At 71.4% G+C, this 54,312-nt stretch carries 48 protein-coding genes; 24 read left to right on the forward strand and 24 right to left on the reverse strand.

The genetic code is table 11. From position 1 onward, the window contains the following. Positions 1 to 789 precede the first annotated feature (789 nt). Both VK923_15680 and VK923_15685 read right to left on the reverse strand, forming a co-directional pair. Positions 790 to 1,158, reverse strand: a complete 369-nt coding sequence (locus tag VK923_15680) for a glyoxalase superfamily protein (protein HSJ46114.1) — start codon at positions 1,156 to 1,158, stop codon at positions 790 to 792. A gap of 86 nt (positions 1,159 to 1,244) precedes the next feature. Then, positions 1,245 to 2,210: an alpha/beta fold hydrolase gene (locus VK923_15685; GenBank protein HSJ46115.1), complete on the reverse strand. Its 966-nt coding sequence runs from the start codon at positions 2,208 to 2,210 to the stop codon at positions 1,245 to 1,247. 126 nt (positions 2,211 to 2,336) lie between these two features. Here VK923_15685 and VK923_15690 point away from each other — a divergent pair, with 126 nt between their 5' ends. Beyond that, positions 2,337 to 2,831, forward strand: a complete 495-nt coding sequence (locus VK923_15690; protein HSJ46116.1) for a helix-turn-helix domain-containing protein — start codon at positions 2,337 to 2,339, stop codon at positions 2,829 to 2,831. A 307-nt stretch (positions 2,832 to 3,138) separates the two neighbouring features. Here the strand turns inward: VK923_15690 and ligD are convergent, their stop codons facing one another. The 5 genes from ligD to VK923_15715 all read right to left on the reverse strand — a co-directional run bounded on the left by ligD (position 3,139) and on the right by VK923_15715 (position 6,256). Next, on the reverse strand, positions 3,139 to 4,149 hold the full coding sequence (gene ligD / locus VK923_15695; protein HSJ46117.1) for a non-homologous end-joining DNA ligase: 1,011 nt from the start codon (positions 4,147 to 4,149) through the stop codon (positions 3,139 to 3,141). A 69-nt stretch (positions 4,150 to 4,218) separates the two neighbouring features. Next, on the reverse strand, positions 4,219 to 4,656 hold the full coding sequence (locus VK923_15700) for an SRPBCC family protein (protein HSJ46118.1): 438 nt from the start codon (positions 4,654 to 4,656) through the stop codon (positions 4,219 to 4,221). 1 nt (position 4,657) lies between these two features. Next, positions 4,658 to 5,131: an SRPBCC domain-containing protein gene (locus VK923_15705; protein HSJ46119.1), complete on the reverse strand. Its 474-nt coding sequence runs from the start codon at positions 5,129 to 5,131 to the stop codon at positions 4,658 to 4,660. Continuing rightward, positions 5,124 to 5,462, reverse strand: a complete 339-nt coding sequence (locus VK923_15710; protein HSJ46120.1) for a metalloregulator ArsR/SmtB family transcription factor — start codon at positions 5,460 to 5,462, stop codon at positions 5,124 to 5,126. Before VK923_15710 ends, VK923_15705 begins: the two co-directional genes overlap by 8 nt. Before the next feature lie 380 nt (positions 5,463 to 5,842). After that, positions 5,843 to 6,256 (reverse strand): SRPBCC domain-containing protein, encoded by a 414-nt coding sequence (locus tag VK923_15715; GenBank protein ID HSJ46121.1) that lies wholly within the window; start codon positions 6,254 to 6,256, stop codon positions 5,843 to 5,845. Positions 6,257 to 6,342: 86 nt separating this feature from the next. Between VK923_15715 and VK923_15720 the strand changes: the two genes are divergently transcribed. Continuing rightward, on the forward strand, positions 6,343 to 6,657 hold the full coding sequence (locus VK923_15720) for a metalloregulator ArsR/SmtB family transcription factor (protein HSJ46122.1): 315 nt from the start codon (positions 6,343 to 6,345) through the stop codon (positions 6,655 to 6,657). Continuing rightward, on the forward strand, positions 6,647 to 7,090 hold the full coding sequence (locus VK923_15725) for an SRPBCC domain-containing protein (protein HSJ46123.1): 444 nt from the start codon (positions 6,647 to 6,649) through the stop codon (positions 7,088 to 7,090). The genes VK923_15720 and VK923_15725 overlap by 11 nt, the downstream gene beginning before the upstream one ends. Before the next feature lie 146 nt (positions 7,091 to 7,236). Here the strand turns inward: VK923_15725 and VK923_15730 are convergent, their stop codons facing one another. Further along, positions 7,237 to 7,686: a BTAD domain-containing putative transcriptional regulator gene (locus VK923_15730; GenBank protein ID HSJ46124.1), complete on the reverse strand. Its 450-nt coding sequence runs from the start codon at positions 7,684 to 7,686 to the stop codon at positions 7,237 to 7,239. Between the two features lie 578 nt (positions 7,687 to 8,264). After that, the gene (locus tag VK923_15735) at positions 8,265 to 8,582 is read right to left on the reverse strand and encodes a TfoX/Sxy family protein (GenBank protein ID HSJ46125.1); all 318 of its coding nucleotides are present in this window, start codon (positions 8,580 to 8,582) and stop codon (positions 8,265 to 8,267) included. A gap of 153 nt (positions 8,583 to 8,735) precedes the next feature. Here VK923_15735 and VK923_15740 point away from each other — a divergent pair, with 153 nt between their 5' ends. Continuing rightward, positions 8,736 to 10,355 carry a DUF2252 family protein gene (locus VK923_15740; protein ID HSJ46126.1) on the forward strand — a complete coding sequence of 540 codons (1,620 nt, stop codon included), beginning with the start codon at positions 8,736 to 8,738 and terminating at the stop codon, positions 10,353 to 10,355. 148 nt (positions 10,356 to 10,503) lie between these two features. Here VK923_15740 and VK923_15745 read toward each other — a convergent pair whose 3' ends face one another. Continuing rightward, the gene (locus VK923_15745; protein HSJ46127.1) at positions 10,504 to 11,637 is read right to left on the reverse strand and encodes a Coenzyme F420 hydrogenase/dehydrogenase, beta subunit C-terminal domain; all 1,134 of its coding nucleotides are present in this window, start codon (positions 11,635 to 11,637) and stop codon (positions 10,504 to 10,506) included. Positions 11,638 to 11,997: 360 nt separating this feature from the next. Between VK923_15745 and VK923_15750 the strand changes: the two genes are divergently transcribed. Next, on the forward strand, positions 11,998 to 12,312 hold the full coding sequence (locus VK923_15750) for a hypothetical protein (GenBank protein HSJ46128.1): 315 nt from the start codon (positions 11,998 to 12,000) through the stop codon (positions 12,310 to 12,312). Then, on the forward strand, positions 12,313 to 12,924 hold the full coding sequence (locus VK923_15755; GenBank protein ID HSJ46129.1) for a bacterial transcriptional activator domain-containing protein: 612 nt from the start codon (positions 12,313 to 12,315) through the stop codon (positions 12,922 to 12,924). A 117-nt stretch (positions 12,925 to 13,041) separates the two neighbouring features. Here the strand turns inward: VK923_15755 and VK923_15760 are convergent, their stop codons facing one another. Then, positions 13,042 to 13,596, reverse strand: coding sequence for a hypothetical protein (locus tag VK923_15760; GenBank protein ID HSJ46130.1), 555 nt, complete (start codon positions 13,594 to 13,596; stop codon positions 13,042 to 13,044). A 207-nt stretch (positions 13,597 to 13,803) separates the two neighbouring features. Here VK923_15760 and VK923_15765 point away from each other — a divergent pair, with 207 nt between their 5' ends. Beyond that, complete coding sequence (locus VK923_15765; GenBank protein ID HSJ46131.1) at positions 13,804 to 16,350, forward strand: DUF3516 domain-containing protein; 2,547 nt, start codon at positions 13,804 to 13,806, stop codon at positions 16,348 to 16,350. Between the two features lie 304 nt (positions 16,351 to 16,654). Beyond that, the gene (locus tag VK923_15770; protein HSJ46132.1) at positions 16,655 to 17,230 is read left to right on the forward strand and encodes a polysaccharide deacetylase family protein; all 576 of its coding nucleotides are present in this window, start codon (positions 16,655 to 16,657) and stop codon (positions 17,228 to 17,230) included. Positions 17,231 to 17,247: 17 nt separating this feature from the next. Here VK923_15770 and VK923_15775 read toward each other — a convergent pair whose 3' ends face one another. Then, on the reverse strand, positions 17,248 to 17,712 hold the full coding sequence (locus VK923_15775; GenBank protein HSJ46133.1) for a PPOX class F420-dependent oxidoreductase: 465 nt from the start codon (positions 17,710 to 17,712) through the stop codon (positions 17,248 to 17,250). 374 nt (positions 17,713 to 18,086) lie between these two features. Between VK923_15775 and VK923_15780 the strand changes: the two genes are divergently transcribed. After that, positions 18,087 to 18,338, forward strand: a complete 252-nt coding sequence (locus tag VK923_15780) for a hypothetical protein (protein HSJ46134.1) — start codon at positions 18,087 to 18,089, stop codon at positions 18,336 to 18,338. A 473-nt stretch (positions 18,339 to 18,811) separates the two neighbouring features. Here VK923_15780 and VK923_15785 read toward each other — a convergent pair whose 3' ends face one another. Beyond that, a complete protein-coding gene (locus VK923_15785) occupies positions 18,812 to 19,648 on the reverse strand; it encodes a hypothetical protein (protein HSJ46135.1) in 837 nt (278 codons plus the stop codon). A gap of 1,447 nt (positions 19,649 to 21,095) precedes the next feature. Between VK923_15785 and VK923_15790 the strand changes: the two genes are divergently transcribed. From VK923_15790 to VK923_15810, 5 genes are all read left to right on the forward strand, one after another. Then, on the forward strand, positions 21,096 to 22,049 hold the full coding sequence (locus VK923_15790; protein ID HSJ46136.1) for a MoxR family ATPase: 954 nt from the start codon (positions 21,096 to 21,098) through the stop codon (positions 22,047 to 22,049). A 10-nt stretch (positions 22,050 to 22,059) separates the two neighbouring features. Next, entirely contained in the window at positions 22,060 to 23,235 is a 1,176-nt protein-coding gene (locus tag VK923_15795) for a DUF58 domain-containing protein (protein HSJ46137.1), read from the forward strand. A gap of 68 nt (positions 23,236 to 23,303) precedes the next feature. Beyond that, positions 23,304 to 24,584, forward strand: coding sequence for a hypothetical protein (locus VK923_15800; GenBank protein ID HSJ46138.1), 1,281 nt, complete (start codon positions 23,304 to 23,306; stop codon positions 24,582 to 24,584). Between the two features lie 77 nt (positions 24,585 to 24,661). Next, complete coding sequence (locus VK923_15805; protein HSJ46139.1) at positions 24,662 to 24,919, forward strand: Rho termination factor; 258 nt, start codon at positions 24,662 to 24,664, stop codon at positions 24,917 to 24,919. Between the two features lie 134 nt (positions 24,920 to 25,053). After that, positions 25,054 to 25,527 (forward strand): VOC family protein, encoded by a 474-nt coding sequence (locus tag VK923_15810; GenBank protein HSJ46140.1) that lies wholly within the window; start codon positions 25,054 to 25,056, stop codon positions 25,525 to 25,527. A 227-nt stretch (positions 25,528 to 25,754) separates the two neighbouring features. On the opposite strand, the gene VK923_15815 is transcribed toward VK923_15810, so the two are convergent. The 5 genes from VK923_15815 to VK923_15835 all read right to left on the reverse strand — a co-directional run bounded on the left by VK923_15815 (position 25,755) and on the right by VK923_15835 (position 30,234). Further along, the gene (locus VK923_15815; GenBank protein ID HSJ46141.1) at positions 25,755 to 26,186 is read right to left on the reverse strand and encodes a chitobiase/beta-hexosaminidase C-terminal domain-containing protein; all 432 of its coding nucleotides are present in this window, start codon (positions 26,184 to 26,186) and stop codon (positions 25,755 to 25,757) included. 9 nt (positions 26,187 to 26,195) lie between these two features. Next, positions 26,196 to 27,908, reverse strand: a complete 1,713-nt coding sequence (locus tag VK923_15820; GenBank protein ID HSJ46142.1) for a M14 family zinc carboxypeptidase — start codon at positions 27,906 to 27,908, stop codon at positions 26,196 to 26,198. 329 nt (positions 27,909 to 28,237) lie between these two features. Then, the gene (locus VK923_15825; protein HSJ46143.1) at positions 28,238 to 28,471 is read right to left on the reverse strand and encodes a hypothetical protein; all 234 of its coding nucleotides are present in this window, start codon (positions 28,469 to 28,471) and stop codon (positions 28,238 to 28,240) included. Between the two features lie 379 nt (positions 28,472 to 28,850). After that, on the reverse strand, positions 28,851 to 29,060 hold the full coding sequence (locus tag VK923_15830; protein HSJ46144.1) for an NAD(P)H-binding protein: 210 nt from the start codon (positions 29,058 to 29,060) through the stop codon (positions 28,851 to 28,853). Between the two features lie 424 nt (positions 29,061 to 29,484). Beyond that, entirely contained in the window at positions 29,485 to 30,234 is a 750-nt protein-coding gene (locus VK923_15835; GenBank protein HSJ46145.1) for a class I SAM-dependent methyltransferase, read from the reverse strand. Between the two features lie 163 nt (positions 30,235 to 30,397). Between VK923_15835 and hrpA the strand changes: the two genes are divergently transcribed. The 8 genes from hrpA (at position 30,398) to VK923_15875 (ending at position 44,874) form a co-directional block, all read left to right on the forward strand. Further along, the gene (gene hrpA / locus VK923_15840; GenBank protein ID HSJ46146.1) at positions 30,398 to 34,339 is read left to right on the forward strand and encodes an ATP-dependent RNA helicase HrpA; all 3,942 of its coding nucleotides are present in this window, start codon (positions 30,398 to 30,400) and stop codon (positions 34,337 to 34,339) included. Between the two features lie 450 nt (positions 34,340 to 34,789). Further along, on the forward strand, positions 34,790 to 35,383 hold the full coding sequence (locus VK923_15845; GenBank protein ID HSJ46147.1) for a DUF402 domain-containing protein: 594 nt from the start codon (positions 34,790 to 34,792) through the stop codon (positions 35,381 to 35,383). 106 nt (positions 35,384 to 35,489) lie between these two features. Further along, positions 35,490 to 36,071, forward strand: coding sequence for a hypothetical protein (locus tag VK923_15850; GenBank protein ID HSJ46148.1), 582 nt, complete (start codon positions 35,490 to 35,492; stop codon positions 36,069 to 36,071). 5 nt (positions 36,072 to 36,076) lie between these two features. After that, positions 36,077 to 36,580 carry a sigma-70 family RNA polymerase sigma factor gene (locus tag VK923_15855; GenBank protein HSJ46149.1) on the forward strand — a complete coding sequence of 168 codons (504 nt, stop codon included), beginning with the start codon at positions 36,077 to 36,079 and terminating at the stop codon, positions 36,578 to 36,580. Next, on the forward strand, positions 36,577 to 37,251 hold the full coding sequence (locus VK923_15860; GenBank protein ID HSJ46150.1) for a zf-HC2 domain-containing protein: 675 nt from the start codon (positions 36,577 to 36,579) through the stop codon (positions 37,249 to 37,251). The genes VK923_15855 and VK923_15860 overlap by 4 nt, the downstream gene beginning before the upstream one ends. 128 nt (positions 37,252 to 37,379) lie before the next feature. Continuing rightward, the gene (locus VK923_15865; GenBank protein ID HSJ46151.1) at positions 37,380 to 40,577 is read left to right on the forward strand and encodes a PD-(D/E)XK nuclease family protein; all 3,198 of its coding nucleotides are present in this window, start codon (positions 37,380 to 37,382) and stop codon (positions 40,575 to 40,577) included. Continuing rightward, on the forward strand, positions 40,574 to 43,900 hold the full coding sequence (locus tag VK923_15870) for a UvrD-helicase domain-containing protein (protein HSJ46152.1): 3,327 nt from the start codon (positions 40,574 to 40,576) through the stop codon (positions 43,898 to 43,900). The genes VK923_15865 and VK923_15870 overlap by 4 nt, the downstream gene beginning before the upstream one ends. An 80-nt stretch (positions 43,901 to 43,980) precedes the next feature. Continuing rightward, positions 43,981 to 44,874, forward strand: coding sequence for an endonuclease/exonuclease/phosphatase family protein (locus VK923_15875; protein ID HSJ46153.1), 894 nt, complete (start codon positions 43,981 to 43,983; stop codon positions 44,872 to 44,874). 75 nt (positions 44,875 to 44,949) lie between these two features. On the opposite strand, the gene VK923_15880 is transcribed toward VK923_15875, so the two are convergent. Then, positions 44,950 to 45,660 carry a DsbA family oxidoreductase gene (locus VK923_15880; GenBank protein ID HSJ46154.1) on the reverse strand — a complete coding sequence of 237 codons (711 nt, stop codon included), beginning with the start codon at positions 45,658 to 45,660 and terminating at the stop codon, positions 44,950 to 44,952. Between the two features lie 307 nt (positions 45,661 to 45,967). Between VK923_15880 and VK923_15885 the strand changes: the two genes are divergently transcribed. Next, positions 45,968 to 47,212: a hypothetical protein gene (locus tag VK923_15885; GenBank protein HSJ46155.1), complete on the forward strand. Its 1,245-nt coding sequence runs from the start codon at positions 45,968 to 45,970 to the stop codon at positions 47,210 to 47,212. Beyond that, positions 47,199 to 47,867, forward strand: a complete 669-nt coding sequence (locus tag VK923_15890; protein HSJ46156.1) for a hypothetical protein — start codon at positions 47,199 to 47,201, stop codon at positions 47,865 to 47,867. The genes VK923_15885 and VK923_15890 overlap by 14 nt, the downstream gene beginning before the upstream one ends. 74 nt (positions 47,868 to 47,941) lie before the next feature. Here the strand turns inward: VK923_15890 and VK923_15895 are convergent, their stop codons facing one another. The 5 genes from VK923_15895 to VK923_15915 all read right to left on the reverse strand — a co-directional run bounded on the left by VK923_15895 (position 47,942) and on the right by VK923_15915 (position 54,018). Beyond that, positions 47,942 to 48,580, reverse strand: a complete 639-nt coding sequence (locus VK923_15895; protein ID HSJ46157.1) for a class F sortase — start codon at positions 48,578 to 48,580, stop codon at positions 47,942 to 47,944. A gap of 23 nt (positions 48,581 to 48,603) precedes the next feature. Next, positions 48,604 to 49,941 carry a hypothetical protein gene (locus VK923_15900; protein ID HSJ46158.1) on the reverse strand — a complete coding sequence of 446 codons (1,338 nt, stop codon included), beginning with the start codon at positions 49,939 to 49,941 and terminating at the stop codon, positions 48,604 to 48,606. A 237-nt stretch (positions 49,942 to 50,178) separates the two neighbouring features. Continuing rightward, positions 50,179 to 51,405: a glycoside hydrolase family 3 N-terminal domain-containing protein gene (locus tag VK923_15905; GenBank protein ID HSJ46159.1), complete on the reverse strand. Its 1,227-nt coding sequence runs from the start codon at positions 51,403 to 51,405 to the stop codon at positions 50,179 to 50,181. A 313-nt stretch (positions 51,406 to 51,718) separates the two neighbouring features. Further along, the gene (locus tag VK923_15910; GenBank protein HSJ46160.1) at positions 51,719 to 53,341 is read right to left on the reverse strand and encodes an alkaline phosphatase D family protein; all 1,623 of its coding nucleotides are present in this window, start codon (positions 53,339 to 53,341) and stop codon (positions 51,719 to 51,721) included. 77 nt (positions 53,342 to 53,418) lie between these two features. Then, on the reverse strand, positions 53,419 to 54,018 hold the full coding sequence (locus VK923_15915) for an aldo/keto reductase (protein HSJ46161.1): 600 nt from the start codon (positions 54,016 to 54,018) through the stop codon (positions 53,419 to 53,421). Positions 54,019 to 54,312: the final 294 nt, after the last annotated feature.

The following is a 54,312-nucleotide window of genomic DNA, read 5'->3' on the forward strand; positions in this document are numbered from 1 at the left end:
CCGACTACTTCACCACCCGGATCGACCCCGAACGTCGCGCCCGTCACCTGACCCGCCAACTCGCCGACCTCGGCTACCAGGTCACACTCGCCAAGGCCGCCTGACCCCAGCCGCTCCACCGTCACCCGGCGTCACCCGCCGAGCAACCCCGCCACGCCCACATCCAAGACCACTTACGGTCATTCACGGATCAGTCAGACCCTATGGAGCGGCGGGCCGGTTGACGTGTCGACCGGTCATCACCCCCGCGCATGAAGTGTGCGGGGACTGGCCGATCCGAGGATGGGCCTCGGGCCGGACACCCCAGTCACGGGGGTGCCGACCATGGCGCATGGTGTGATCGTTGCCGGCCTCGACGTCCATGCTGCCCAGACCCACGCGGCGCAGCTGGAGGCTGCGACCGGCCAACTGTCGACGAGCAGGCTTGCCGGAGGCGCCGGCCGGCGATGGCGCCGCCTGGGCCCGGGCGTGCGCGCCGTGTATGAGGCGGCCCCACCGGGTTCGGCTGGCCCGCGCGGCCCGCGAGGCGGGGATCGATCTGCGGGTGGTGACACCGGGGTTGATCCCGAAGCGGCCGACGGATCGGGTCAAGACCGACCGGCGCGACGCGGTCCGCGGCGCGGCTGCTGGCCGCCGGCGAGTTGTCCTCGCGCGGGTGCCCACCGAGGCCGAAGAGCAGTTCCGTGATGTGGTCCGCACGCGGGAGGACGTCCGCGGCGATCTGATGCGCGGAGGCCCAGGACCGTCGCATCCAACCAGGGCGCGACCTCTCTCAGGGTCATTCACGGATCAGCGAGGCGGCAACTGCTGGAGGGACCAGCCGTTGCCGTCCGGATCGCTGAACAACACGAACCTGCCCCACGGGTAGTCGCGGACATCGCTGGCCTCGACGCCGTTGGACAGCAGATGCTCGCGGGCCGCCTCGACGTCGGCCACCACCATCTGGATGCCCTCGACCGAGCCGGGTGCCATGCCGGTCATGCCGTGGTCGAGGACGATCGAACAGGCAGAACCGGGTGGGGTCAGCTGGACGAACCGGAGGTTCTCGTCGACCCGGTGGTCGTGGTCGGCGGCGAAGCCGACCCGGTCGACGTAGAAGGCCTTGGCCCGGTCGATGTCCGCGACCGGTACGGGGAGCAGCTCGATCTTCCAGTCCATCGTTCACGTCCTTGGTCGAAGGTGATCTGAACCGTATCGAGCGATGAGGACAGCATCTGTCCTAGGTCGTCACGTTCGGTGGAGGATCAACTGAGCGCGTCGACCACCAGCTCGCGGACGTGCGGGTCGCGTAGGATCCGCCGGTGGCCCAGGCCGTGGGTGGCGACGAACGCCGCGCCTGGCCACCGGTCGGCGATGTCGCGCCCGTCAGCGATCGGCACGTCCGCGTCATCGGCGTCGTGCACGATGAGTCCTGTGGGTGCCAGGTCCGGCAGCGACCGGTCGACGTCGAGGACCTCCCACACGTCTTGGCCGAAGCGTCGCTGGTTCGCCCTGCGCAGCTCGTCGACGAGCGCGGGACGCAGCCTGGCCTGGTCGCCGAAGCGATCGAGCGCGCGGATCATGCGCCTGCCCGGCGCCAGCGCGACGAGGGTCTCCGGCGCGTCGACCCCGTCCTCGAAGGCAAGCAGCACGATCGGGAACCCCATGGAGTGCGCGACGACCGCATCGGGGCGCTCGTGGCGCAGTACTGCACCCGCGGCCCGGGCGAGCTCGAAGGCGTCCGTGGTGCGCCCGTCAGTCGTGCCGTGCGCCGGCAGGTCCGGCGCGACGACCCGCCAGCCCGCCGTGATGAGGCCCTGGGCGATGTGTCGCCAGTCCGCGGCGCGCCCTGCCCACCCGTGCACCAGGACCGCGGTCGGGCCGGCGCCACCGGTGAAGCCGCTCAGCGTGCGCCCGTCGTGGTGGAGCGACCACGGCCGCGTGTCGTTGGCGAGACCTGTGGCCGGCCGCCGGCTCGCTCGGTGGACCCATGGTGTCAGCCACAGGCGCAGCAGCGATCGCCGCGCCAGGCGCGGGTGGATGCGGCCCAGCGCCCGCGCCGTCACGTAGGAGCGTAGGAACGTGGGGCCACCGAGTGTCGGGCGCCGCCGTGCGCGCAGGCTCAGCAGACGGTCGGTCGGCCGCAGCGGCTGGGACCGACCGGACTCGAGGTCCAGCATGATCTCCCTGAGCGTCAGCACGACCGGCAAGGGGGTGGATGATGCGCGCATCGTCGTTGCTCCGGGCGCGGGCCGCGAACCGCCGCGACGTCGAGTAGGTTGCTTTTCGCAACGCACTCTACCGAAGAACGTTTCCTTCTGCAACCCACGAGCGTACGGGCAGGTAGACTGAGCGCCATGCCCCGCCGCGTGGACCTCTCCGCCTTCTCGTGCTCGGTCGCGCGCACCCTCGACGTCGTCGGCGACAAGTGGACGCTGCTGGTGCTGCGCGACGCCTTCTACGGCGTGCGCCGGTTCGAGGACTTCACGCGCGACCTCGGTATCGCGCGCAACATCCTGACCGACCGGCTCGGACGGCTGGTCGACGCCGGTGTGCTCGAACGCCGGCAGTACGAGGAGCACCCGCCCCGGTTCGAGTACCGCCTGACCGCCAAGGGCCGTGACCTGCTGCCCGTGCTGCTGGCCATGATGCACTGGGGCGACACGTGGGCCGGCCCCGGCGACGACCCGCCCATCGATCTGATCCACGACGCCTGTGGACGGACGACCCACGCCGTCACGGTCTGCGCTGGCTGCGGCGAGGAGCTCACGCCCTTCAATGTGCGCGTCGAGCCCCTGCCGCCGGTGATCAACGATGTCATTGCGCGCCGTCGCGTCGCATCAACCGCCTGACCGCCCGGCGGACGGTCAACGCGACTGGGACCAAATATAACCCTTGACACGAGGGTGAGAGTTCCGCGCATCGTGAGCGGTTGACCACCAGACGCGACATCCCGCCACACAGGGATGGAGCCGGGACGATGACGACGGCGACACCGCCGGCGGGGTTGTACGACGACCCCGAAGCCACAGGTCAGCTGTGCTGGGCGACCCTGGTTGCAGGCACGGTACGTGGCACTCGTGATGGCGCGGTAACGTGGAGGGGGCCGACCTGCCGGACTTCGAGGTCACGTCATCCTGCCGGGGGTGGCCTCCGCGCTCATTCGTGTGAACGGGCTCTGCTGGGCGCAACTCGCGGCGGCTCGTCGGGCTGTTTGGGATAGACCGGCGGCCACGGCGCATCCATCAACCCGTTCGCCCGGTCGCGCTCGTGCATCTCGAGCAGCGTGTCGAGCGACTGCGGGCTGTCGTTGATGCCCTCCCACGGGTCGCCGAGGGCGTCCAGCCGAGCGGGCAGGCTCGCGATCGTGAGCTCGTCGGGATCGATCTCGTCGAGCTCGTCCCAGCTGACGGGCGTCGACACCTGCCCACCCACACGGTCACGGACCGACCACGCGCCGAACACCGTCTTGTGCGGGGCGTTCTGGTTGTAGTCGAGGAACACACGCGTACCTCGCTCCTCCTTCCACCAGGCCGCTGTGATGAGGTCCGGCCGTCGGCGCTCCAGCTCGCGGGCGATGGCGACCGCCGCGTGTCGCACCTGGTAGGAGTCCCAGAGTCGCGCGAGCCGCACGTATACATGCAGACCGCGTCGTCCGGTCGTCTTGGGCCATGCGGTCACGCCGACCTCGTGGAGCAGCGTGCGCAGCTCGTGGGCCGCGACGACGGCGTCGCGGAACACGGTGCCCGGTTGCGGGTCGAGGTCGAGGCGCAGCTCGTCGGTGTGGTCCGGGTCGTCGGCCGGGAACGGCCACGGGTGGAAACCGAGGCACCCGAGGTTGACCGCCCAGGCGAGGTGCGCGATGTCGCCGACGACCATCGCGCGCGACGGCGTGCCGTTCACGGTCATCACTGTTGTCGTCTGGAGCCAGTCGGGCGCGTTCTTGGGGACCCGCTTCTGGAAGAACGACGGTCCACCCGCGCCTTCGGGAAAGCGTTGGAGCATGACGGGCCGGCCACCCATCGTGCGCATGACGGGCTCGGCGAACCGCTGGTAGTGCTCGACCAGGTCGAGCTTGGTCTCGCCGCGCTTCGGGAAGAACACCTTGTCCGCGCTCGTGATCCGGACCTGGTGCCCGTCGATCGTCATCTCGTGCGCGGTCCCTGCCACGGGTGGCATCGTACCGGTCCGGTGGCGTGCCGGCTGCGGCCCGGATGTGGGTGCCGGCACGCGCGGTCGTCAGGTACCGTCCTCGAGCAGGGCCTTGAGCCGTCGGTAGTCGGCGGTCACCGAGCGCTGGGCGAGGCGCTGCACGATCGGAGCAGCCAGGCGGAAGAACCGGCCGGGGTCGCCACTGATCGCCGCCTCGACGCGGCAGGTCCACGTGTCGACCGCCGTGACCGAGCGGGTGACGCGGATCGGGAACGGGCCGCTGGTCGACTGGATCGTGATCGATCGTCCCGGCTCGTGCCCGACCACCTCGAACTCGGTCACGACCTGCCGTCCCAGGAACGCCGCCTCCTGCCGGTACGTGGCGCCGACGCCGATCGGCGGCGGCGAGGTCCACGCACACGAACGCATGCCCTGCTGCCAGCGGGAGTTGTTGGATGCGTCGGCGATGAAGGCGAACACCTCGTCGGCGGGCCGTTCGATGGTCTGTACTGCTGCGAGGTTCACGTCATCGTTCCTGTCTCACGCGTTTCACGACCTCGTCGGGGTGCTCCGCCCACGGGGCGGGCCCCGGATCGACGCCGTCGATCACCGCGCCGAGCCTTGTCAGGAACCGGTCCCAGCCGTGCTCGTGCAGCGTGGCATCGTCGCCGTCGAGGCCGCGGTGGGTCAGCCGCAGCCGGGTGCCGGTCGCGATGGGCGTCAGCTCGACGGTGACCTCGGTCGATCCCGCCGGCACCGGTATGGCCTCCGCGCGCTCCCAGCCCCACGTGAACACGAGGCGGTGGGGTGGATCGAGCTCGACGTACCGGCCGAGGCAGGCGTCCTTGTCGGCCAGCGTGAAGCGGAACACCCCGCCGGGGACGGGGTCGAGCTCCGCGTTGTCGCCGAGCCAGCGCACGAGGAGGTCTGGCTCGGTGAACATCGCAAAGAGGACGTCGGGCGGTGCGGCGATGTTGCGCTCGATCACGATGTCAGCCACGACGTTGCGTCTCCTCCTCGGCGGCTGCCTGCAACGCGTCGAGACGGTCGTCCCAGAAGCCTGCGACCAGCGCCCGGATCCTCGCGAGGCGGTCGCGGTCGGCCCGGTACCACCGGCGGTTGCCGTCGACGCGTACCGCCACCAGGTTCGCGTCGCGCAACACGCGCAGGTGCTGGCTGGCCGAGGGCCGCGACATGCTCGTGTGCTCGGCGAGGTCGGTCGACGTCCGCTCGGCGCTCCAGACCAGTCGGAGCATGCGGCGGCGTCCGGGGTGCGCGAGGGCCCGGAGTGCCGCATCGTCGTACGCAGCCGCAGACGATTCAGTAGTCACGCAATTAAGTTAGCACGCAACAGGCGTCCAGGCGCAATGCGGACGACCCCCTCGGGGCGCGGAGGGTCGTTCGCATCAGGTGGGAAGTGTTGGTCACGCGGGACGGACGCGCAAGCGTGCCCGTCGCGACGGCCAGGCGAATGTCCGGCGCGGTTTCCGCCGGGGGACGCGCGACCGGCGGGCCCGCTCGGCCTCCCGCGCACGGTCCGCCATGACAACGGCGACGTGATAGTCGATGTATGACATTGGGGGTGCGCCTGTTCGAGGTGTGTGCACATCCTCGTAGAAGGTCCGCGCCCCGCCACGGGTGGTTTCTGCCCACATCTGTCCTGTCCCGCTGCCTGCCTACATGCCAGCCCGTCGCCGCGCCAGTGCGTTGCTCAGGCGCTGCCCTCGGCCTGATCCTTGAGGCCGAAGATGAACCGCGCCCAGGCCGGGGTGATGACGGGGATGATCGGGTTGGCGGGGTCGAACCCCTCGTGCGTGAACAGCAACCGTGTCCCCGTGCCCTCGTCAGGCTCCTCGACTCGCCATCGGATCGTCGTGTCAGCCCACCACGGTGGGAACGCCAGCGTCGCCCATGCGAGGCTTCGGTCGCCGCGCTCTACGGCGAACTCGAACGACTGGGGGACGTCGGGAAACGAGATGCGGAACGCACCCCCGTCCTTGCCGGGGTCGCCGTCCACGGGTCGTGACCACCACCGTTCGACGCCGTCGGACGTCGTCAGTGCCTGCAGCACGGTGCCGGGGTCGGCGTCGATGTTGAACTGCATGTGGATCGCGTAGTCGCCCATCGGGGTGCTCCCGGGATCGTCTATTTTAGTCACGGGTAGAATACCACCCCCGTACGCTACTTCAACCTGGACTAAAGTGGATGGGGATGGACCCATGGCAGATCGTCGCCGAGCCACGACGACGCGAGATCCTGCGGCTCGTCTGGGACGACGAGCTGTCTGCCGGCGACATCGCCGATCGGTTCGACGTCACCTTCGGCGCGGTGTCGCAGCACCTCGCCGTGCTCCGTGACGCAGGGTACGTCACGGTCCGTCGTGCCGGTAACCGCCGCTACTACCGCACGGACAAGGAGCGGCTCGGGCCGCTGCGGCCGGCGCTGGAGCTCATGTGGACGCAGACCCTGGACCAGCTCGCCGAGGCGGTCGAGGCCGAGCCGACGGAGCAGGCCGATGACGAGTGAGCCGGCGACGCTCGTCGTCGAACGTCATGTGGACGCCACACCCGCGGCGGTCTACGCCTACCTGACGGACTCGGAGCGCTGGGTGCGGTGGCAGGGCGCCGAGGCCACGATCGACGCCCAGCCAGGCGGCCTGTTCCGCATCCTGATGGGCAACGGCATGTGCGCGCGTGGGCAGTTCGTCGAACTGGTGCGCGACACCCGCGTCGTCTTCACGTGGGGCTGGATCGACATGCCGGACCTGCCCCCCGGCTCGACGATCGTCGAGATCGACCTCGAGCAGGACGGCGGCGGCACGCTGATCCGCCTGACACACCGCGACCTGCCAGCCGATCACGCGGACGTCCACCGCATCGGCTGGGAGCACTACCTGGCGCGCCTCGGTGTCTGCGCCGCCGGCGGCGACCCGGGGCCCGACCCTGGCGTCGGTGCCTGATCTGTCCGACCGCCGAGAATCGCGTCGCGAAGCGCCGGGCATGGGGACTGCGGAGGTCTCTCCCGCGAGGCTTGTCTTCAGATTGCGTAGGTGCGCGGCCATGGGACGGTCGGTGCGCTCTGCGGTGCGGTTCGTCCCTGGTCAAGTCAGGGGGAGGGGCACGCGTCCAGGTGCAGGTACTGCTGGCATTCGGCGTCGGTCAGGTCACGGGTCAGCTCGCTAAGCACCCGTTGATGCAGCGACCGCAGCTCGTCGGAAGGATTGATCCCGAGCTGGTCGGCCAGCCGGGCGCGGGCACGGTCGTAGGCGGCGAGGGCATCGCCCTGCCGGCCGGCGCGATCTTGCGCTCGCCCGCTGCTCTCGATGCGGTGAGCGCCAGGTGAACGCCGCAGGTGGGAGACGTAGCTCTGCAGGGAGCTGCGCGCGGCGGGCGGCGGATCGTCGTCCCACACCAACGCTGCCAACATGTCGATGGGCACGGTCTGGTTGGCACGGACCAGCAGGTGCGCCCGCACCAGCCGCTGCTTCGGTCCACCGAGCGGCTGGTCCCGGCCAGCCTCGGACACCCCCAGGGGACCAAGGCAACGGAACTGCATGGTGGCCTCAGCGTCGGCGTCGCCAGCCTAGGCCCACCCGACGACAATGAAGCGCGTTGACAGATGTCACGCGATCAGGCAGGTCCGTGCCGAGCTGGGACGCCGCGAGCACATCGAGGTCAGCCGGTTCGCCAACCAGGCGCGCGCCCTCACGCCGGCGCAGCCCGACCCGGACGTCACGCAACGCCGCCGGCCCGGAGTGCAGCCCTACCCCAGGCGAGTGCCCGTCCGCCGGACATCCACCGACGCCCCGCCGATCCAGCGAGGCGTCGGAATGTGCCTCAGGTGATTGCCGGGATCGGAAGGGCGCGCTGGCCGGGGAGCACGGGAGCCGGTGCGGCGTCCTGAGAGTCGGCGCGCGTCATGGACGCAGGGTCGACAGCCAGCGGAGGGACCAGGGTCGGTAGCAGCGACGTCTGATCAGGCCCGGGCCGGGGGCGACGGCGCCGGAGATGTGAGCACACATAGACGCCGTTGCGGTAGTGCCAGCGGACGAAGACCATGCACCCATTGTAGAACGGTTGTTCGGTGTGGAGCCCAGTCTCCGCATGTGGTGACCAGGCGCCACGCCCAGAGGCTCAGCGGCGCTTCGACGTCGCGTGGCCGACGGCGATCGCCTCGCGCGCCCAGACCTGCAGCGTGTCGTGGTCCTCGAGCACGTCGACGGGTACCGACCAGTACGGCATGGTCATGAACTGCTCGCTGCCGGCGTCCGCGTAGCGCGCCCGCGTCGCGTCGTCGACCTTGAAGTGCAGGGTCGACTCGCTGTCGAGCAGCGCGAACATGTCGCCGTCCTCCCAGATCCCGTAGCCGCCGAACATCTTGCGGCCGGTGACCGCGCCGAGGGGCTCGAGCAGCTCCATCACGTAGGCGACGTAGCCGTCGTCGAGTGCCATCGCCCCGCTCCTTGTCCGTGACGGCCGAGGGTACCGCCGGGAACTCGGCTCGCGCCATCGCCTCGCTCCTCGTCCGTGACGGCCGAGGGTACCGCCGGGAACTCGGCTCGCGCCGCCGTTGCACACGCGGTCGGTCTGGGTAAGCAAACGGCCATGAGCACCGACACCGCATCGCTGGACAACGCGACACGCAGGGAGCTGTACGCGCTCGCCAAGGAGCGCGGCCTCGAGGGACGCTCGTCGATGAGCAAGGAGGAGCTGGTCGCCGCGCTCCGCGACGGCGACCCGCCCGACGGTGATCCACCGTCGGCGGAATCTGACACCACCGATCAGTCCCCCGCGAAGGCCGCCGACCGCGGCGCACCGAAGGCCGCCGACGACACTCCCGTCACCGACACCAGCCACGGTGGCCAGCAGCCGGCAGGGTCGCGGTTCGAGGCCTTCAGTGCCCTCGCCGAGGCCCGCGCCCGCGGCGATCTCGTCATGCTGCCGCGCATCCTGGAGGGCAATGACCGGCGCCTGCACGTGCGGCAGACCCTGCGCGAGGACCACCAGACGCGCATCGCCAACCGTCACGAGGACGCGCAGGCCAAGTTCGACGAGCTGGCCGACTCGCTCTACTCGTTCTTCCGCGGCACGTGCCTGCTGTTCTACCGGGACCTGGCGGGTGAGGACGCGTGGATGCCCACGGTGCTCACCCTCGGCGACGTGCACCCAGAGAACTTCGGCGTGATGCCCAGCGCCGACAACGTGCCCATCTTCGGTGTGAACGACTTCGACGAGGCGTACTACGCGCCGTTCACGTGGGACCTCAAGCGCGGCGCGGTCGGCTTCATGATCGCTGCGCAGGAGGAGGGTGGCCACGGTCCGAAGCGACAGCGCAAGATCGCCCGGCGGTTCGTGCACGGCTACATCGACGGCATCAGCCGGTACGCCGACGACCCGATCGAGCACGAGCACCAGGTGCGGATGGACAACGCGCCGAAGCTCATCCGCAAGCTGATCAAGAGCGCGACGCAGGACCGCGCCGAGTGGTTGGCCGACGACCACCACGACGAGTACGGGCGCGGGTTTCGCGCCGACGACGAGCTGGTGCCGATCAGCAGCCGCCGCGACGAGTTCCAGGCGCTGATCGACCGCTTCGTCGAGGAGAACGACATCGACGTGCCGCCCCGTGCCGGTGAGATGCGCGTCAAGGACGTCGCCGAGCGCAAGGGAGCAGGCACTGCATCCCTGGGCCTCGCCCGCTACTACATCCTGATCGAGGGCCCGAACGCTGACGGGTTCGACGACCTCGTGATCGAGCTCAAGCAGGCACGCCGGTCCGCGCTGGCGGGGCTGGTCCCACCCTCGGAGTACGCCTTCGACGGACACGCCGACCGCATCGCCCATGCGCACGGCGTCCAGCTGGTGCGGGGTGACGTGTTCTACGGCCACATCGAGTTCGAGGGCATGAGCTTCATGTCACGCGAGCGCGCTCCGTTCCGCGACGACATCGACCTCGACGACCTGTCCAAGAGCCAGTGGATGGACTACGCCGCGATCTGCGGGAAGGCCCTGGCCCATGCCCACGCGCTGTCGGACGACGTCGGTCAACTCGAGCACGACATCGAACCCAAGATCGTCGCGGCGGTCGGCAGCCAGACGCTGTTCATCGACGACATCGTGCGGTTCGCCGAGGAGGCAGCCGACCGGGTGCGCCGCGACCACGAGCTGTTCACCGCCGACCACGAGCTGGGCGCGTTCGCCAGCGTCGACGTCATCTACCGTTGACGGCAGCGGACGTCATCCACACCTGAGCCGCTCGGCCGCACAGCAGAGGGCACGCGTTCCCGTGACCCGCATCAGGTCCGTGCCGAGGGAGCTGCCACTCGATCGATAGGACGGACTGATGTGGTGGGTTGGCTCCCCGGGATGCCGGTCAGGACGTTTGGACGATGGGCAGCAGGCCCGGCGCGCGGTGGGCCTCCACCAGGTCGTCGCTCGGCCAGCGCTTGCGTGACCTGACCGACAGGCTGCGCAGGAGCTTCATCGCGACCGCGTCGTCCTCGGCGGGGCGCACCTCGACGAGCCCTGCGTCGATGACGCCGGTCATCCAGTCCTCACCGCGCTGGGTGCGCACCAGTGTGAGCGTCCAGTTGTCGTCCGCGCCGATGCCCCCGACCGAGATGTCGGCGTGCTCCGCTGCGAAGTCCGGACACTTCTTGCAGCCCTCCCGCGTGTACGGATGCAATTTCTTCAACGGGATCTCATGGTACTGACCGTCGCGGGTCCAGATCATGTAGCGGCCCTTGATGTTGATCTTGGTGACATCGGCGATGTCGATGCCGTGCTCGGCGAGCACCTGGGCCTGCCCGTCGTAGGTGAACGTCTTGGAGCACAGCAGCCCGATGGTCAGGGCCAGCTTGTTCTTGAACTTGTTGACCCCGTAGGCAGACAGCGTCCCGTTGATCGACGCCTGGCACGACATGCCGACCAGCGCGACCTGCTTGAGCCGCTCGTCGGCCGCCTGCTCCAACGCGAGCGGGTTCGCGGAGTACGTGTAGCGCGACCCGGCGGTGGCCAGCACGTCGGCGCGCGTCTTCGCCAGGAACGGCTCGGAGTCGAATGGCCCGCGCTTGTCGACGATCTGTGACGTCGCCGCCGCCTCGATCCTGCCGGTCTCCAGCCCCCAGATCAGCAGCACCGACACGAGCCCGCCGTCCTGGCCCGCCTCGTGCACCGCCTCGTCGGTCGCGCGGCACAGCAGCACCGACCGGGCGATGCCGTAGACCTCCTCGTGCTCGCGCGGGCGGCCGAACAGCTCGGCGTCCAGATCGGTCTCCCATGCCCGGAACCGAGGGCACGCCCGCGTGCAGATGTCACACCCGCGGTCGCCGATCCAACAGCCGTCGAAGGCGTTGCCCTCACCGATCTGCACCGGCCAGTAGTCGTCGGTGTAGTCGAGGACGTCGCGCGGGCACGCCATCACACAGGCGGCGCAGCCAGTGCACAATCCGGTGTCGACGACCTCGTGGTAGAGCTCGTGCCAGTGGACGTTGTCTCGGTCAGCCACAGATGCTCCTGACGCCCAGCCACCCCTCAGGTTCGCAGGCGAAGTGCCGCCCGACAACGGATTCCAAATATCTCACCGCGCCGTCGACGCTCATCATCGACGCGGCCCGTCCGACCGGCGGGTTGCTCGCCATGATCGTCGAGCGTCGCCGGCGCGCCAACCGGTGCGTGCATGCCCCTGCAAGCTGGGCGGCGATCACACCGGCCGGTCGGCTGCTCGACGGCATCCGTGCCGCCTCGTGGAGCGGGTGAGCAGCCTGGTCGTGGTGGCGTCGCGCCGCACCGACCGGCTGGCCCTGCCGCATGCTGCTCTGGTCGCCGCCGACGTGGTCACCGGGCCGCCGCCACCGATGGTGTCGAGATGCCTTCCGAGGTCACCGATCGATTGCTCGGAATCACCGCCGGACGTCCGACGCTGGCGCATGACGTCCTCGACGCCGCCGGTGTGTGGCCGCACGACGCGGTCGCCGGCGCGATCACAGGGCGCTCGACCTGGCAGTGGCTGCTCGATCACCTGACCGCCACCCTGGTCGCCGGCGCGACCGGCGACCAGCGCGCGGCGCTCGAGCTGGGTGTCGCCACCGGCTACTTCCACCCACCAGATCGTCACGAGCAGCCTGGACATGGCCACCCTGCGTCCCTGGCTCGTGGCCCTGGAGCAGGGGTGTGTGGGTGACTGCGCACCGCGTGGCGCGCCGCGGGTGGCCCGCCAGCTGCGCACGCTGGCGTCGCCGGGACACCGCGGCTACGCCGTGCTGCGCCATCGGCCGGGCGCGTCCCGGTCACGCCGCGTCACGCGACGAGCTTCCTCAAGGAGCCCGGCCGGAGATCGACAGCTTCGAACGGTCGCTCGTCGCCGGCCGCCGCGGCGGAGGCCGACGGACGCGTGCGTGACGCGCTGGTGGCATACCGCGCGGCGGTCGGTCTTCTGTGGGGCGGCGACCACGCGTGCGACACGCCATTCGAGCAGTGGAGCATGGTCCCCCGCGAGCATCTGACGCCGCGCTACACCGACCCCCTCGACCGCATGAGCCGGCTGCAGCTCGACGCTGGCCAGATCGAGGCGTGCACGGCAACGGCCCACCGGATGCTCGATGTCGATCCGTCACACGAGGACGCGAACCGCCTGCTGATGCGCGTCTACGCCGGACAGGGCCGGGTGCATCTGGCGCTGCGGCAGTACGAGCTATGCGTTCGTGCCCTGCGGGCGACGGTGGACGCGGCCCCGTCGGCTGAGACCGAGCGCCTGCGTGACGCCGTGGTCGCCGGCTCGGACGCGCGGGTCTGACAGAACGAGGGCCTACACAGTGGGGTGGCGGCCGACCCCCAGTTGGGCCGGTGTGTGGGTGTTCTGCGTCAGCTTGCCCATGCGCCCGTGAGCGGGTTCAGCGTAACCAGTCCGCGGCTACACCATGTCGTCGTCGGACCACGCCGCATGCCGCTGCCGGCGCGCGAACGCGCGGACCGTGGGGTGGCTCCGGCGCGAGCGCAGCACCCGGTCGGCAGCCTCCCGCGCACCGACGACCATCCCCACCCGTGCGAGCGCGGTCGCCCGGTAGCTCAGCAGGAGGGCCGTGACATCGTCGACGACGTCCACGCCGTGCGTCATCGCGAGCACGTCGCTGTGGCGCCGTGCGGCGCTCGACAGCGCCACCGCGGAGACCCGGGCATGGACCGTGACCCCGAGCTGACCTGCGATCGTCAGGGCGTCATCGTCCACGTCGCCGCCGGCGACCGCATCGAGCTGCGCACCGGCCGTGCCGTCGCGATCGTCGTCCACGATGCGCGCGAGCGCAGCCAGGACCGTGGCTGCGGCCCACGCCTCGGGGTGCGTGGCGGCCACGGTGTCGAACGCCTCGGGATCCGCGACGGGATCGGTGACGAGTGCCTGGAGCTGCTCGACCGGTCCTCCGCCGGCATGGCCCCGGATCGGTGTGACCGATGATGCGACTGACGACATGGGACTCCCCTCCACCTCCGCGGCTCAGCGCATGGACCTCCTCGGCCGGAACCGCGGTTCCGACGACGATAGGCCATCGCGGCGGGCATGTGCACATGAGGGACGCCGTGTCACGAACATATCGATGAACTCTCGGAGCGTGGCCGGACGTCTCGGCCGGGCTGACGGGCACGGAGGGCGTCGCAGCGTCGGGCACACTGGGCAGCCGTGCCCACTCCGCTGTCCTCGTTCCTGCCCGCGGCGCCTGCCGACGTCGAGGCGCTGCTCGATGCGCTGACCGGTTGGGCGGCCGAGCGCGGGTTCGCCCTGTATCCACACCAGGAGGATGCGATCCTCGAACTGCTCACAGGCAGCAACGTCGTGCTGTCGACCCCGACGGGATCCGGCAAGTCGCTCGTCGCCCTCGCGGCGCACGCGCGGTCGGTGACCGGCGGAGGGCGTTCGTGGTACACCGCACCCGTCAAGGCGCTGGTCAGCGAGAAGTTCTTCGACCTGTGCTTCGAGCTCGGTGCGTCCAACGTCGGGATGATGACGGGCGACTCGTCATTCAACGCCGACGCGCCGGTGATCTGCTGCACGACCGAGGTGCTGGCGAACGTGGCGCTGCGGGACGGCGAGGCGACCGACGCCGAGACGGTCGTGCTCGACGAGTTCCACTTCTATGGCGACCCCGACCGCGGCTGGGCCTGGCAGGTGCCGTTGCTCAACCTCTCACAGTCATCGTTCCTCCTGCTGTCGGCCACGCTGGGCGACGTCACGTTCCTGGCCGACGACCTGAGCGCGCGCACTGCGCGCACGACGGCGGTCATCACGGGTGCCGAACGTCCCGTGCCGCTGTCGTTCGAGTACAGCCGCAGCCTGCTGCACCACACCATCGAGTCGTTGCTCGAGCGCGACGCCGCGCCGCTGTACATCGTCAGCTTCAGTCAGGCGGATGCGGTCGCGCAGGCCAACGCCTTCGCGTCGGTCACGGGGAAACTATCCGACGAGCGCAAGGTGGCCGTCGCCAACGAGCTGGCGAAGGCGCGCCTGACGTCGGGGTTCGGCCGCGACCTGGCACGCCTGCTGCGCAACGGCGTCGGCGTGCACCACGCCGGCATGCTGCCGCGCTACCGCCGCGTGGTCGAGCGGCTGACCCAGCAGGGTGCGCTGCGCGTCGTGTCGGGCACCGACACGCTCGGCGTCGGCGTCAACCTGCCGATCCGCACCGTCGTGCTCACGCGGCTCTACAAGTTCGACGGCACCGAGAACCGCCTCCTGACCGCCCGGGAGTTCCACCAGGTCGCAGGGCGCGCGGGCCGCGCGGGCTACGACACGCAGGGGCTGGTCGTCTGTCAGGCACCAGAGCACGTCGCCGAGAACGAGGCCGCCGTGGCCAAGGTGGCCGACGATCCCAGGAAGAGGCGCAAGCTGCGGCGGTCCAGCGCGCCGAAGGGCTTCGTCCACTACGACGAGGACACCTTCAAGCGCCTCCGAGAATCTCCGCCGGAGCGGCTCGAGTCGTCGTTCACGGTGACGCCCGGCATGCTGCTGCAGCTGCTCGACCGACCCGGCGACACCTGGGCCGCCGCCCGCAGCCTGCTGACTGACAACCACGAGCCGCGGGCGCGCCAGCGCACCCACATCCGGCGCGCGATCGGTCTGTTCCGCGCACTGCGTGACGCGGGAGCGGTCAGGCGCCTTGACGCGCCCGACGAGCACGGCCGCCTGGTCATAGTGGACCACGACCTGCAGGAGGACTTCGCGCTCAACCAGCCGCTCGCGCCATTCCTGCTGCACGTGCTGCCGACGCTCGACCGCGAGGGGGATGCCTACCCTCTGCTGGTGCTGGCCCTGGTCGAGAGCGTGCTCGATCATCCGTGGCCCATCCTGTACGCGCAGCAGGACAAGGCTCGCGACCAGGCGATGGACGAGATGAAGGCGGCCGGCATCGAGTACGAGCAGCGCATCGAGCTGCTCGAGAAGATCCGCTGGCCCCAGCCGTTCGCCGAGCTCATCTATGACCGCTTCGACCGGTGGCGCAAGCGCAACGCGTGGATCGACGACCGCAACATCGCTCCCAAGGGCGTGGTCGCCGACATGTTCGACCGCGCGATGGACTTCCCCGAGTTCGTGCGCCACTACGGACTCAAGCGCAGCGAGGGTCGGCTGCTGCGCTACCTGTCGGACTGCCTTCGGACCACCGAGCGCACCGTACCTGACGAGCTGAAGACCGAGGAGGTCGAGGACGTGCTGGACTGGCTCGCCGCGGTGATCCACGCGACCGACTCGAGCCTCGTCGACGAGTGGCAGGCGCTGCTCGACCCCGAGGCTGTCGATGCCGAGGCGGCGGTGGACGGCACCGTGGTCGTCGAGCGCGAGACTGATCACGACATCACGGCGGATCGCCGCGCGTTCCGCACGCTGGTCCGCACGCGGGCGTTCCGCTGGGTGCAGCTGGCCGCCACGCGGGCGTGGGACGAACTGGTCGAGGATCTGACCGCGGCGGGAGACAGCGGCTGGTCACCCGAGCGCATCGCCGAGGCGTTCGCGCCCTACTTCGCCGAGCACGACGAGGTGCTGCTCACCGGCGACGCTCGCGGACCGTCGTTGTTCCAGCTCGACGACACCGCCGGTGACATGTGGACGCTCGCCCAGGTGCTGCTCGACCCGCAGGATCATCGCGAGTGGTACCTCGACGTTGTGATCGACCTGGCCGCCAGCGCCGAGGTGGGGGAGATCCAGGCCACGCTGCGAGGCGTCGAGCGTCGCTGAGCAGCCCGCGCATGATCGAAGGACCGGCCGGTCCGCGGATCGTCACGGTTGAGGATGACGGCCACGAGCGGCCCTGCAAGCATGCGCGTGCACACAGCGCACGATCTGGTCATCAGGGGGCTGACCAGGTCGTCTCACGAAGGCCGCATTCATGGAGCATCGTGCTGCAGGTGATCTACGCACTCGACCCGGACGGTGGTCACGGAGCGGTCCAGCCATCGGAGTCCTCCTGGGCCTCGTCTCCGATCTGCTGCTGGGAGGAGCGGCGTCACCGGCGCGTGCGGCGAGCTGCGAGAACGGATACGTGGCACTCACGTTCGACGATGGTCCCAGTCGCGCGAACACGGCGCGATTGCTCGACGTGCTCACAGCCCGGCACGCCCCCGCGACGTTCTTCCTCGTCGGGCGGAACGTCGCCGCCCGACCGGGCAGGGCGCGCCGCATCGCTCGCCTGGGTCACCGCATCTACAACCACACCTACGACCACGCCAATCTGACCAGCCTGTCCAACCGTCGCATCCGGCGGCAGATCCGCCGGGCCCAGCAGGCGTACAGCGCGGCGGATGCGCCGAGCAGCGGTCGCCTGGTGCGACCGCCGTACGGCGCGATCAACGCGCGCGTCCGGTTGGTCATTCGCGACATGGGGTTCCGTTCGGTCCTGTGGACCGTCGACACTCGCGACTGGGACTCGGCCACGACAGCCGACCAGATCGTCAGCCGTGTCATTCGTGGTCTCGCCCCTGGGGCGAACGTGCTGCTGCACGACCAGGAGGACACGCAGGCCACCGTCACGGCGCTGCCACGTATCATCCGCGCGATCCGTCGCCGTGGGTACTGCCCGGGAGTCGTGAACCGGTACGGCAGGACCGTGGCGCCGTGATCCGGCGCCCCGCAGCGTCAGTCCGGCTCCGCGAACTCCGGCGGCACGCCACCGGTCGCGATCGGACCCCAGTCGGTGATCTCGAGGTCGATCGCGACCTTGCCGCGGTCCCGCATGGCCCGGCGGTAGTCGTCCCAGTCGGCGTGTTCGCCGGCTGCCACTCGATAGTAGTCGACGAGACGCTCGACTCCGTCCTCGCCGTCGACGACGGACGCGGTGCCGTACACCTGGACCCACGGGCCGTCGAAGTCGTCCGACAGGACCACCGCCGCACACCGCCCGTCGCGGCGGACGTTGCGCACCTTCGCGCGGGACGGGTACGACGACACCAGCACGTGGCCGGCGTCGTCGACCGCGCCGACGACGGGCGACGCCTGCGTGCGGCCATCGGCGCGGCGCGTCAGCAGCACGACCTTGGTCCTGCCACGGAGGAAGTCGATGAGCTCTTCCCGGCTGACACGGTCCTCGGTGGCGACGTTCACGCGGGCTCCTTGGATCGGATGTGCCAACCGTTGTGCCCACGACGGGGTGCCGCCACCCGTCCGCCCGCGGTGTCAGGTCACGCGCAGAGTGAGCGCTCCGGACGGGCTTCGATGGGCGTGTGCACACCGGAGGCCCGCCGGGTTCCGCGGCCGGCTCGCGACCTGGGCGGCCGGCGCGATCGCTGATCTGACCGACGCGTGGCCGGCGATGCCGGCCGGCATCGCGAATCGTGACGCCGACCTGTCGGAACCGCTGCTCGCGGTCGCCGACGCCGCCGGCGGCACGTGTGCCCGACCGGGCACGTGTCACGGCTGCCACGTGGGCGTACCTCCCCATGAATCCGTGACGTCCGTGACGTCCGGGACAGACGCGGGTGGTGCGGCGTGACCGCCCAGCCGTTGGCCCGGATGAGCACAAGGCGGTCGCACGCACGCTCGGCGTCTCCCGCGTCCGCGACCTGATCGTGCAGCAGCCCGAATCCGACCCGTACTACTGCGGCGGTCCCGCCGACCTGCGCGACGCCCGGTGGTTCGTGGAGCTGCTCGACGCGGTAGGGCTCGCCGACACCGATGGCATTCGCCTGCCGCGCGTCCACTGCCGCGGACGCGCTCACCGACGAACTTGACGCCGCCGGCCCAACAACGGCGAGCGGTACGCCAACGACCGCACGAGCTGGACGCGGCTGTGCATGGCCGGCAAGCACGCTCGGCGGCTCGAGCTGGTCGACCCGCGGCCGTCCAAGACCCGGCGCGGTCCTGCGGGATCTGGTGGTGATGTTGGCCGATGGCGGCGATGACTTCAGCACGCACGAGGTCAACCGGTCGCGGTACGACGCGTCGTGCATCTCCAACTGACACGCCGGCTGCAGACACGACATGGCGCGGCCACCTCCGCTGCCCATCGTCGGCGACGAAACGTGCTCGTGAACCTGCAGCGGTGATCCCGTTCGTGTCCGAGCCCTTCGGAGACGACCTTGACCGCACCGGCGCTCCCCGCTGTTCGACTTGGTCGAACCGTGGTATACGCCGCTGCGGCACTTCGATCGGGCAATCCCCAAACCCGTCGGGCATCGCCCGGAGGATCGGACAGGTTACGGCGTCATTCGCGATGCTCCCGAGCCACGACCGTTTGATCGCTCTGGGTGAGAGCATCGATGAGTTCTTCCTTGCTCATCGAGGAGCGCCCCTCGAGATCGATTTCCTGAGCGCGCTCATAGAGCTCTTCGCGCGTCCACGCCCCGTAGGGCGAACTGCCGCGCATTCTACGCGATTCAACCTCCAATCTGGTGAGCGCTCGCTCCCAACGCGGACGCATCGGCGCAATGCCACCACCACCCACGGCGACAATGATGACGCCGACAACGAGGGCCAGCAGTGAATAGAACAGCCCGTTGACGATGGCGGGAGCAACGTGCAGTTGGCTCAATGCTGCGAAGACGCCGATGCTGATGATGATGATCGAGGCAGCGTTTGCCAGCACCGCACCGTACGCCAACGAGCCAAGAGCCGCAGCGATGATCTCTCGAACGGCGGCGGCGATAGCCGCCGCTACGACCACAACGATGATGGCGACGAAGATGCGTGGCAGAAACGCAATGATGCCATACAGGAGCTCGGATACAGGATTCGGACCAAAGACACCGAAGGCAAGCTGCAGGACGAACAACATGATCGCATAGAACGCGATCTTGGCGAGGATGTCGCTGGCGTCGTACTGTGTACGCGCCAATGCGGTCTTCACGCCTCCTCGCTCCACGGCGCGGTCAAACCCTACGCGCTCGAGCACAGCGTTGACGATCCGCTGTAGGGCCTTGGCAACGAACCATCCAATGACCAGGATGGCCAAGAACGCGAGGAACTTGGGCAGGAAGTTCAAGACGGTGGATAACCCCTCCTGGAGGGACTGCTCGATGTCGACTTGTGCAAGGACGGTCACAAGAGCTCCTCTCGCCCGGCCTCAGTCTGGCGGGATGGCGCGCCCAGGTGTGGGTCCTGGGTTTCCGTGGGCTCTCTGTATTGACCTGTGGTGCACCGGTCAAACCTTTCTCAAGCGGTCGACTTCCTCACGCGGTCGGCGTCGTCCTGCCCGCGAGCCGACGACGACCGACGCCCGAGATGGCTTCGCGTTCGATGGCCCGACGAGCCCGCTGACTGCGCAGCACACTCGAGGAGACCTGCGCGAACGGCGGCAGACGGCGTGGAGCCAACGGAAGTACCGACCGCCCGAACCCCAGCCATACCTCAAACCCGAGGTGCGTGGGTTCTTGGAGATCCGAAGTCGGCGTACGCTGCAAGAGCGAAGCGAGCGCCGAGTGTCTCTGCACGTCAGGCGGCACGGGCCGCCGTGTCTACCCCGTGTGGGGGTCACGCCATGGAGATTGTGATCATCCAAAGATGATGCGTACGTGACCCCGGCGCCCCGGCGCGGGGCCAACTCCACGTCTTCTACTGGCCAGGACACGCTCGTTGACTCACGACGTGTCGGCACAGTGTCGGCGTGTTCGGCGAGCGCGAAGATGATGAGACTACGAATGCGGTCGGCAGTAAGGTGCGCCCGTCGGCGGCGGGCCTGGTGGAATCGGTCATGTCGGCACAGCGTTCCCTGATGAACCACGCCGTGACGGCGGGCATGTCGGTCAGGCGCTCCCGCGGCGGCGAGCAGCATCCCGCGCCCGCGCCGGTGCGCGTCCTGCATGATGACGCGATAGGTCCTCATGCAGGACGCGGAGGCTCGTCAGGTCTGCGCGGGGGCCGTCGAGAGTGCCGGGTTCTCATTCGCCCCAGGCGCCATGGACCCGCAGTCGTCGGCGGGCGGATCCAGTGTCGGGGTCGGCTCGGGCGCGGGCTCGCTGGTGCCTCCACCGCCGCCACCGGGTTCGCTGGCGCCGTCATCGCCATCGGTGTCGGCAGGTGGGTCCGGCCTGCTGTCTCCGCTGCCCGGCGGTGCTGTGTCCGTCGGTGGCTTGCTCGGTGCCGTCCTGCCACCGCTGTCAGCCGACGTGCCTGCGACGCCGCCCCTGTCCGTGCATCGCCGCGGACACTCGGGGCATCGCCGGTGTTGTCGCTGCTCTCTGCCCGCGCGGCGGTGTCCTGTGAACCGCCCGCGCGCCCACCTGTCGTCTCGGCGCCGGCGCCGGGGCCGTCACGCCGCGCGGTGTCGTCCGCGTCGTCGTCCGTCGTGCCGTCGACGATGCTGGTGCTCGGCTCGGGTGGGGGCGGGGTCGTGATGTCCCCGAAGGCGTCCGACCTGGGCTCGGACGTCATGGACGCGCCGGTACAGGCCGCGAACCGCCGTTAGGTGTGTAGCAGTCGCTCGGCGACACCACCGGCTGTCGGTCGCCACGGACGCGCAGTAGCCTGCGCAGCAGAAGGGGTGATGGCGGATGGCCAGTGCGGTGACGGCCCGGTTCGCCGACGCGGTGCTGGTCGAGCTCGCCCTGGCGCTCGTCGGCGTCCGCCCACAGCTCGAGCGGTTGCTGCTCGCGCTCTTCTGTCACGGCCACGTGCTGATCGAGGACGTGCCGGGAACCGGCAAGACGGCCGCGATCCGCGGGCTCGCGGCGGCTACGGGCCTGGCGCCCGGGAGGATCCAGGGCACGCCCGACCTGTTGCCCACACAGCTGACCGGCGTGAACGTCGTTGACCAGGCGACGGGGCGCTTCGTGTTCCAGCCGGGCCCGCTGTTCGCGTCGCTCGTACTGGTCGACGAGATCAACCGCACGACCCCGCGCACACAGGCGGCGCTGCTCGAGGCGATGGCCGAACGGCAGGTGACCGTCGACGGCGAGACCCACCGGCTGCCCGAGCCGTTCGTCGTCGCCGCGACGCAGAACCCGGTCGAGCACGCCGGCACGTTCCCCCTGCCCGAGGCGCAGCTCGACCGCTTCCTGCTGCGCATCGAGATGGGGATGCCGGCACGCGAGGCGCGGCGCAGCATCCTCCAGCGTCACCGCGGGAGCGATCCGGTCACCGCGATCACGCAGGTCGTCGACCCGGCCGACCTGCCGGCGGTGTGGACGGAGGTGGCGGCCGTCCGCCTCGCCGACCCGGTCGAGGAGTACCTGCTGGACGTCTGCGACGCGACGACCGCCCACGACGACGTCGCGCTCGGCGCGAGCGTCCGGGGCATGCTGATGCTTGAGCGGGCCGTGCGTGCGCTTGCGGCCATGCGGGGACGCGACCACGTCCTTCCCGACGACGTCCAGGACGTCGCGGTCGCGGTGCTCGCCCACCGGCTCGTGCTGTCGACCGACGCGCACGTGCGCGGTCGTGACAGCCGCGACGTGGTCCGCGAGATCATCGCGAAGGTGCCGGTGCCGGCGGCCGGGGACGGCTGACACCGTGTCGATGCGGCTCGGCATGGTGCTGATCGGCCTGGTCGCCGTGCTCCTGCCGGTGCCGGGCACCGCGCTGCTCGGCGGTGCGCTGTGGGCCATGGCGCTCGTGACGTGGCGCTGGTCGGCCGCGGTGCAGCGAGGCATCGCGGTCACGTGGGCCGGGCCGTCGCGGGTGCAGCCAGACGCCACGACGACCGGCACGCTCACCGTGCGCAACACGTCGCGATGGCCCGTCGGGTGGCTCGAGGTGACCCTTCGGCTGCCCGCCGCAGCGGCCGAGCCGCACGCCTTCCCGTTCGTGCTGCACCTGGCTGCGCGGAGCCGGCGCACGTTCGACGTCCGCTTCGTCGCCCGCGACCGCGGCGTCCACGAGCCCCGTGAGCTGTCGTGGCGCATCGCCGACCCGCTCGGCCTGGTGTCGCCAGCGGGCACGGGGACATGGCGCGGCGCGACGGTCATCGTCCCACGGCTCGCGCCTGTGCGCAGGATGGTGCTGGCGGCGCGCTCGCCGCTCGCGCAGCTGCCGCAGTCACGCTCGCTGTTCGTCGACCGCACCGCGCTCGTCGGGGTGCGTGCCTACGAGCGTGGTGATCCGCTGTCGAGCATCCACTGGCACGCGACCGCCCGGACCGGCCAGCTGATGCGCACGGAGCACGAGCGGGCCGCGGCGCGTGAGCTGCTCGTCTGCCTGGACCTGGCGACCGAGGGCTACCAGCGGCGCGGACGCCCCCCGGTTGCCGAGGCCGCGATCAGCACCGCGGCGTCGCTGCTCGCCGACACGGTGATCACCGCGCGCCAGCAGGCGGGGCTGGCACTGTCACGGGATGCGTCGGACGATGGCACCGGATCGGTGCGCGTGTGGCCCGTGCGTGGCGGCGACCGGCACCTGCACGCCATGCTCGACACGCTCGCGCGCGTCAGGCTGCACGACGCGGTCCCGATCGGTGCGGTCGTGCAGCGCGCCTCGCGGGGCCTGCACGCGGGCACGTCAGTGATCATCGTCACCGGGATGGTCGACGACGCGCTCGGCGCGGCAGTCTCGGCCGTCGACCGGCGCGGCCTGGCAGTCACGGTCGTCAGCGTTGGCAGCGGTGTGGAGTGGCAGTCGCGGCTGCCGTCACACGTGGCGGGCGCGCCGTGCGTGCCCGTGGCGTCGGACCGCGCGTTGCAGAGGTTGCCGCTGTGAGATGGCTGCGGCGACCCGCTGCCGTGGCCAGCCGCCACCGCCCGTCGGCTACCGTCGTCCGGGTCGCGATGCTCTCTGTCGCGCTGCCGGTCGGCCTGCTGCTGTGGATGGTCGCTGCGGTCGTCGCCCCCCGCCTCGCGCCGGCCGCCGTGCTCGTCGCGACGGGCGCCGTGGCCGCGTGGGGCGGGCGCGTCGGTGTGCTCAGCGGCGGACGTCGTCCGGGACTGCTGCATCGCGGCGCCGTCGTGCTCACTCGCTGGAGCGCGCTGCTTGGGGTCGCGACGGTCGTTCGGATCGCCTCGCATGGCACGGCGGAAGATCTGGTCGGTGTGGGGCTGCTCGCGCCGGGTGTGCTCGTGGTCCTCGGGTTCCTCGCAGGGCGCGACATCGGACGCATCCACCGGAGGCAGGCTGACCCGCTGGCCGTGCCCGCGGCGCACCGTGGTGCCGACGCCGCGCTCATGGCCGCTGTGCTGGTCGGTGTCGTCGCCGCGACCACCGTCGTCGTGCTGGCCTGGACCAGCGACGCGTCGTGGACACCGTCCCGCTGGGCGTTGCCCACCTGGCTCGCCGTGGCGATCGCCGCTGTTGTGTCGGGCCGGCCCACCATGCTGCGCGCGCGGTCCGGGACGTCACCGTCGGCGTCCGGTGGCTGGCTCAAGGCCGCGGTGCCGCTCGTCGGGGTGGTCGTCGCGTTGACCCTGTGTGTGGCGGTCGCCCTGTCGGCCGGCCTCGAGCTGCGGCTGCGCGACGCGCTGCCCTCGCTGCCGTCATGGAGTCTGAACCTGTTCGATCCCGCGACCGACCGGGCAGCGCCGCAGCCTCGCAGCTGGGAGGAGTCGACCGCCGGCGTCGTCTGGCAGATCGTCCTGCTTGTCGCGGTCGTCCTGCTGCTGACCGTCGGACGCTTCGCCCGCCGGCGCCGGCGGCGGGACCCAAACGGTCCGGGCCTGTCGTTGCGGATGCTGCTGCGGGCCCTGCTCGGCAGGGGCCGGGCGAGACGCGTCGTAGCTGACGACGAGGAGCGGGATCCGGACAGCCCGGTCGATGCGGTCGCCGACGCGCCGCTGGGGGCGGGAGCGACCGCCTGGGTGCAACGTTTCCGTCCACGGCCGCGCGATCCCGCGGCGGCGATCCTGCACGACTACCGCGTGGTCCAACGGCGGCTGCCCGGCCCTCGGCGGCGCCGTCCGTCCGAGACGGTGCTCGCGCACGCAGAACGCGAACACACGGCAGACCTCGCCGAGCTCGCGGACATGGTCTGCGCGATCCGGTTCGCTGGGCATGCTCCGACCGCGGACGACGCCGAGCGCAGCCGCCTGCTCGCCCGCCGGCTGACCCACGGGTGAGGCCCCGCCTCCTCTACCGGCATCAACCGCTCGGGCTCCGGGCATCCTGCGCCGAGTCGACCAGGAGGGCAGTGCCGATGGCAGCCGATGACCACGGACGGAGCGTCAAGGACGACGAGCAGTACGAGGCGTTGCGCGAGGAGGGGATGAGCAAGGAGGCGGCCGCCCGCATCGCCAACACCGACCGCAGCGAGGCGGGCGAGCGGGGTGGAAGCTCGCCGCCGTATGAGGAATGGACCCGCGACGAGCTCCACGACCGTGCCCAGGAGCTCGACATCGACGGGCGGTCCGAGATGGACAGGGACGAGCTGATCGAGGCGCTGCGGAACCGCTGACCTCGGGGGACCCCCCGCGGTATCCGAGGGACACGTTCGGCGGTGGCCCTCGGACGCCGGACGTGTCCCTGCGCCTCTCGGGAGCCCTGGCCGGCCGGGATACGCTCGGAGGGTCGACGACGACAGGAGCTGCCATGACCGTCTCACCCGTTCCCGAGCACCTGCACACGGTGACGCCGTCGCTGGTCTGCACCCCGTGTGCCGAGGCCATCGACTTCTACAAGCGGTCGTTCGGCGCCGAGGAGATCAGCCCGCCCATGACCGGCCCCGACGGGTCGGTCGCGCACGCGGAGATCCGCATCGGCGACAGCGTCATCATGCTCGCCGACGAGTGGCCGGGCGGGCCGACGCAGTCGCCGACGACCCTGGGCGGCTCGACGGCGGCGCTGTTCATCTACACCGATGACGTCGACGCGCTGTGGCAGCGGGCCATCGATGCGGGCGCTGAGGAGGTCTTCCCCCTGGAGGTCCAGTTCTACGGCGACAAGTCTGGCCGCGTCCGCGACCCGTTCGGCCACACGTGGGGCCTGGGGCAGAGCGTCGAGGACGTCAGCGAGGAGGAGATGGAGCGTCGCATGGCCCGGTTCTACGCCGACGCCGCCGACTAGCGCGGACGTCTTGGATCGAGGACGCCCTCGGGGAACCCGCGCTGGTCGTGCCCGTGGGGGAGCACGTGGTGCCGGCGGGTCGGCTCCGGTGATGCTCACGACGCGCTGACGAGCGTGGCCGGCGCAGCAGTCGTCTGCCGGCCGGCGGAGGACGTGGCGCGCGCAAGAGGGGCGACATCCTGGATCACCCCATACGGGAGGGATCCGCCGCGGATGGGCGGAGACCGTCAGTCCACCGTCACCACCTGCCTGCGGTAATTACGGGCGTCGCCATTGGGGTCGTAGCCGGCCTCGACGTTGCCCGCGGCGTCGACCGAGAACCAGTGGACGGTGGTGGTCCCAGGCTCCAGCTCGATGGGGGCCGCACTCTCGCGCAGACCGGCCGAGCGCACCATCGGTGAGGCGTACGTCGGCCGGCTTCCGTCGAGCGTGTAGTGGATCGTGACCGGCTCGGTGGCCGTGAACGTGACGTCACGGCCGGTGACCACGAGGGTCGTCCGGGGCGGCGTGACGTCGTTGCCATGTGCCCGTGCGACCTCGAACAGGCCGATCAGCCCGCTCGCGAACTCCATCGCCTCCTCGAACCCCTCCTCGAACGGTGGCTGGAAGCCCACGGCGTCCCAGTCGCCTTCGTCCGGGTCCCACAGGTCGGCGCCCACCTCGAAGTCTTAGCCGTAGATGCCGGCGTTGTACCAGTGCTCGTCAGCCGAGTTGCCGGCTGCGGAGTACAGCACGTCGATGACGGGACCGGTGCGCCCAGGCCACACCGCGGTACCGCGCCACCACTGCACCGCGGACAGGATGTGGCTGGAGGCCGCCCAGAAGTAGTCCTCCTCACCGAGCGTCGGTCGCGGCAGCGGCACGCGCCCCTCTTCGACGTACGCGCCGGGTGGCCACATGAAGTAGCCGCCGTACGAGTGGGTGTTCATCGCGAACTTGATGTTCGGGAACTGCTCGGTGAGCCAGACCTCGTTGCGCGCCTCGGGCTCTGACAGCTCCTCCGGTCCCGAGAACACCGCGCTGACGCACGAGCCGGACGCTCCGTCGTAGCCGTCGAACCCGGAACCGACACTGAAGTTGCGGTTCAGGTCGACGCCCCAGGCGTCGCGGGCGAACGGGTCGCTCAGGTTCGGCCCGCAGTGGTTGGTCAGGTTCTTGCGCTGGAAGCTGTAGTCATACAGCGAGTAGTGGCTGCCGTCAGGATTGACCGACGGGACGATGAAGATGTCCAACCCGTCGACCAGCCTCCTGGTCGCCGCGTCGTTTCTGTAGTTGCGCAACAGCCGTTCCGCTGCCTCGACCGCCACCAGCGGTGTCACCCATTCACGGGCATGCTCCTGCGAGTACGCGAAGACCCCCGTCCTGGAACCGTCGCGGTGCCTGCCGATGCGGATCGCCCGAACGGTGAACGGCTCGCGGGACACGGATGCGGGGGCGCTCAGGAAGTCCGACAGCTGCTCGCTACCGACCTCGGCGACGCCGTTCCCCGCATTGCCGCGGAACGTCGCGGCCGACACCAACGCCGAGGCATCCGGCGAGTCATTGATCGCCGCGACCACCTGCGCGGCCGTGCTGACCAGCGCCCCACCGCCATCGGTGGCCAGCGACACCACGATCGTGCCGTCCTCGACCGTGACGGTCAGTGGGCTGTCGGGCACGCCGGGATCCCGTGTCTGCAGCGCGAGGTCGTTGCCGCCTTCGTGACCCCACGCGTGGGACGTCACGTAGAACGCGGTGCTCGTGGTCGTACCGATCAGTGCCTGAGCGTGGCGGCGGTAGCCGTTGGTCTTGTACGGCAACTCGATGATCTCGGCGAGGTTCGGGAACTCGGCGGCCAGTGCCTCGATGCGGTCGTACACCTCGGTCGGATCCATGTAGTGGTCGACGAAACCGGTCGCGACATGCGGGCCGTCGGCCTTGCGCGGTTCGCCCAACCACTCGACGACCTGCGCGGTGGTCTCGCCACCCATGGTGCTGGTGATCGTGACCTGTTCGGGGATCTGGTCGACGGGGATGGGCTCGCTGAACCGGTGGTAGAGGTACTGCCCGGCGTCGACGAATCGGCTCATGGTCTGACTGTTGCCGTCCCAGCTCACTGTCAGCACGGTCGAGCTGTCTGCACCGGCGGAGCTCTTCACCTCGACGTTGAGGTTCGTCTGTCCGCCGATGCTCTCGAACCACTCGGACCGAAGGACTGTGAGGGTGTCGGTGGCGAGGGCGGAGATCCGATCGAGCTCCTGCAACGTGGCCTCGCGCTCGGCTTCGACGGCTTCGACCTGCTCTGCTTCGACGACGACCTCGCCGACGGCGAAGCCCAGCCCTCGGAGCCGACCCTGCTCCCGGTCGGTCGCGACGGCGTGGACCTCCAGCCCGCCCGACACCGGCCTGCCGGCGGCCGCCGGCGCAGGACCCGTATCGGGGGACGAGGCGCTCGGGGCGCTCGCGGCCGACCAGGCCGCGCGACACGGCACGGGACGTGGCGGAAACGGGCCGGATCGCTACCAGGAACGCTGGATCCGATCAGCAGGCCGGGACCCGACGCGCCCATCCGGATCACGAACGGATGCACCAGATCGGTACTCGCACCAGCCGAGCCGGTCGACGTCAGCGTGCCAGTCGGCCCCGTCTCCTTAGCCGTCGGCGATCTCCTCCCACACGGTCGTCCTGCCCGTGCCGTACACGCCGGTGAGCAGCACCCCCGACGGCGCTGTCATAGTGTCGCCTCGAACGGCAGCGGTGGCCTCCCCGTGAGCTGCGCGACGGCGTCCGAGACCGCCTCCCAGCGGTGCTCGCGGATCGACGCGAACATCGTGTCGTAGGCGTGGGCCCACCACGGATCAGTGCGCGCGTCCGCCATCAGCCGGCGGTGCTCGGGCGGCGTGACATCGACGTACTCGAGGTGTCGACCGATGGTGCGGCTGTGGCGGCTCGCGACGGCGGCCATGTCCAGGGCTTCGGGGCCGTGATGGCGTGGTGGCCGTTGGTGGGCGCACGGCACGCGGGCGCCGCCAGGCGCGGGCGACATCGGACCGCGCCACGAGCGAGACCCGACCATCGGCCGCAGGAACCCGGAGTCCGCCGCTGTCGACGGCGGCACGTGGCCACTGCGCGAGGTACTCGGCGAAGATCGAGGCGCGCGCGATCGAGAAGCCCATGCCGCTGTCGACGAGCAACCGCTCCGTCGCGCCGTTGGTGACGGCGTAGGTGAACGGTGACGCCGGTCGGCGTCGAGCCCGCTGAGGTAGACCACATGTCCGATACCTGCAGTGCCCGCGGCGTCGACCACGTTGAGGTGCGCCAGCAGCACGCGGGCAGCGTCGCCGTCAGCGGAGACGAACACCAGCGTGTGGACGCCGTGGAACGCCTTGCGCGAGTGCCGGCGGATCGTGGTGGTCGGCAATTCGGTGTCCGACGCCCGCGGGCAGCTCTCCGGCCGCGGGCTCTGGCCGGACCAGCGCCGTGACCTCGTGGTCGGTGCCGGCGGCCAGCAGGCGGACGACGGTGCCGCCGACCACACCGGTGGCACCGGTCACCAGGAGGGCACGCGCGTCTCCGTCTCTCGTCCCAGACACCAACGGACTGCGCGGCCACGCCCGTCGTGGGGCCCGTCGCCGTGGCGGCGCCGGAGACTACGGGAGCATCACGTGGTCGGCAAGGAACGTGCGTGCCGATGGTGTGTCGAGCCGGTGGGTGGAGTTGGTCGCACGGCAGAAGCTGTCACCGGTCGCGGTGATCGGGACCACGAGGTTGCTCGTATCGTCGCCGAGGAAGTGTGGCCCGCCCGCGTCGCCGTGGCACGTCCGTCGTCCGTCGAGGCTACATCGACAGCTGCAGCCAGCTCGTGCGCTGCACGTGCCGTCTGGTCGGAAGCGCTTCATCCCTGCTCCCTCCGCCCATGTGTCCCCGATGTCCCCCGTGAACGTGGTGATGACGAACCGCACCGGCGCGGCGTGTCTGTCAATGGGTGTCCCCGGATGTCCCAGAACCGTTCCATGCGTCGCCGGGACGTTGGCCCACACCCCTCCCCGCCCGGAGCGGGGACGCAGCGTCGACCCGCTCGGCGAGCAGCCAGCGGGCGTCGTCGTCGAGCCAGTCAACGAACGCCAGGCCGGCGTCGTCGAGGAGGGTCGCGATCGCGGCGTCGTCGAGCAGCACCGCCTCGTAGTGCTGGGTCCAGGCGCGGCCACCGACGGTGTAGTGCGCGCTCGCGGAGAAGCGGCCGCCCTCGCGGTCGCGCACCTCGTGTCGGACATGCACGCCGCCCACCTCGCCCTCCTGCTCGTCCGGGCCGTCGAGCAGCGTCGGGTGGAACCGCTCGACGAGCACCGCGCCGTCCAGGCGGACGTGGCGGCGGCAGGCGGCGAGGTACGCAGGCGCTGCCGTCGGGTGGTTGACCAGGTGGCTGGCGAGCACCACGACGTCGAACGTGCGCCTCAGGTCGAGGTCGAGGATGTCGGCGCGTACAGCCTCGACGGTGGGGGACAGGTGCGCGACCATCCCGGCATGGGCGTCGACGCCGGTGACCATCACGCCCCTGGCCGCAAGTGCGTTCGCCAGCCTGCCGACGCCGCAACCCAGGTCCAGCACCAACCCGCCCGGCGGCACCTGGTCGGCGACCAGGTCGAGGGCGTCGTGCGGCGGCATCGCCAGGTACACCGCGACCGGCGAGCCGTCGGGTGCCACCTCGTCGCGCACGGTCCGCTCCATCCGTCATCGTGCTCGACCAGAATGACCACTCGAGGGAGCCGGTGCGCTCAGATGGGCCGACTCGCGGGCGCTGGTCCACGCGCGGCGTGCCCACGTCGCCCACTGACGGCTACCGTCGTCGGGTCAGCACCCGTCCACCACCACCTCCAGCATCGGACCTGCCGTGGGCACCGCCGTCGCCGATCTGCGAGCGCGCCTGCCGCAGCTCACGCTGCGCGACCAGCGGCGCCTGCGCCGCCGGCTCGACCGCGCGCGCCGACACGACGGCGCGGCCCGCAACCAGGCACTGGCCGCCGTGGCCGGCGCGATCGACGCGGCCGAACAGCACGTGGCCCGCCGGCGGGACGCAGTGCCGGCGGTGTCGTATCCGCCCGAGCTGCCAATCACCGCGCGCGTCGACGATCTGGCCGCGGCCATCCGTGACCACCAGGTCGTCGTCGTCGCCGGCGAGACCGGCTCGGGCAAGACGACCCAGCTGCCCAAGATCTGCCTCGAGCTGGGTCGCGGCGTCCGGGGAATGATCGGGCACACCCAACCACGGCGGATCGCCGCCCGGACGGTCGCCGATCGCATCGCCGAGGAGCTTGACGTGCAGGTCGGGGGACAGGTCGGCTACGAGTTCCGGTTCAACCGCCGGATCGGCGACGAGACCCTGGTCTCGGTGATGACCGACGGGATCCTGCTCACCGGCATCGGTTCCGACCCCGCGCTGACCGCCTACGACACGCTGATCATCGACGAGGCGCACGAGCGCAGCCTGGCGATCGACTTCCTGATCGGCTACGTCGCGCAGCTGCTGCCGCGGCGCCCGGACCTCAAGGTCATCATCACGTCGGCCACGATCGATCCGGAACGGTTCTCGCGGCACTTCGACGACGCGCCGATCGTGGAGGTGTCGGGGCGCACGTACCCGGTCGAGGTGCGCTACCGCCCGCTCGACGAGGCGCCCGGCGACGACGAGGACGAGGACAGCGACTGGGTCGAACGGGACCAGACCGAGGCGATCATCGACGCGGTCACCGAGCTGCGGACCGAGGGACCGGGCGACATCCTCGTGTTCCTGTCCGGTGAGCGTGAGATCCGCGACACCGCCGACGCGCTGGCGGACCTGAAGCTCGGCGACACCGAGATCCTGCCGCTGTACTCGCGGCTGGCGACCGCCCAGCAGCGCAGGGTGTTCCAGCCCCACAGCGGACGGCGGATCGTGCTGGCGACCAACGTGGCCGAGACATCGCTGACCGTGCCCGGCATCCGCTACGTGATCGACCCCGGATACGCGCGGATCTCCCGCTACAGCGCCAGGCTGAAGGTTCAGCGCCTGCCCATCGAGAAGATCTCCCAGGCGTCGGCGGATCAGCGCACGGGTCGCTGCGGCCGCACTTCCGACGGCATCTGCATCCGTCTGTACAGCGGGGACGACTACGAGGCGCGGCCCGAGTTCACCGAGCCCGAGATCCTGCGCACCAACCTCGCGTCGGTGGTGCTGCAGATGGCGGCACTGGGTCTCGGCGACATCGCACAGTTCCCGTTCCTGGATGCGCCCGACGCCCGCCAGGTCCGCAACGGGTTGATGCTCCTCCACGAGCTGGGGGCCATCGATCCCGACGCCGCACCCCGGTCGGGCTGGGGCCGACGACGTCGCGCCCGACGCGGCGACGGCGGTCCGTCCCTGACGCCGGTCGGGCGCACGCTGGCGCGGCTGCCCGTCGACCCCCGCCTGGGGCGCATGCTGATCGAGGCGGACCGCAACGGCTGCCTCGACGAGGTGCTGATCATCGCCTCGGCGCTGTCGATCCCCGACCCGCGCCAGCGGCCGGCCGACAGGCGACAGGCCGCCGACGAGCTGCACGCACGCTTCGCCGCCGAAGGCTCGGATTTCCTGACATGGCTGAACCTGTGGCACTACCTGCGTGAGCAACGCGACGTGCGGTCGGGCAGCCAGTTCCGCAGGCTGTGCCGCAGCGAGCACCTCCACTACCTGCGCATCCGTGAGTGGCAGGACCTGGTCACGCAGCTGCGGCGTCTGACGGGTGACCTCGGAATGCACCGAACCACCGAGCAGGCCGGACCCGACGCGATCCACCGCTCGCTGCTGGCCGGGCTGCTGTCACACATCGGCGTGCGCGACGGCGACGGCTTCGTCTACCGGGGTGCCCGCGGCGCGACGTTCGCCATTCAGCCGGGGTCGGTTCTGTTCAAGACGGCACCGCAGTGGATCATGGCCGCCGAGCTCGTCGAGACGACCCGGCTGTGGGCACGTACCGTCGCGCGGATCCGACCGCAGTGGGCAGAGCAGGTCGGCGCCCACCTGGTCGTGCGCCACCACGGCGATCCCCACTGGTCGGCGAAGCGCGGGGCGGTCGTCGCCTCGGAGCGGGTCACGCTGTACGGGGTGCCGCTGGTCGCCGACCGGACCGTCGACTACGCACCGATCGATCCGGAGGCGGCGCGCGAGCTGTTCATCCGCCACGCCCTGGTCGGAGGCGAGTGGCACACGCAGCATGCCTTCTGGCGGCGCAACCTGGAGCGGATCGCCGAGGCTGAGGCGCTCGAGGACAAGCTGCGCCGGCGTGACGTCGTGGTCGACGACGACGTGCTGTTCGCCTTCTACGACGCGCGGGTCGGCGCCGAGGTGATCTCGACGCGGGCGTTCGACGCCTGGTGGAAGCGGATCCGCCGCGACCAGCCCCACCTGCTCGACCTACCGTGGGAGTTTCTGGTCGGCGACGTCGACGAGCGCCGGGACCGGTTCCCCGACCACGTGCGCCAGGGTGACCTCTCGCTGACCGTGACCTACCGCTTCGACCCCGGCGCGACCGGCGACGGGCTCACCGTGCACGTGCCGGTGACGGCGCTGAACCGCGTCGACCCTCGGGGGTTCGCCTGGCTCGTGCCCGGCCTGCGTGCCGAGTTGGTCACGGAGCTGCTGCGCGGGCTGCCGAAGACGATCCGGCGGGAGCTGGTGCCGATCCCCGACACGGCCCGCGCCGTCATGGTCGAGCTCGGCCCGGACCCCGGCCCGTTGCCAGACGCCATGACGCGCGCGGTCCGGCGGGTCGCCGGTGTCACCGTCGCGCGGGACGACTGGCGGCTCGACCGATTGCCCGAGCACCTCCGCGTGCGCTTCGAGGTGACCGATGATCACGGCCACGTGCTCGGCGAGCACGAGGACCTCGCCGCGCTGCAGCGGCGGCTCGCGCATCGCGTGCAGGCGGGTCTCACCTCGGCCGCTGGGATCGAACGGCGAGGGTTGACGACGTGGGAGCTCGCTGACCTGCCTCGCACGTTCGTCCGCGAGCAGGCCGGCCATCGCGTGGAGGGCCACCCGGCGCTGGTCGACGAGGGTGACAGCGTGGCGGTGCGTGTGCTGGGCAGCCCGCGCGAGCAGCAGGTCGCGATGTGGACCGGCACCCGCCGCCTGCTCCTGTGCTCGCTCGGTGCGCCGGTGACGCGGGTGGACCGGCGGCTGGACAACGCGACCAAGCTGGCGCTCACCACCAGCCCGCACGGCAGTGTCACCGCGCTGCTCGACGACGTGCTGACGGCGGTGGTCGACGAGCTCATGCGGCGACACGGTGCGCCGGTGTGGGATGCAGACGCCTTCGACGCGCTGCAGTCCCGCGTGCGCGCGGATCTCGACGCACTGCTGCTCGATGTCGTCCACACCGTCGCCAGGCTCCTCACGGCGGCGGGGGAGATCGCCGACCGGCTCGCCGGATGGGACCTCGACGGCACCCGCCTGGCCGTCACGGACATGACGACGCAGCTGCGGGGACTCGTGCACGCCGGGTTCGTCACGGCCAAGGGCGTGCGCCGCCTCGACGACGTCGAGCGGTACCTGCGGGCCCTGCGCCACCGGCTGGACACGCTGGCGCGCGACCCCGAGCGCGACCGCGCCCGCACCGACGACATCGCAGAGGTGACCCGCGCCTACCGTGTCCGGCTCGCGCACCTGCCTCCGGAACGACGGACCTCACCCGCCGTGCTCGAGATCCCCTGGATGATCGAGGAGCTGCGCGTCGGGCTGTTCGCCCAGTCGATCGGCACCGCCTACCGCGTGTCACCCGAGCGCGTGCTGCGCGCCATCGACGACCTCGCGACCTGAGCGTGGCGAGGACGCACGTGTGCGTCCTGTCGGCCACAGCCAGGTTCCGAGGACCTCCTGCGAAGCCTGGTGCTCTGCGCGCTGCGACGCGCAGGGTGCAGGTCCGCTCGGGACACTCGGGTGGCGGCCGGGCTCAGAGATCGTCGTACTGCGGATCGAACTCCGCTCGTGCGGGCGTCCCGATGCCGTGCAGGATTGGTGTCACCGGGCCGCTGTCGAGCAGTTCGGTGGCAGAACAATCGCATCGCGGTTCACGGTCGGCTTACGCATGAACGACGCGCCGACGCTGTGCCCGTAGTGGTCGTACGGACGGGACGACCATGGGGGGCTGAGCCCCACCTCGGGCGCGGATGGGCGGATCGCTGTCGTTGGCGTGCTGGGCATCGCGAGCGGTCGCGGGGTCGGATGGCCAGGCCTCTGCGTCCTGCGTGGGGTGTCCGGCGAGGGACCATGTCCGCGATGCACAAGCGCGACGGATGGGTCGTGGACGACGTGGAACCGGTGGCACAGGGCCGGCTGGTCCCCGGTGCACGCGTACCCGTGGCGTCGACGAAGTACAACGGATCGATGCACTACCGGTACACCTGCACGGTCGCGGCTGATGAGGGCGACCGGCTGCTGGCGTTCGCAGCCGCGGGCACGCCGATGCGCAGCTACCGCGGTGTGCGACGCGCGGCGCGCCACTTCCTCCGCGTCCACGACACCGAGCACTTCTGGAACCTCGAGGTCATGTGGGACGCCGATTGGCGGCCGAGCAAGCACTACGTGAACATCGCGATGCCGTCGACATGGGACGATGGCATGCTGAGGTTCGTCGATCTCGACCTGGACATCTCGTGGTGGGCCGACGGGCGGGTGCGGCTGCTCGACGAGAAGGAGTTCGCCGATCACCGCGCGAGGTTCGGCTACCCGCCATGGCTCGTCGAGCGGGCATGGGAGGCCGTCGATCAGGTGCGTGGGCTCATCTCGACGCGGACGGCGCCGTTCGACGGTGCGCTGTACGCCTGGCGCCCGCCACGGCACTGGGTCGACGCCGCCGGTTGAGCTGCTCCCACGGGAGGTCTCGCCGGGAGTTCCGCCAGCACCGGCAGATGAACCGACACGGCGTCTGCTTCGTAGTACACAGCGACGAAGCGGTGAGGAGAACACCATGAGGGTCCCACGGATCGCGCTGCTGCTGGTCACGCTGCTGCTGGCCGCCGCGTGTGGGGGAGACGAGGCCGCCGGCGACGGCGGTGGTACGTCGGAGGTCGCGGCCGAGGCGTCGGAGGCCGCCGCAGCGCCATCCGAACCTGCGGCGTCGTCCGAGCCGGCCGCCGAGACGTCCGAGGACGCGTCAGCCGCCGGTGGGGGAGCGATCGAGGTCGCGTCGACCGACCTCGGAGACATCCTGGTCGACGGCGAGGGCATGACGCTGTACGTGTTCGACAACGACACCGGCGGCACCAGCTCCTGCACCGGTGACTGCGTCGCCAACTGGCCGCCGCTCACGGGTGACGTCACCGCCGGCGACGGCGTCGACGAGAGCCTGCTGGGCACGACCCAGCGCGACGACGGCTCGATGCAGGTCACCTACGCCGATCAGCCGCTGTATCACTTCGCCGGCGATCAGGCGCCGGGCGACGTCAACGGCCAGGCGGTCGGCGGCATCTGGTGGGTCGTCGGCGCCGATGGTGAGAAGATCACCGACGAGGTGAGCCAGACGACCACGTCCGACGGCAACGGATACTGAGTCCCATGGGCAGACGGGGCGTCGACTCGGTGCGTGCGTTGCACGACGTCTACGCCGGTCCGCTCTACGTCTACGCCGTCCGCCGTCTGGGCGACGCCCAGGCCGCCGAGGAGGTGGTCCAGGACACGCTGGTCCGTGCGTGGCGCGCGCGCGACCGCTACGACGCCGACCGGGGGCCGGTTTCGGCGTGGCTGTTCGCCATCGCGCGCAACCTCGTGATCGATCGGGCGCGTCGCCGTGACGCACAGCCCGACGTCGTGCCGCTGCCGAGCCTGGCCGATCCCCTCGACGAGGTCGACCGCATGCTCGAGACGTGGCAGGTCGCCGATGCGCTCGCCGGCCTCTCCGTGGCTCACCGGGAGGTCATCCTGGCGTGCCACTACCGGGGTCACACCGTGGGCGAGGCGGCGACGCTGCTGGGCGTGCCCGCGGGCACCGTGAAGTCCCGCCTGTACTACGGGCTGCGGGCGCTGCGGCTGAAGCTCGAGGAGATGGGGGTCGTCGGATGACGCCCGAGCACCAGCAGCAGCGGGAGGCGCTGGCGGCCTACGTCCTCGGGGCGCTGGACCCCGGTGAGCGGCGGGCGCTCGAGCACCATCTGTCGGCGTGCCGGGACTGCACCGACGAGCTGACGCGCCTGACCCCCCTGCCCGGCCTGCTCGGCCGGGTCAGCGAGCAGGAGGTGCGGGCGGACCTCCTGGTGCCGTCGCGTGACCTGCTCGACGGCGTGATCCGACGCCTCGCCGACACCGAGCGCGTCCTGCGGCTGCAGGTCCGGCGCTGGCGCCTTGCCGCCATCGCCGCCTGCATCGCCGCACTGGTGGTCGCCGTCGTTGCGGTGGCGCCGTGGGACACCGGACCCGACCGCGTGATCGTCGCGGCGGAGCCGGCGGCCACGGGCGCGACGGCGACCACCGGCGAGGTCGCGGCAACCGCCTGGGAGTGGGGGACGACCGTGGAGCTCGACGCGGCCGACCTCCCTCGCCGCGACGGCTACGTGCTCTGGGCGGTCGCCGAGGACGGCCGCCGCGAGCGTGCCGGCACGTGGGGCGTCACGGCGTCGGGCCACGCCCGCGTGCGCGGCGCGAGCTCGATCGACCGCGACGACCTCGCTCGAGTCGAGGTCACGGACCGCGACGGCAAGGTCATCATGACGTTCGACTTCGTCGACGACACGTAGGCCGCAGGTTCACCGCGCGTCCGACGGCGGCAGCGGAACGCCGGCGCAGCCGGATGACCCGACTGTGACGTCTGGGACATGTGGGCGCTCGCCAACGACGGGCGGTCCAATCCTTATCCTTGACGCCCATGCCCGCACTCGCGCTGTCCGTCACGCCGTACGGCCGTCCCGCGGCGGCGCGCCTGCGTGCGCGCCTGTCGGCGGCGAAGGCGGACGATCCGTTGCACCCGGTGACGGTCCTCGTGCCGACCAACTACGTAGGGGTGTCGACCCGGCGTCTGCTCGCCTCGGGGGAGCTCGGTGCGGTCACCGCCCGCGGCGGGGGGATCGCCGGACTGACGCTGCTGACCGTGTACCGGCTGGCCGAGCTGCTGGGAGCCCCGGCCCTGGCGGCGGCGGGCCGACGGCCGGTGTCGACGCCCCTGTTGGGTGCGGTCGTGCGGCAGGTCCTGCGCGCCGATCCGGGCATCTTCGCGCCGGTCGCCGAGCATCCCTCGACCGAGAAGGCGCTGGTGCGCTCGTACCGCGAGCTGTCGGACCTGACGCCCGATGCGCTCGGCACGCTGGCGCACGGACCGGTCGAACGTGTGCGGCACGTCGTGCGGATCCACCGTGCGGTGCGCAGCAGCTTGGCGGCCGGGTGGTACGACGAGGCCGACCTGATGCACGCAGCCGCCCAGGCGGTCCGCGACGGGTCCCCGGTGCTCGACGACCTCGGCACGGTGCTCGTCCACCTGCCCGAGCGCCTGTCGCTGCCCGCCGCCGCGCTGCTGCGCACGCTCGCCGACGCGATCCCCGTCGAGGTCGTCGCCGGGTTGACCGGTGCCCCGGACGCCGACGCCGACGTCCTCCGGTCGCTGCGCCGGCTGGGGCTCGAGCCACCGCCGATCGATGTCGCGAGACCGGAGGTCAGCCGGATCGTGTCGGTGTCCGACGCTGAGGAGGAGGCGCGATCGGCGATCGACCGCGTGCTCACGGCGGTCCGCGAGGGCGTCCCACTCGCGCGCATCGCCGTGCTCTACCCCCAGCCGGAGCCGTACGCTCGGATCCTCGACGAGCAGTTCGCCGCGGCCGGGATCGCATGGAACGGTGCCGCGGTCAGGCCGCTGTCGGACCGCATGGTCGGCCGGTGGCTGCTCGACCTGCTCGATCTGGACGCCCTGGCCTTCGCGCGTCCGGCGGTCATGGGTCTGCTGACGTCCGCGCCGGTCGTCCGCCGGGCGACCGCGAGCGACGACAGCGGGAGGTCACGTGGTGTCTGGTCCGTGCCCGCCGGTGCGTGGGAGCGGATCAGCCGTGAGGCGGGCGTCGTCGGTGGCCGGGCCGAGTGGCACGACCGCCTGACCCACCACGCCGACGCCTGCCAGCGGCGCGCCGACGACCCCGATCCCGACGCCGAGGACTGGATGATCGAGCGCGACCGGCGGCAGGCGCGCCAGGCACGTGAGCTTGCGGCCACGGTCGGCGAGCTCACCCGCGAGCTCGACCGTGCCGCACTGACACGCAGCTGGAGCGGCCTGGCCGCGTGGTGCCGGCGTATGGTCGACGGTTGGATCTCACGGCGACGTGGCGACTGGCCCGAGGTCGAGCGGGACGCCACCGACCGGGTCGACGCCGCACTCGACCGGCTCGCCTGCCTCGACGCCACCGAGCCGGCGACCGACCTGGCGACCTTCCGGCGTGCGCTGGCCGCTGAGCTCGACGACGACCTGGGACGGGTCGGTGCACTCGGCCACGGGGTGCTGGTCGGCACACCCGCGTCCGCGCTGGGCGTCGACCTGGACGTCGTGATCGTGCTCGGCATGGCCGAGGGGCTGACGCCGACCCGCCCGCGCGAGGACTCGCTGTTGCCGGACGTCGCGCGGCGCACCGTCGAGGCGCAGCTGCAACCCCGCGACGACCGTGCCGGCACGGAGCACCGGCACCTGCTGGCGGCGCTCGCTGGGGCGCGGTCGCAGCGGATCCTGGTGTTCCCTCGCGGCGACCTGCGGCGCAGCACCGAGCACGCCCCGTCACGCTGGCTGGCCGACGCGGTCGAGCAGCTCAGCGGCCGCCGCAGGCTGCCGGCCCGGGCGCCGTGGCTCGAGACCGTCCCCTCGTTCGCGGACCGCGTCCGCACGGCCCGTGCGCCGGCGACCGCCCGCCAGTACGCGCTGCGGGCGCTGGCCACCGCCCCACTCGGCCGCGACGGCCGGCTGCCCCACCACGCCTGCGTCGCGAACGACGCCGACCTGCAGCGCGCGTCCGCGCTGCTGCACGACCGGACCGCCGGCCACTTCGGTCGCTTCACGGGTCATCTCGCCGGACCGGCCGCAAAGCTGGCCGCCGATCACGTCCGTGACAGGGTCGCGTCGGCGACCACGCTGGAGCAGTGGCTGGAGTGTCCACATGCCTACCTGGTCCGGCATGTGCTGGGGGTCAAGCCGGTCGACAACCCCGAGGAGCTGTTGGAGATCTCCGCGCTGGAACGCGGCGACGTCGTCCATCGCGTGCTCGACGCCTGGCTGCGCGACCGGATCCGCGACGGCGTCCCTGCGCCCCACGAGCCGTGGCCCGCCGCGGCCGTCGAGGCGCTGCGGGCGCTGACCGACGCGGCGCTCGAGGATGCGGAGCAGCGCGGGGTGACCGGACACGCGGTGCTGTGGGCCCGCGACCGCGCCCGGATCGCCGGCGACCTGGAGGCCTTCATCGAGCGCGACCTCATTCGCCGGCGAGAGAACGGGTTGACGCCCGAGGCGACCGAGCTGCCGTTCGGGTTCCCCGGCGGGCTGCCACCCCTGCGGATCGAGCTGGGCGACGGGCGGTCGGTGCAGGTCCGCGGCCGGATCGACCGCGTCGACGTGGCTGCCGACGGCACGGTGTTCGTCACCGACTACAAGACCGGGAAGGCGACCTACACGACCGCCTCGAGCGACGACCCCCTGGCCGGGTCGACGCGCCTGCAGCTGCCGATCTACGGCCTGGCGCTGCGCGACCGCTACCCCGACGCGCCCGGCATCCACACCGAGTACTGGTTCATCACCCACGCCGGGCGGGGCAGGCGCATCGGCTACCGGCTGACCGACGACGTCGTCGCGCAGCTGCGGGCGGCGCTCGCACTGGTCGTCGACGGCGTCGACGCGGGCCTGTTCCCCGGGCGCCCGCCGGACAAGCCGTCCTACGGCAGCCACGTGCAGTGCGTGTACTGCGACCCCGACGGCCTCGGGACCGCGCAGCTGCACCGTGCGTGGGAGCGCATCCGGACCGATCCTGCCCTGCGCGCCTATGTGCAGGCGGTCGAGCCCGATGTGCTCGACGAGGGTGCTGACGCGGGAGCGGCCGCGTGAGCGTGCTCCCGCTGGCCGACGACATCGCCCGACGACGGGTGCGCAACGACCTCGACGCCACGGTGTTCGTCGAGGCGGGAGCGGGATCCGGCAAGACGTCGTCGCTCGTCGACCGCGTCGAGGCGCTCGTGCGCGACGGCGTCGAGATGCGCTCGATCGCGGCGATCACCTTCACCGAGAAGGCCGCGACCGAGCTGCGCGACCGGATCCGGCAGCGTCTCGCCGATGCCGCGGCCGAGCGGGACGGGTCCGACGTCGTGCTGCTCGATGCGGCGCTCGGCCAGCTCGACGCCGCGGCGATCTCGACGCTGCACGCGTTCGCCCAGCGGATCCTGACCGAGCACCCCATCGAGGCACGGCTGCCGCCCGACGTCGAGGTCCTCGACGAGGTCGCCTCGCAGCTGGCGTTCGCCGACCGGTGGCGGCGCTTCCGCGATCAGCTGCTCGACGCGCCCGAGCTGCGACGGACGGTCCTGCTGGCGCTCAGCTCGGACATCCGCCTCGACGACCTGCGCCACCTCGCGTCGGTGCTCGACGACAACTGGGACCTGGTCACAGAGCCCGGCCGGCTGCCGTGGGCGCGCGTGGAGCCGCCGACGTGCGACGCGACCGCGCTGATCGCCGAGCTCGCGACCCTGGTCGAGCGGCGTGGCGAGTGCGGTGACGAGGAGGACCTGCTGTGTGCGTACCTGCGTGAGGAGGTCGCGCCCTACGTCGAGCATCTCCGTGGCGCCAGCGACGAGTTCGACCTGCTCACCGCGTTGCGCGCGACCAGGCCGTCGCTGCGCTTCTCGTACGGCAGGGCGGCGAACTGGGTCGACAAGCAGGGGGTCCTCGACGACCTCGCCGCGGCCCGCGAGCACCGCGTGCGGATCGTCACCGACGTCACGCTCGGCGCACTGCACCGCATCGCGCTGGAGGTCGCCACCTTCACGTTGGACGCGGCCGAGGAGCGCCGGGCTGGCGGGCACCTGGAGTTCCACGACCTGCTCGTCATGGCCCGCGACCTGTTGCGCGACCCCGAACGGGGCGCGGCCGTCCGGGCACAGCTGGGCGCCCGCTACCAGCGCCTGCTGCTCGACGAGTTCCAGGACACCGACCCGATCCAGATCGAGCTCGCGGTGCTGATCGCCAGCACCGATCCGCACGCCGCGCGCCGCCCGTGGCCCGACGTCGAGGTCGAGCCGGGCCGCCTGTTCTTCGTCGGCGACCCCAAGCAGTCGATCTACCGCTTCCGGCGCGCGGACGTCGACGTGTTCCTGCGGGCACGCGACACGCTGGGCGATCCGGTGCTGTCGCTGACCACCAACTTCCGGTCGTCGCCGGCGGTTCTCGCATGGGTCAACCACGTCTTCGGCCGGCTGATCACGGCCGAGCCGGGCTCCCAGCCCGCCTACGAGGCGTTGGATGCCGCGCCCAGCCGAGAGCCCGCCCCCGCCAGTCCCGGCGTGGTGCTGGTCGGCCGGGAGCACGCCGACGACCCCACCGCCGACGAGCTGCGCGACCGCGAGGCCGCGGACGTCGCCGCAGCCGTGCGCGCGGCGCTGCGGTGGCGGGTGACCGATCCCGACGACGGCTCCTGGCGGCGCGCGCAGCCCGGCGACATCGCGATCCTGCTGCCCGCGCGGACATCGCTGCCCGCGCTCGAGCGCGCGCTGGACGCCGCGGGCGTCGGCTACCGTGCGGAGACCAGCTCCCTGGTCTACTCGACGCGTGAGGTCCGCGACCTGCTGGCCGCCGTGCGCGCCCTGGCCGATCCGACCGACCGGTTGTCGTTGGTCACCGCCCTGCGGTCCCCGCTGTTCGCGTGCGGTGACGATGACCTCGTGACCTACCGGCTCGGCCTGGGAGGTGCGCTGAACTTCCGCTGGCCAGACCTCGACGACCTGCCCCACGACGACCCGGTCGTCGCGTCGCTGCGGTACCTGCGGCGGCTGTTCGACCAGCTGCCGTGGCTGGCGCCGTCGGAGGTCCTCGACCGCATCGTGCGCGACCGGCGGCTGTTCGAGCTCGGCTACGCCCAGCACCGGCCGCGCGACCTGTGGCGGCGGGTCCGGTTCGTGATCGACCAGGCGCGGGCGTGGAGCGCAGCCGAGGCCGGCACGCTGCGCCAGTACGCGGAGTGGGCAAGGATGCAGGCGTCGGAGACCACGCGGGTCGCCGAGACGATCCTGCCCGAGACCGACGACGACTCGGTGCGGATCATGACGATCCACGGCTCGAAGGGCCTCGAGTTCCCGGTCACGATCCTGTCGGGCATGTCCACCGCGGCGCGGACCGACCGGGGACGCGTGCAGGTGTCGTTCCCGCCCGGCGAGGCGATGGGGCTGCGGATCGGGCGCGACCTGGCCACACCCGAGTTCGAGGACTTCAAGCCCATCGACGAGCAGATGAGCCATCACGAGCGGCTGCGCCTGCTGTACGTCGCCTGCACCCGCGCGCGCGACCACCTGATCGTGTCGGTCCACCGAAGGGCGCGACGCCGGCCCGCTGACGCCGAACGCAAGCTGACGAACGCCGAGCTGATCGCGCGGGCCAGTGAGGACGCGCCGCACGCCGCCGGACTCGAACAGGCAGCGGTGTCGCCGCCCGTCCAGGAATCGCTGCCGCTGCTGTCCGACGTGCCACCGCTGCCGCCATTCGACGCCTGGGCTGCCGAGCGGGAGCAGGTGCTGGGCCGCAGCGGCCTGCGACGCACCGTCGGCGCCACCGACGTGGAGCTGCCCGCCGACGTCGAGCTGGACGACGAGGCGACCGCGGGCGTCGACAAGCAGCCTCGTGACCTCGACCTGGCCCCGTGGCTCAAGGGCCGCTACGGCACGGCGATCGGTCGCGCGGTCCATGCTGTCCTGCAGACGATCGACCTGGCGAGTGGCGACGGCCTGCGCGCGACGGCGGCGGCGCAGGCCGCGGCCGAGGGCGTCATCGGCCGGGAGGACGACGTCGAGCGGCTCGCTCGCGGGGCGCTGTCGACGCCCGCGGTGCGTGAGGCTACCGGCTGCCGGCGCTGGCGCGAGACGTTCGTCGCGGTGCCGCTGGGCGACCGCACGCTCGAGGGCTACATCGACCTGCTGTACCGCACCGACGAGGGTCTGGTGGTCGTGGACTACAAGACCGCGTCGTCGTCCGCCGACCTCGACGAGCGGGTCGCCGGCTACCGTGCCCAGGGCGGCGCGTACGCGGTAGCGGTCGAGGAGTCCACGGGTGAGCGCGTGGCCCGGGTCGTGTTCGTGTTCCTCACGGCCGACGGTGCGATCGAGCGTGAGCTGCCGCATCTGCGGGCGAGCATGGAGGCGGTGCGGGCCGCCGTCGCCGCGCCGTGACCCGCACGCAGGTGACACCGCGCACCCTCGCGCGGCACCGTGCCGCTCGCAGGCGCCGGCGGCGTCACCGCGTGATCGGCGTGAGCGCGCAGGTCGTCGCGCTCACGGTCGCACTCGGCGTGCTGGCCGGCGTACTGTCGGGAGGGGAGTGGCCGTGGGTGCTCGTGACCTATCTGCGCTGGTCACAGACCCTGATCGCGGTCGTGGCGGCGGCCGTCCTGCTGCGGCTCCGCTGGTGGCGGTCGGGCCTCGCGTCCGCCGCCGTCGCGGCGGGCCTCGTGGTCAGCGTCGTCGCGCCGTTGCGGGCGCTGGAGACCGTCGCGGCGCCGCAGGACCGAACGCTGCGGATCGCCGTGCACAACACCGGTTACGGCGCCGGGGACGTCGAGGCCCTCGCACAGGCCATCCGTGACGCCGACCTCGACCTCGTGGTGCTGCTCGAGAGCGAGGACGTGGCCGGTGTGCTCGCCGACGAGCTCGGCGACCTGTCGCTGCTGCCGGCACCCGGACGCCGCGGCCGGGACACGACGCCGCCGATGATCCTGGCGCGGCGGTCGTGGCCCACCGACGTCGTGCCGCTCGGCGCGGCACGGCCGACGACGGTCGTGCACGCACGGATCGCGGACCGCCCGCTCGACGTCGTCACCATCCACCCGCTGCCGCCGCTGACCGCGGGCTGGTCGGCCAGTCACGACCGCTCGATCGCGACGTTGGTCGACGACGTGCTGCCGCGCGACGGCCCCTACGTCGTCGCGTGCGACTGCAACACGACACCGTGGTCCCCGTCCATGGCACGTCTCCTGGATGCCGGCCTGCGGGGTCCCACGGTGGCGCCGACCTACGGTGCGCCGCTGCTGGGGATCCCGCTCGACCATGTGCTGCTCAGTGACGGCGTCGCTGCGGTGTCCCGCGAGCAGTGGCCGTTCTCGGGCAGCGATCACCGGATGATCGTGACCGAGGTCACCCTCCGGTGACCCCTCCCTCGCATCCAGAACCGCTCGCATCCTGCTCGACCCCGTCCCCACGTCGCGCGGGGCGTGGCGCTCGGCTCAGGCGACGGCGCAGGACCCGTCGGCGCAGTCCCGCGGGTCGTGGCCCGCGTGCGGGCCCTGGTCCGTCGCGGGCGGTGCGTCGTGGCGCACCTGCTCCATGACCCGCCTCAGCACCTCGGCCGGCTGCGCGCCGGACACACCGTAGCGGCGGTCGATCACGAAGAACGGCACGCCGGCGATGCCGTACGCCCGTGCCTGCCGCTCGTCGGCGCGCACGGCTTCCGCGTAGGCGTCACCGCCGAGCACCGCGTCGATCTCGGCGCCGTCGAGCCCCGCCTCGGTGGCCAGACGCCGCAACGCGTCGTGCGTGCCGATGGCCGCCCCCTCGGACAGGTAGCCGGCCAGCAGGCGGCCCTTCAGCGTGTGCTGGACGCCACGGTCGGCGGCCAGGTGCAGTAGGCGGTGGGCGTCGAACGTGTTGCCCGGTCGGGCCGCGGAGAAGTCGAAGGCCAGTCCTTCGGCCGCTGCCTGAGCGGTCATGAGGTCGATCATGGCCTGCGCACGGGCGGTCGACGTCCGGTACTTGGCGGCCAGCCTGTTGACGTAGTCACCCTCGATCACGGCCGGTGTCGTTGGGTCGAGCTGAAAGCTGCGGTAGCGGACCTCGACGTCGTCGCCGCCGGCCAGCCCCGCCAACGCCTGCTCGAAACGCACCTTGCCGATGGCGCACCACGGGCACACCACATCGGACCAGATCTCGACCAGCACCGGAAACTCCTTCGTCGCGTCACCGTGGTCAACGCATCGGGACCGTCGCACCTTCCCGCCTGCTCCCGGCCCGAGCGTCGCGTGGGCGGCAGGGCCCGCGTGGGTGTCCGGCCACGCTCGTGGATGGGTGGTCGATGGGCCCGCTTGTGCGGACTGGCTGCCGCGCATCCGCAAGGCGTCGAGGATCATTGCTTTTCCCTGCCCGATCGCTAGTGTCCGCGCCGACCCCGCCGACGGCGACCGCGACCAGCGGGTGCGGGGCTCGTCGGTGTGGAGCAGCGTCGTGCCGGAACGCGGAGCAAGCGGGGTGGAGGGGTTGCCGGAGAGCGGCGAGCTGCAACGCGGCGGCGGACAGGTGCTGTGGTCGCGGCGCCAGATACTGACCGGGACGTCGATCGGCATCGGCGCGACGCTGTTGTTCCACCAGGCGGCGCGCAACCGCGTCGACCTGCCCCCGTCGCAACCATTCGAGATCGCGGCCGAGCCCGACAGCTCGCAGGCGGCGCCCGGTCCCGCGCGTGTCGCGCAGCCGCCGCCCGGTCCCGCGCGTGTCGCGCAGCCGCCGCCACCACCGGACACCACGGCATTTGACGCCGGGGGGTCACGCGCGATCCACCGGGTGCAGCTGTCCGACCGCGGCCAGCCACGCGCGGTCGCGAGGAGCGACGCCGGGGTCCTGGTCATGGGGATGTCCTCGGACGGCGATCCGCTGGGCTGGCTGACCGACGACGGCACCCGGTGGGTCGAGCACACGCTCGGCACGCGCGATCGGCAGACGGCCGAGGTCTGGGGCGTCGCCCCGTACGCCGGCGACTTCGTGGCCGTCGGCTCGACGATCGAGCGTGTCGACCGGCGCATCGCCGAGAGTGGCATCGTGCCGGGGCCGAATACGCAGGTCACCTTCGTCGAGTGGCGGCGGACGCCGACTGTCTGGCGCACCAGCGACTGCACCGCGTGGACGGGGCAGTCGTTCGAGGACGTCGTCGGTCAGCATGCGGATCTGATCGCCGTGGCCTGTGACGGCACCCGCCTGGTCGCCGTGGGCGGCACGCTCGACCGGGACGGCGTCGAGGGTACCGGCGGCCTGGTGCTGACCTCGACCGATGGTGCGAGGTGGCGTCGGGTCGACCTCGGCGCCGACGGCTCGATGAACGAGGGTTCCTTCACGGGGGTCGCGGTCGGTGACGACGGCTGGTATGCGACCAGCGTGGACATCGAGGGTGGCGCGGTCTGGCACTCGGCCGACGCGTCGCGCTGGTCGGTCGTCGACGGCTCCCGCAACGCCTTCCGTGGCATCGCGCTCCAGGGGATCGGCATCGATCGGAGTCGGATCCTCGTCGCCGGCACCCCGCTGTTCGAGCCCGAGCCCCGGTACTTCGTGTCGCGCACCGGCGGGCGCAGATGGGGGAAGGCGAAGCTCGACGTCTCGCTGCTGGCGGGACCCGGCGCGCGGGTCGGCGACCTGAGTGTGATCGCCGGAGACGTCGTGGTCGTCGGCACCAATCGAGGGGTCCCTGTGCTCGAGGGCGGGGAGTTGCATGTCGGCAACTGAGTCGGTCTACCGGACGATCGGCGGCATCCCCCTGCGGTACGTGCGGGTGTCGCCGGTGCTGAGGTCCGTCAATGTCCGCTCGACCCACGACTTGGAGCACAAGCTCGACAACCTCTCGCACAACCTGGGGAGCGCCGTGCCCCCGTGGTACGGCGGCCTGCGCTGGATCGCGACGGCCGGCGTCTACGTCAACAGGCCCGGTTACCACGGCCTCGGTCGCGCGTTCGACCTCGACGTCGTCCGGTGGCGCAACGCCGCCTGCCGACCGATCCGTGGCCACCACCGCAGCCAGTATCTGTCGCTGCGCCGCCGCTACATCGGCGTCGACGCGCTGGCCCGGCGCTGGTTCAAGTACGTGCTCGACGCCGGGTACAACACCGCGCACCTCGACCACATGCATCTCGACGACGGCGGTGGCGCGCTGGTGTTCAACACCGGGTACCGGTCGGACACCGTGTTCGTCCAGCGGGCAGCGAACGTGATGATCAACGCCGGACTCGTCATCGACGGCATCTACGGGCCGCTGACCGATGCGGCGTTCCACAAGATGAAGAACCGGGTCGACGTGCCGCACCGGGTGTCGACGAGCCCGCGCGTGTACCGCCGGTTCCTGTGGCGACTGGCGATCCACGCGCTGCGAAACCGCCCGCTGTGACGTCGCGCTGATTCGTCGGGTGCACATCGCCGCGTGTGGTCGGGGATGTGCCCGACGGAAGAAGGGGACGCCGGTCAGGTGCGGATCGACCGTAGGGTGGCGAACACGACGAGGTTGTCGCGGTAGCTCCCCGCCTGCGCGTCGAAGTCGCCGCCGCACGTGACCAGCCGCAGGGTCGGCTCGGGCGTCGGGTAGTAGACCTCGTCGGTAGGGAAGCGCGTCTTGCGGTGCTGTTCGAGGCGGTCGACGGCGAAGACCGCGACCGAGTCGTCGGCGCGCCTCACGCGGATCTCGTCGCCGGGGCGCAGGTCGCGCAGCCGGTAGAAGACCGCCGGGCCGGTGGTGGAGTCGACGTGGCCGAGGATGACCGCGGCGCCGATGTCGCCTGGCCGGGGACCGCCACGGTACCAGCCGGCCCGCTGCCAGTCCTGGGGTGTCCTGATGGCGCCGTCGCGGTCGATCCCCAGCGGCTCGAGCCGGCTCGAGACGCCCACCGACGGCAGCCGGATCCCGACGGGTCGGGGTTCGGCGGTCCGGCCGCGCTCCGGCGACCAGTTCCGCAGCTCGTCGGAGGCGCGCTGGGGCGCTTCCTCGCGCCGCGCCGCCCAGTCGTCGAAGTAGTCGCCGATGCGCTCGTAGGCGATCTGCGGCAGCGCTGACGGGTCGCCGCAGCCGCCGAGCAGCACCGCCGACACCAGCAATGGGACGGCCATGCGGCGCACGGACCGTCCCCCGGTCATGACGTGGACGTCGCCATCCCGCCGCCGCCGGTCGCCGCGCCACCGCGCGGCAGCCCGTCACGGACCGCGGCGCCGAGGGCCCGGCCCAGGCGGGTCGCGACGTCGTTCATGTGCGTGTAGGTCTCGTACGCCGTGTCGTGCGCCTGCTCGTAGTCCGTGCTGACGAACGACGAGATCTGGTCCAGCATCTGGTACTGGTGGGTGGTCATGGCGTTGGTCAGCATGCGCGCCTTGACCTTGCCGCCGGTCGCCTTCGCCAGCGCCGGGCCGAAGCCGCGCATGGTGGCGTCGAGGCGGCGCTGGAGCTCGGTGCGCGCGGCCACGTCCTGCTCGGCGACCGCGACGGTGTAGCGCATCAGCAGATCGATGTGACGCACCCAGCGGCGGTTGAACCGGCGGGCCTGGGCCTTGCCCAGCAGCGTCGACATCGCCCGGGTGAGCTCCGCCGTGTTGGCGTCCAGTGCGGTGGTGGCGGCGCCGAACTCGCTCGAGCCGTTCGCGCCGGCGCGGATGACGTCGATCGACAGCTCGACGTGCTCGTCCAGCAGCAGCGCCAGCGACGAGGTGATCTCCTCGCCCGGCGTGGTCGAGATGCGCCGCGGGTCCTTGCCCGCCGCTGCGGCGGCGATGGCGGCGCCCAGCGGGTACATGTTGCCGAACGCCTCGCGCTCGAGCTCGTATGCCTGCGCGTAGTTGTGGGCGCCGTAGGCGTCGATCTGGAACAGGAGGAGGTCGACCTGCATCTGGAGCTTGGTGGCGGCCAGGTCGGTGCTCAGGCGGCCCCCGGTGGTACGGTCGAGCAGCGCGGACTGGTCGGCGATCGTCGTGGACAGGTTCCGGCGCGCCTCGTCGCGGGCGGCCTCGTCGTCGTCGCGCACACCGGCCGCGTAGCTGAACAGGTGCTGGGTCTGCTGCTCCCACAGCTCGGCGAACTGTTCGGCGGCGTCGTCGCCGAGCGCCGGCTGCAGCGTCTCGCGCAGGTCCTGCGTGTTGCGCACCAGGACGGCGTTGGCGGTCTCGACGAACTCCGGATCGCCCGAGACGGTCGCCCGCATGAACCGCACGCTCAGCGTGGCGTGGTGCGCGAGGTGGGCCTGCAGCTGCGACCGCAGCTTGCGGCGCTGCGCCGGGGTCGCGCCGTCGCGGGTGAACACGGCGCTTGCCTCGGACCAGTCGTCGACGGTCGAGCCGCGGCCGATGAGGCGGTCAAGGACGCCTGGCTCCCCGGCGACCATCGGAACGATCACCGCGATCAGGGCCAGGACCAGCACGACCCGGACGACGACCGACAGCGTCGCGAGGACGCTTGTCGTCTGTCCGTTGCCGCCCGCCATCGCTCCCCCGTGCCCTTTCCCGCGCCTTCCGTATCAGCACGGTATCCGGGACGTGTGCGGCGCCCATCCCCGGAATTGGGTAACTCGGGGCCCGAGCGCGTGGATGCCACGACATGGGGACGGATTCCATCGTGGGGCGCGCCTTGTCCCCAGGTCGGTGGGACCGTTGACGTGGGGACGGACCGCGCCGTAGAGCCGTGTCGTGTCGCAGGACGAGCGGTCTCGATGTCGCGCCGGTCAGTCCGCCGTGGCGCAGGGGCTGGGGTCCTCGCGCAATGCGAGCATGCGTGCCGCGGCCTCGTCGAGGCGCGCCTCGGACAGCCGTCCGGCCCGGACGGCGGCGACCAGGCGGCGGCGCATGCGTCGCGCCTGGGTCCCGTCAGTCGCGAGCACCGCGTCGGCACCGGCGCGCAGCGCCTGTTCGGCGGCCGCTGGGAAGCCCCAACGGCGGTGCACAGCGCCCATGCCGATCGAGTCGGTGATCGCGACGCCGTCGAAACCGGTCGCGCGCAGCAGGTCGTACGCGCGCGGCGACATGCTCGCCGGGCGGCGCCGGTCGAGGGTGCGGTAGCTGACGTGGTTGAGCATCACCACGGGCACGTCGTCGGCGATCAGGCGCTCGAACGGTGGGAGGTGCTCGTCCCGGAGCTCACGCCATGTCGCGGTCGACGGCACAGTGCGGCTGTGCGGGTCGACGTCGCTGGCGACCGCGCCGTGCCCGGGGAAGTGCTTGACGGTGGCGAGCACGCCCGCCCGGTCCAGGCCACGTGCGAACGCCCGCGCGTAGCGGCCGGCGACGTCCGCGGTGGGGCCGAACGCTCGGTCGCCGATCACCCCGCCGGCCGGACCGTCGTCGAGGTCGGCGAGCGGCGCGAAGTCCCAGTCGACGCCGAGGGCCGCGAGGTCTTCGCCGAGCGCGCGCGCGGCGGCGCGTACCTCGCGCGGCGCGCGGGTCGCCGCGAGGGTCCGCGGGCTCGAGGTCGGACCGAGCAGGTCGCGGAAGCTCGACACCCGACCCCACTCCTCGTCGGTCGCGATCAACGGGGTGGGCGTGGCACCTTCATGCAGCGCCTCGACGAGTGCAGCGACCTGTGACCTGCTGGCCACGTTGTAGCCGCTCAGGAACACACCGCCGACGCCGAGGTCGATCAGGTCGTCGACCAGCGGGTCCGCCGGGTCGGTCACGTCGGGCATGCCGACGACCAGCACCAACGCGGCGCGACGTCGCAGCGGCAGGCGCTCGCAGGACGCTGGCAGCGTGACCGCCGCCGGTCGGGCATCCTCGGCCGTCCCCTCGACGCCCGCGGTCGAGGTCGGCGCGTCGGTCGACGGTGCCGACATGGCGGTGTCGGGGTCCGAGCCGTCGACGGCTGCGGCGCCACCGGTGACGGACGTGCGAGGTCGCGGCTGAAAGGCGGTCACGGCGAGCACGACCACGGCGAGCGTGGCAACGATCCAGGGCACGCGGCGTGGCGGCACCGCACTACGGTACGCCGACGCCGGTCCGCCGCCGTGGCCGCCAGGCCAGGGGCCATCGCCGTGACGCGTTCCTCGGGCCACCGAACGGCGGGCGTCGGAGGACGACCTTGCAGCCGACCGGGCTCCACGACGTCTCCCGGCTCGGGGACGGCGGCGCCGCGTTCCTCGGGCCACCGAACGGCGGGCGTCCGAGGACGACCTTGCAGCCGACCGGGCTCCACGACGTCTCCCGGCACGGCGTGCCACGTTCGCCGTCGTGTGGCAGCTCGTGCCGGTCTCCCGGCACGGCGTGCCACGGTCACCGCAGCCGCATACTGATCGCCGGGCGCAGCTCGGCGGGTCCGTACGGCCGCGTCTGGTGCGCTGTCTCGATGCGCAGATCCGCCCCGCGGGAGTCGGCGTTGATCGTCGCCACGTGGTTGTCGAACAGCGTCCGGCTGACACGGTCCCACCGGAACGGCGACGGCCGGAGGCCGGCCAGGCGGGCGAGAACGCGGGCGACTGCGCGGCCAGGCAGGCCCACGCCGACCCGGTACGCTTTCAGCAGCATCGGCGGGACCGACTGCCGCATCGGCGACGCCACCACCTGGTGCACGGGCGTGTCGGCGTCGACGTGCAGGCGCGCCACGTAGCCATGGTGGACGTCGCCCGACAGCAGCGTCACCGTCTCGGGCCCGCCGGGCCGGGTCGCGGCGTCGATGACGAGCCGGATCATCCGTTCGAACCCCCGCGGGAACGCCGGCCAGTGCTCGAGGTCGGACTTCTGGCGCACCTGCTCGGCGAACCGTGCCGCACGTCGCCCCCACCCCCCACGCACGACCTGCTGGTTCCACCGCTCGACGTCGTGGACGCTGCGTGGCATCAGGACCGGCAGCGACGTGCCGATCAGCAGGTGCCGGCACGACTCGGAGGCCAGCGCCTCGAGCCACCGCCACTCGACCTCGTCGAGCATGTCGCGACGGTCCTCGATCAGCACGCGGGCGGCGCGGCTGTCCACGACGATCAGATGGACGTCGCCCAGCCGCCGATCGAAGCTCCACCGCACCGTCTCTGGGTCGCGATCCGCGGCATCGGCGAACGCGTCGAGCAGATCGCCGGCGTCGTCGGCAGCGCGGACCTGTTGGTACAGGTCGTCGTCGGCGAGCGCCTTCGGGCTGAGGTTGCCCAGGTGCTGGTAGATCCAGTAGGAGACGAGCCCGCCGATGATCCGTTCGCGCCACCAGGCCGCCGCACGGATCTGCTCGCGCCAGTGCTGGGAGATGTTCCAGTCGTCGATGATGTCATGGTCGTCGAAGATCATCGCAACAGGCACCGTCGACAGTAGCCAGCGCACCAGCGGCGTCGACCAGCTTTCGCGGTACAGCTGCGTGTACTCCTCGAAGTCCGCGATCTCCTCGCCCGGCGGCTGACTGGTGTCCCGACGCTGGCGGATGAACGCACGCGTCTCGGGTGAGGCGTCATCGGCGTAGACCTGGTCGCCAAGGAGCAGCAGCAGATCGGGCCATTCGCGCGGGTCGCCGATCATCCGGTTGGCATACGCCGTCAGGGCGTCAGGCCCGAGCCCACGCGGGTCCTGGGCCCTGTCGAGCGTCCACGGCGGTTCGAGCGGCGCGGCGCCCCGGCACGACCCGAACGTGACCACCGCGCCACCGTCGCCGCGCGTCCGGATGACGGGGGCGGGTAGGTCGTAGTCGTCGGGTGGCCAGACGCGCGCGCCGTCCAGCGCCACCTCGTACGCGTACGTCGTCGACGGCTGCAGGTCGGTGATCCCGACCAGCGCGTAGTGGTGCCCGTGGACGCAGAACGTCCGTGCGGTGGTGCCAAGCACGCTGACCTCGCATGGCGCGTCGGTCTCGACCCACACCGTCGCCGCCGTGTCGTCGGCGAACCGCTGCAACGGTCCGAGTACCAGATCGACCATGTCCGCTCCGAGCGCCTGCCGGCAATCTGCCGGCCGTCAGCGTGCCACGCGCCGTGCCACGCTTGTGGGGAACGATCTCACATCCAGCGCCGGGGTCCCCAGAACGGGTGCGTGCGCGGCGCTGGGGACGGATCGCACCGCCCGGGCGCCGATTGTCCCCAGATCAGGTCTCGAGAACCGCCATCGCGGCTCGGGGTACCGCGTGCGGGACGCGACACCGACCGGGGCGATCCCGTCGAGGCGGCCACGTCGTCACTGGTGAGCACGACGTCGAGCGCACCGACGTTCTCCTCGACGCGGTGCGGTCTTGTCGTCCCGGGGATGGGCACGATGTCGTCGCGCTGGGCGAGCACACACGTCAGCGCCAGCTGCGCCGGCGTGACGCCCTTGTGGTTGGCCGTGGTTGGCCATGTGACGGATCGCCTCGACGAGGTCCAGGTTGCGTTGGAGGTTCTCGCCCTGGACCGCGGGTTGTGGCGTCGCCAGTCGTCCTCGGCGAGGTCGTCTGGGCTGGTGGTCTGTCCGGTGAGGAAGCAGCGGCCCAGCGGGCTGTAGGCCACCAGGCCGATGCCCAACTCCGGCAGCGTCGGCAGCACCTCCGCCTCGACGTCGCGCGTCCACAGCGAGTACTCCGTCTGCACCGCGGTGATCGGATGGGTGTCGTGGGCGCGGCGGATCGTGTCCGGACCCGCCTAGGACAACCCCAGGAACCGGACCTTGCCGGCGTCGATCGCCGGTCGGCGACATCTTCTCGATCTCGGCGTTGAGCTCGGCGCCCAGCAGCACAGCGAACGCCGACACGTACAACCACAGGAGCAGCACGAGGGGACCCGCCAGTGGGGCGGACACCGGATCCGACACCACCGATCCCGACGCGGACAGTCGTAACCCGGCGCTCCGACGAGCCAGAGCACCATCGCCAGGACGGCCCCGGGCACGTCCCGCCGCCACGGCGTCGTCCGCGGCGCGGC

The organism is Euzebyales bacterium (genome assembly GCA_035461305.1).
Taxonomy (GTDB): domain Bacteria; phylum Actinomycetota; class Nitriliruptoria; order Euzebyales; family JAHELV01; genus JAHELV01.

What these genes read in the sequence shown, in the direction of transcription:
- VK923_15720 (HSJ46122.1), top strand. Translation starts at nt 6,343, where the DNA reads ATGGACCCATGGCAGATCGTCGCCGAGCCACGACGACGCGAGATCCTG.
- VK923_15760 (HSJ46130.1), bottom strand. Translation starts at nt 13,596, where the DNA reads ATGTCGTCAGTCGCATCATCGGTCACACCGATCCGGGGCCATGCCGGC.
- VK923_15890 (HSJ46156.1), top strand. Translation starts at nt 47,199, where the DNA reads ATGTCGGCAACTGAGTCGGTCTACCGGACGATCGGCGGCATCCCCCTG.
- VK923_15680 (HSJ46114.1), bottom strand. Translation starts at nt 1,158, where the DNA reads ATGGACTGGAAGATCGAGCTGCTCCCCGTACCGGTCGCGGACATCGAC.
- VK923_15895 (HSJ46157.1), bottom strand. Translation starts at nt 48,580, where the DNA reads ATGGCCGTCCCATTGCTGGTGTCGGCGGTGCTGCTCGGCGGCTGCGGC.
- VK923_15855 (HSJ46149.1), top strand. Translation starts at nt 36,077, where the DNA reads ATGGGCAGACGGGGCGTCGACTCGGTGCGTGCGTTGCACGACGTCTAC.
- VK923_15825 (HSJ46143.1), bottom strand. Translation starts at nt 28,471, where the DNA reads ATGGCCGCCGTCGCGAGCCGCCACAGCCGCACCATCGGTCGACACCTC.
- VK923_15795 (HSJ46137.1), top strand. Translation starts at nt 22,060, where the DNA reads ATGCGGCTCGGCATGGTGCTGATCGGCCTGGTCGCCGTGCTCCTGCCG.
- VK923_15865 (HSJ46151.1), top strand. Translation starts at nt 37,380, where the DNA reads ATGCCCGCACTCGCGCTGTCCGTCACGCCGTACGGCCGTCCCGCGGCG.
- VK923_15800 (HSJ46138.1), top strand. Translation starts at nt 23,304, where the DNA reads ATGCTCTCTGTCGCGCTGCCGGTCGGCCTGCTGCTGTGGATGGTCGCT.
- VK923_15690 (HSJ46116.1), top strand. Translation starts at nt 2,337, where the DNA reads ATGCCCCGCCGCGTGGACCTCTCCGCCTTCTCGTGCTCGGTCGCGCGC.
- VK923_15685 (HSJ46115.1), bottom strand. Translation starts at nt 2,210, where the DNA reads ATGCGCGCATCATCCACCCCCTTGCCGGTCGTGCTGACGCTCAGGGAG.
- VK923_15790 (HSJ46136.1), top strand. Translation starts at nt 21,096, where the DNA reads ATGGCCAGTGCGGTGACGGCCCGGTTCGCCGACGCGGTGCTGGTCGAG.
- VK923_15805 (HSJ46139.1), top strand. Translation starts at nt 24,662, where the DNA reads ATGGCAGCCGATGACCACGGACGGAGCGTCAAGGACGACGAGCAGTAC.
- VK923_15910 (HSJ46160.1), bottom strand. Translation starts at nt 53,341, where the DNA reads ATGGTCGATCTGGTACTCGGACCGTTGCAGCGGTTCGCCGACGACACG.
- VK923_15845 (HSJ46147.1), top strand. Translation starts at nt 34,790, where the DNA reads ATGTCCGCGATGCACAAGCGCGACGGATGGGTCGTGGACGACGTGGAA.
- VK923_15750 (HSJ46128.1), top strand. Translation starts at nt 11,998, where the DNA reads ATGCCTTCCGAGGTCACCGATCGATTGCTCGGAATCACCGCCGGACGT.
- VK923_15725 (HSJ46123.1), top strand. Translation starts at nt 6,647, where the DNA reads ATGACGAGTGAGCCGGCGACGCTCGTCGTCGAACGTCATGTGGACGCC.
- VK923_15730 (HSJ46124.1), bottom strand. Translation starts at nt 7,686, where the DNA reads ATGCAGTTCCGTTGCCTTGGTCCCCTGGGGGTGTCCGAGGCTGGCCGG.
- VK923_15850 (HSJ46148.1), top strand. Translation starts at nt 35,490, where the DNA reads ATGAGGGTCCCACGGATCGCGCTGCTGCTGGTCACGCTGCTGCTGGCC.
- VK923_15810 (HSJ46140.1), top strand. Translation starts at nt 25,054, where the DNA reads ATGACCGTCTCACCCGTTCCCGAGCACCTGCACACGGTGACGCCGTCG.
- VK923_15715 (HSJ46121.1), bottom strand. Translation starts at nt 6,256, where the DNA reads ATGGGCGACTACGCGATCCACATGCAGTTCAACATCGACGCCGACCCC.
- VK923_15835 (HSJ46145.1), bottom strand. Translation starts at nt 30,234, where the DNA reads ATGGAGCGGACCGTGCGCGACGAGGTGGCACCCGACGGCTCGCCGGTC.
- VK923_15860 (HSJ46150.1), top strand. Translation starts at nt 36,577, where the DNA reads ATGACGCCCGAGCACCAGCAGCAGCGGGAGGCGCTGGCGGCCTACGTC.
- VK923_15735 (HSJ46125.1), bottom strand. Translation starts at nt 8,582, where the DNA reads ATGGCACTCGACGACGGCTACGTCGCCTACGTGATGGAGCTGCTCGAG.
- VK923_15740 (HSJ46126.1), top strand. Translation starts at nt 8,736, where the DNA reads ATGAGCACCGACACCGCATCGCTGGACAACGCGACACGCAGGGAGCTG.
- VK923_15900 (HSJ46158.1), bottom strand. Translation starts at nt 49,941, where the DNA reads ATGGCGGGCGGCAACGGACAGACGACAAGCGTCCTCGCGACGCTGTCG.